The 55,116-nt window shown below is 63.6% G+C and carries 54 protein-coding genes and 2 pseudogenes (1 of these 56 only partly in view); 28 read left to right on the plus strand and 28 right to left on the minus strand.

The genetic code is table 11. The annotated features are described in order from the left end of the window. The first annotated feature begins 202 nt into the window (after nt 1–202). Both AC0L2C_RS23390 and AC0L2C_RS23395 read left to right on the plus strand, forming a co-directional pair. Nucleotides 203–385, plus strand: a complete 183-nt coding sequence (locus AC0L2C_RS23390; protein ID WP_413468436.1) for a hypothetical protein — start codon at nt 203–205, stop codon at nt 383–385. Nucleotides 386–510: 125 nt separating this feature from the next. After that, on the plus strand, nt 511–2,067 hold the full coding sequence (locus tag AC0L2C_RS23395) for a serine hydrolase (protein ID WP_473524571.1): 1,557 nt from the start codon (nt 511–513) through the stop codon (nt 2,065–2,067). A gap of 208 nt (nt 2,068–2,275) precedes the next feature. Here the strand turns inward: AC0L2C_RS23395 and AC0L2C_RS23400 are convergent, their stop codons facing one another. From AC0L2C_RS23400 to AC0L2C_RS23420, 5 genes are all read right to left on the minus strand, one after another. After that, nucleotides 2,276–2,521: a MoaD/ThiS family protein gene (locus AC0L2C_RS23400; RefSeq protein ID WP_023799104.1), complete on the minus strand. Its 246-nt coding sequence runs from the start codon at nt 2,519–2,521 to the stop codon at nt 2,276–2,278. After that, on the minus strand, nt 2,509–4,785 hold the full coding sequence (locus AC0L2C_RS23405; RefSeq protein WP_287230053.1) for a xanthine dehydrogenase family protein molybdopterin-binding subunit: 2,277 nt from the start codon (nt 4,783–4,785) through the stop codon (nt 2,509–2,511). The genes AC0L2C_RS23400 and AC0L2C_RS23405 overlap by 13 nt, the downstream gene beginning before the upstream one ends. A gap of 2 nt (nt 4,786–4,787) precedes the next feature. Beyond that, the gene (locus AC0L2C_RS23410) at nt 4,788–5,264 is read right to left on the minus strand and encodes a (2Fe-2S)-binding protein (protein ID WP_023799102.1); all 477 of its coding nucleotides are present in this window, start codon (nt 5,262–5,264) and stop codon (nt 4,788–4,790) included. After that, on the minus strand, nt 5,264–6,124 hold the full coding sequence (locus AC0L2C_RS23415; RefSeq protein WP_287240750.1) for an FAD binding domain-containing protein: 861 nt from the start codon (nt 6,122–6,124) through the stop codon (nt 5,264–5,266). Before AC0L2C_RS23415 ends, AC0L2C_RS23410 begins: the two co-directional genes overlap by 1 nt. A gap of 105 nt (nt 6,125–6,229) precedes the next feature. Continuing rightward, on the minus strand, nt 6,230–7,165 hold the full coding sequence (locus tag AC0L2C_RS23420) for a hypothetical protein (protein WP_473524572.1): 936 nt from the start codon (nt 7,163–7,165) through the stop codon (nt 6,230–6,232). Nucleotides 7,166–7,313: 148 nt separating this feature from the next. Between AC0L2C_RS23420 and AC0L2C_RS23425 the strand changes: the two genes are divergently transcribed. Next, nucleotides 7,314–7,580, plus strand: a complete 267-nt coding sequence (locus AC0L2C_RS23425) for a hypothetical protein (RefSeq protein WP_023799099.1) — start codon at nt 7,314–7,316, stop codon at nt 7,578–7,580. 352 nt (nt 7,581–7,932) lie between these two features. Here the strand turns inward: AC0L2C_RS23425 and AC0L2C_RS23430 are convergent, their stop codons facing one another. The 4 genes from AC0L2C_RS23430 to AC0L2C_RS23445 all read right to left on the minus strand — a co-directional run bounded on the left by AC0L2C_RS23430 (nt 7,933) and on the right by AC0L2C_RS23445 (nt 12,910). Further along, the gene (locus AC0L2C_RS23430; protein ID WP_287240746.1) at nt 7,933–9,900 is read right to left on the minus strand and encodes a putative bifunctional diguanylate cyclase/phosphodiesterase; all 1,968 of its coding nucleotides are present in this window, start codon (nt 9,898–9,900) and stop codon (nt 7,933–7,935) included. A gap of 21 nt (nt 9,901–9,921) precedes the next feature. Further along, nucleotides 9,922–10,452 carry a putative pterin-binding protein gene (locus AC0L2C_RS23435; RefSeq protein WP_287180430.1) on the minus strand — a complete coding sequence of 177 codons (531 nt, stop codon included), beginning with the start codon at nt 10,450–10,452 and terminating at the stop codon, nt 9,922–9,924. A 299-nt stretch (nt 10,453–10,751) separates the two neighbouring features. After that, a complete protein-coding gene (locus AC0L2C_RS23440) occupies nt 10,752–11,516 on the minus strand; it encodes a slipin family protein (protein ID WP_023799095.1) in 765 nt (254 codons plus the stop codon). Beyond that, nucleotides 11,513–12,910 carry an NfeD family protein gene (locus tag AC0L2C_RS23445; RefSeq protein WP_473524573.1) on the minus strand — a complete coding sequence of 466 codons (1,398 nt, stop codon included), beginning with the start codon at nt 12,908–12,910 and terminating at the stop codon, nt 11,513–11,515. Before AC0L2C_RS23445 ends, AC0L2C_RS23440 begins: the two co-directional genes overlap by 4 nt. A gap of 184 nt (nt 12,911–13,094) precedes the next feature. Here AC0L2C_RS23445 and AC0L2C_RS23450 point away from each other — a divergent pair, with 184 nt between their 5' ends. The 3 genes from AC0L2C_RS23450 to AC0L2C_RS23460 all read left to right on the plus strand — a co-directional run bounded on the left by AC0L2C_RS23450 (nt 13,095) and on the right by AC0L2C_RS23460 (nt 17,195). Then, nucleotides 13,095–13,835, plus strand: a complete 741-nt coding sequence (locus AC0L2C_RS23450; protein WP_473524574.1) for a 2OG-Fe(II) oxygenase — start codon at nt 13,095–13,097, stop codon at nt 13,833–13,835. Nucleotides 13,836–14,291: 456 nt separating this feature from the next. Next, entirely contained in the window at nt 14,292–15,377 is a 1,086-nt protein-coding gene (pstS, locus tag AC0L2C_RS23455) for a phosphate ABC transporter substrate-binding protein PstS (RefSeq protein WP_473524575.1), read from the plus strand. A gap of 87 nt (nt 15,378–15,464) precedes the next feature. Beyond that, a complete protein-coding gene (locus AC0L2C_RS23460; RefSeq protein WP_473524576.1) occupies nt 15,465–17,195 on the plus strand; it encodes a Na/Pi cotransporter family protein in 1,731 nt (576 codons plus the stop codon). Between the two features lie 287 nt (nt 17,196–17,482). On the opposite strand, the gene AC0L2C_RS23465 is transcribed toward AC0L2C_RS23460, so the two are convergent. Together AC0L2C_RS23465 and AC0L2C_RS23470 are read right to left on the minus strand one after the other, a co-directional pair. Then, complete coding sequence (locus tag AC0L2C_RS23465) at nt 17,483–18,253, minus strand: pseudouridine synthase (RefSeq protein WP_473524602.1); 771 nt, start codon at nt 18,251–18,253, stop codon at nt 17,483–17,485. A gap of 256 nt (nt 18,254–18,509) precedes the next feature. Next, the gene (locus tag AC0L2C_RS23470) at nt 18,510–18,725 is read right to left on the minus strand and encodes a hypothetical protein (RefSeq protein ID WP_023799088.1); all 216 of its coding nucleotides are present in this window, start codon (nt 18,723–18,725) and stop codon (nt 18,510–18,512) included. Between the two features lie 287 nt (nt 18,726–19,012). Between AC0L2C_RS23470 and AC0L2C_RS23475 the strand changes: the two genes are divergently transcribed. From AC0L2C_RS23475 to AC0L2C_RS23490, 4 genes and pseudogenes are all read left to right on the plus strand, one after another. Then, nucleotides 19,013–19,276, plus strand: coding sequence for a metal-sensing transcriptional repressor (locus AC0L2C_RS23475; RefSeq protein ID WP_023799087.1), 264 nt, complete (start codon nt 19,013–19,015; stop codon nt 19,274–19,276). An 8-nt stretch (nt 19,277–19,284) separates the two neighbouring features. Continuing rightward, complete coding sequence (locus AC0L2C_RS23480; RefSeq protein ID WP_473524577.1) at nt 19,285–20,313, plus strand: cation diffusion facilitator family transporter; 1,029 nt, start codon at nt 19,285–19,287, stop codon at nt 20,311–20,313. Nucleotides 20,314–20,460: 147 nt separating this feature from the next. Continuing rightward, nucleotides 20,461–22,231 (plus strand): annotated as a pseudogene (locus AC0L2C_RS23485) (cation:proton antiporter domain-containing protein). 228 nt (nt 22,232–22,459) lie between these two features. After that, a complete protein-coding gene (locus tag AC0L2C_RS23490; RefSeq protein WP_023799084.1) occupies nt 22,460–22,816 on the plus strand; it encodes a VOC family protein in 357 nt (118 codons plus the stop codon). Between the two features lie 25 nt (nt 22,817–22,841). Here the strand turns inward: AC0L2C_RS23490 and AC0L2C_RS23495 are convergent, their stop codons facing one another. Further along, on the minus strand, nt 22,842–23,207 hold the full coding sequence (locus AC0L2C_RS23495; RefSeq protein ID WP_473524578.1) for a VOC family protein: 366 nt from the start codon (nt 23,205–23,207) through the stop codon (nt 22,842–22,844). A 148-nt stretch (nt 23,208–23,355) separates the two neighbouring features. Here AC0L2C_RS23495 and AC0L2C_RS23500 point away from each other — a divergent pair, with 148 nt between their 5' ends. After that, nucleotides 23,356–23,667, plus strand: coding sequence for a hypothetical protein (locus AC0L2C_RS23500; RefSeq protein ID WP_023799082.1), 312 nt, complete (start codon nt 23,356–23,358; stop codon nt 23,665–23,667). 10 nt (nt 23,668–23,677) lie between these two features. Next, nucleotides 23,678–24,568 carry a sigma-70 family RNA polymerase sigma factor gene (locus tag AC0L2C_RS23505; protein WP_473524579.1) on the plus strand — a complete coding sequence of 297 codons (891 nt, stop codon included), beginning with the start codon at nt 23,678–23,680 and terminating at the stop codon, nt 24,566–24,568. A 25-nt stretch (nt 24,569–24,593) separates the two neighbouring features. Here AC0L2C_RS23505 and AC0L2C_RS23510 read toward each other — a convergent pair whose 3' ends face one another. Further along, nucleotides 24,594–25,691 (minus strand): AraC family transcriptional regulator, encoded by a 1,098-nt coding sequence (locus AC0L2C_RS23510; protein WP_473524580.1) that lies wholly within the window; start codon nt 25,689–25,691, stop codon nt 24,594–24,596. Between the two features lie 76 nt (nt 25,692–25,767). On the opposite strand from AC0L2C_RS23510, the gene AC0L2C_RS23515 reads away from it, so the two are divergent. Next, nucleotides 25,768–26,880, plus strand: coding sequence for a DUF1330 domain-containing protein (locus AC0L2C_RS23515; RefSeq protein ID WP_473524581.1), 1,113 nt, complete (start codon nt 25,768–25,770; stop codon nt 26,878–26,880). Between the two features lie 56 nt (nt 26,881–26,936). On the opposite strand, the gene AC0L2C_RS23520 is transcribed toward AC0L2C_RS23515, so the two are convergent. Beyond that, nucleotides 26,937–28,094, minus strand: a complete 1,158-nt coding sequence (locus tag AC0L2C_RS23520) for a sulfite oxidase (protein ID WP_473524582.1) — start codon at nt 28,092–28,094, stop codon at nt 26,937–26,939. 254 nt (nt 28,095–28,348) lie between these two features. Here AC0L2C_RS23520 and AC0L2C_RS23525 point away from each other — a divergent pair, with 254 nt between their 5' ends. The 3 genes from AC0L2C_RS23525 (at nt 28,349) to AC0L2C_RS23535 (ending at nt 31,487) form a co-directional block, all read left to right on the plus strand. Further along, nucleotides 28,349–28,981, plus strand: a complete 633-nt coding sequence (locus tag AC0L2C_RS23525; RefSeq protein ID WP_128170303.1) for a DUF1326 domain-containing protein — start codon at nt 28,349–28,351, stop codon at nt 28,979–28,981. A gap of 8 nt (nt 28,982–28,989) precedes the next feature. Then, on the plus strand, nt 28,990–29,877 hold the full coding sequence (locus AC0L2C_RS23530; protein ID WP_473524583.1) for a DUF2182 domain-containing protein: 888 nt from the start codon (nt 28,990–28,992) through the stop codon (nt 29,875–29,877). 92 nt (nt 29,878–29,969) lie between these two features. Then, nucleotides 29,970–31,487 carry an FAD-dependent oxidoreductase gene (locus AC0L2C_RS23535; protein WP_473524584.1) on the plus strand — a complete coding sequence of 506 codons (1,518 nt, stop codon included), beginning with the start codon at nt 29,970–29,972 and terminating at the stop codon, nt 31,485–31,487. A 96-nt stretch (nt 31,488–31,583) separates the two neighbouring features. On the opposite strand, the gene dinB is transcribed toward AC0L2C_RS23535, so the two are convergent. The 3 genes from dinB to AC0L2C_RS23550 all read right to left on the minus strand — a co-directional run bounded on the left by dinB (nt 31,584) and on the right by AC0L2C_RS23550 (nt 34,104). Then, a complete protein-coding gene (dinB, locus tag AC0L2C_RS23540; RefSeq protein WP_287230039.1) occupies nt 31,584–32,825 on the minus strand; it encodes a DNA polymerase IV in 1,242 nt (413 codons plus the stop codon). A 313-nt stretch (nt 32,826–33,138) separates the two neighbouring features. Next, nucleotides 33,139–33,612, minus strand: a complete 474-nt coding sequence (locus AC0L2C_RS23545; protein ID WP_023799074.1) for a GNAT family N-acetyltransferase — start codon at nt 33,610–33,612, stop codon at nt 33,139–33,141. A gap of 123 nt (nt 33,613–33,735) precedes the next feature. Then, nucleotides 33,736–34,104, minus strand: coding sequence for a hypothetical protein (locus AC0L2C_RS23550; RefSeq protein WP_128246988.1), 369 nt, complete (start codon nt 34,102–34,104; stop codon nt 33,736–33,738). A gap of 193 nt (nt 34,105–34,297) precedes the next feature. On the opposite strand from AC0L2C_RS23550, the gene AC0L2C_RS23555 reads away from it, so the two are divergent. Then, a complete protein-coding gene (locus AC0L2C_RS23555; protein WP_473524585.1) occupies nt 34,298–34,600 on the plus strand; it encodes a hypothetical protein in 303 nt (100 codons plus the stop codon). Nucleotides 34,601–34,828: 228 nt separating this feature from the next. On the opposite strand, the gene AC0L2C_RS23560 is transcribed toward AC0L2C_RS23555, so the two are convergent. Then, entirely contained in the window at nt 34,829–35,524 is a 696-nt protein-coding gene (locus AC0L2C_RS23560) for an XRE family transcriptional regulator (protein ID WP_287240786.1), read from the minus strand. A 460-nt stretch (nt 35,525–35,984) separates the two neighbouring features. On the opposite strand from AC0L2C_RS23560, the gene AC0L2C_RS23565 reads away from it, so the two are divergent. From AC0L2C_RS23565 to AC0L2C_RS23575, 3 genes are all read left to right on the plus strand, one after another. Then, nucleotides 35,985–36,377, plus strand: coding sequence for a hypothetical protein (locus AC0L2C_RS23565; RefSeq protein ID WP_051407815.1), 393 nt, complete (start codon nt 35,985–35,987; stop codon nt 36,375–36,377). A gap of 110 nt (nt 36,378–36,487) precedes the next feature. Beyond that, nucleotides 36,488–37,087 carry a DUF6456 domain-containing protein gene (locus tag AC0L2C_RS23570; RefSeq protein WP_128246990.1) on the plus strand — a complete coding sequence of 200 codons (600 nt, stop codon included), beginning with the start codon at nt 36,488–36,490 and terminating at the stop codon, nt 37,085–37,087. Nucleotides 37,088–37,193: 106 nt separating this feature from the next. Then, complete coding sequence (locus AC0L2C_RS23575; RefSeq protein WP_473524586.1) at nt 37,194–37,466, plus strand: DUF2285 domain-containing protein; 273 nt, start codon at nt 37,194–37,196, stop codon at nt 37,464–37,466. Nucleotides 37,467–37,751: 285 nt separating this feature from the next. On the opposite strand, the gene efp is transcribed toward AC0L2C_RS23575, so the two are convergent. Further along, nucleotides 37,752–38,318 (minus strand): elongation factor P, encoded by a 567-nt coding sequence (efp, locus tag AC0L2C_RS23580; RefSeq protein ID WP_023799066.1) that lies wholly within the window; start codon nt 38,316–38,318, stop codon nt 37,752–37,754. Nucleotides 38,319–38,447: 129 nt separating this feature from the next. On the opposite strand from efp, the gene epmA reads away from it, so the two are divergent. Further along, entirely contained in the window at nt 38,448–39,491 is a 1,044-nt protein-coding gene (gene epmA, locus AC0L2C_RS23585; protein ID WP_128170727.1) for an EF-P lysine aminoacylase EpmA, read from the plus strand. A gap of 202 nt (nt 39,492–39,693) precedes the next feature. On the opposite strand, the gene AC0L2C_RS23590 is transcribed toward epmA, so the two are convergent. Then, nucleotides 39,694–40,290, minus strand: a complete 597-nt coding sequence (locus tag AC0L2C_RS23590) for a DUF922 domain-containing Zn-dependent protease (protein WP_023799064.1) — start codon at nt 40,288–40,290, stop codon at nt 39,694–39,696. A 231-nt stretch (nt 40,291–40,521) separates the two neighbouring features. On the opposite strand from AC0L2C_RS23590, the gene msuE reads away from it, so the two are divergent. Genes msuE through AC0L2C_RS23615 form a run of 5 tightly spaced genes read left to right on the plus strand, consistent with a single transcriptional unit; the run spans nt 40,522 to nt 45,198 of the window. Next, nucleotides 40,522–41,073 (plus strand): FMN reductase, encoded by a 552-nt coding sequence (gene msuE / locus AC0L2C_RS23595; protein ID WP_128246992.1) that lies wholly within the window; start codon nt 40,522–40,524, stop codon nt 41,071–41,073. A gap of 54 nt (nt 41,074–41,127) precedes the next feature. Then, nucleotides 41,128–42,492, plus strand: a complete 1,365-nt coding sequence (locus tag AC0L2C_RS23600) for an LLM class flavin-dependent oxidoreductase (RefSeq protein ID WP_128246993.1) — start codon at nt 41,128–41,130, stop codon at nt 42,490–42,492. A gap of 26 nt (nt 42,493–42,518) precedes the next feature. Beyond that, nucleotides 42,519–43,367: an ABC transporter permease gene (locus AC0L2C_RS23605; protein ID WP_128246994.1), complete on the plus strand. Its 849-nt coding sequence runs from the start codon at nt 42,519–42,521 to the stop codon at nt 43,365–43,367. 57 nt (nt 43,368–43,424) lie between these two features. After that, on the plus strand, nt 43,425–44,423 hold the full coding sequence (locus tag AC0L2C_RS23610) for an ABC transporter substrate-binding protein (RefSeq protein ID WP_128246995.1): 999 nt from the start codon (nt 43,425–43,427) through the stop codon (nt 44,421–44,423). 13 nt (nt 44,424–44,436) lie between these two features. After that, nucleotides 44,437–45,198, plus strand: a complete 762-nt coding sequence (locus AC0L2C_RS23615; protein WP_128246996.1) for an ABC transporter ATP-binding protein — start codon at nt 44,437–44,439, stop codon at nt 45,196–45,198. Between the two features lie 45 nt (nt 45,199–45,243). Here AC0L2C_RS23615 and AC0L2C_RS23620 read toward each other — a convergent pair whose 3' ends face one another. The 5 genes from AC0L2C_RS23620 to AC0L2C_RS23640 all read right to left on the minus strand — a co-directional run bounded on the left by AC0L2C_RS23620 (nt 45,244) and on the right by AC0L2C_RS23640 (nt 49,589). Beyond that, nucleotides 45,244–47,211, minus strand: a complete 1,968-nt coding sequence (locus tag AC0L2C_RS23620) for an acyltransferase family protein (protein ID WP_473524587.1) — start codon at nt 47,209–47,211, stop codon at nt 45,244–45,246. Between the two features lie 540 nt (nt 47,212–47,751). After that, nucleotides 47,752–48,114 carry an SPW repeat protein gene (locus tag AC0L2C_RS23625; RefSeq protein WP_023799062.1) on the minus strand — a complete coding sequence of 121 codons (363 nt, stop codon included), beginning with the start codon at nt 48,112–48,114 and terminating at the stop codon, nt 47,752–47,754. Nucleotides 48,115–48,254: 140 nt separating this feature from the next. Then, complete coding sequence (locus AC0L2C_RS23630; RefSeq protein ID WP_023799061.1) at nt 48,255–48,476, minus strand: alkylphosphonate utilization protein; 222 nt, start codon at nt 48,474–48,476, stop codon at nt 48,255–48,257. Nucleotides 48,477–48,848: 372 nt separating this feature from the next. After that, nucleotides 48,849–49,076, minus strand: a complete 228-nt coding sequence (locus AC0L2C_RS23635) for a hypothetical protein (protein WP_027154287.1) — start codon at nt 49,074–49,076, stop codon at nt 48,849–48,851. Nucleotides 49,077–49,325: 249 nt separating this feature from the next. Next, nucleotides 49,326–49,589: a hypothetical protein gene (locus AC0L2C_RS23640; RefSeq protein WP_023799059.1), complete on the minus strand. Its 264-nt coding sequence runs from the start codon at nt 49,587–49,589 to the stop codon at nt 49,326–49,328. Between the two features lie 289 nt (nt 49,590–49,878). Here AC0L2C_RS23640 and AC0L2C_RS23645 point away from each other — a divergent pair, with 289 nt between their 5' ends. Beyond that, complete coding sequence (locus AC0L2C_RS23645) at nt 49,879–50,808, plus strand: hypothetical protein (RefSeq protein WP_023799058.1); 930 nt, start codon at nt 49,879–49,881, stop codon at nt 50,806–50,808. Between the two features lie 139 nt (nt 50,809–50,947). Next, nucleotides 50,948–53,017, plus strand: coding sequence for an AI-2E family transporter (locus AC0L2C_RS23650; protein WP_473524588.1), 2,070 nt, complete (start codon nt 50,948–50,950; stop codon nt 53,015–53,017). A 161-nt stretch (nt 53,018–53,178) separates the two neighbouring features. Here the strand turns inward: AC0L2C_RS23650 and AC0L2C_RS23655 are convergent, their stop codons facing one another. The 3 genes and pseudogenes from AC0L2C_RS23655 to AC0L2C_RS23665 all read right to left on the minus strand — a co-directional run. Continuing rightward, a complete protein-coding gene (locus tag AC0L2C_RS23655) occupies nt 53,179–54,108 on the minus strand; it encodes a phosphatidate cytidylyltransferase (protein WP_128170716.1) in 930 nt (309 codons plus the stop codon). Nucleotides 54,109–54,270: 162 nt separating this feature from the next. Continuing rightward, nucleotides 54,271–54,930 (minus strand): annotated as a pseudogene (locus tag AC0L2C_RS23660) (lysophospholipid acyltransferase family protein); the annotation flags it as partial. 8 nt (nt 54,931–54,938) lie between these two features. Beyond that, on the minus strand, nt 54,939–55,116 hold the final stretch of the coding sequence (locus tag AC0L2C_RS23665; RefSeq protein WP_287230031.1) for a hypothetical protein. 251 nt of this gene lie beyond the right edge of the window; 178 of the gene's 429 nt are visible here — the last part of the coding sequence; its start codon lies beyond the right edge, outside the window; it ends in the stop codon at nt 54,939–54,941.

The following is a 55,116-nucleotide window of genomic DNA, read 5'->3' on the forward strand; positions in this document are numbered from 1 at the left end:
ACGGTCTGCGGACCGCCCCGACGCTAGAGTGAGCAAGCCGCATAGGCGGGGCGACGTCCGCTCCTTGCCGCAATCACGTCGTTCCGACAGGCGCGCATACGGCAAGTTTCCACCCTGAGCTGCCCTACGCGTCGGGTAGCAAGCGTCAGGCTTTCACCACTAGGCGCCGCCTCCGGCGGCTTACCGCCGCGATGCGACCGCGGTGATCGGCGCGATCGTTGGCGAATGGATCGGGTCCGACAAGGTCTTGGCGACGATCGTCGACGCGACCTTCAACTATTGGTCCGACCGGCTCGACGCCGCTATCGTGCTCTCATCGCTGTTGTCGTTCGGGTTCTTCATGACTGTCGTCGCCGCCGAGCGATGGTCCGTTCGATATTTTTGACCGGTTGGCTACCGGGATGGCCGCTTGGCGTCGCGCAGCGGACTTTGCTGTATCGCGCAGGCGAGGGCTGGCCTTCCCTGCGTCGGCCTGTAGTATGACAGTGCTTGCAGGGGAGGAGCTCGAGCGTGGGGTTGGGTCGGAATTTCCGCCGTTGGGGGACGTTGGCCTTCATCGCCGTCATGGTGCTTTCGCCGCAGGCGGCGTCGGCCGACAGCCTTACGCCCGACCGGATCACTGCCGCCCTGTCGAAGCTCGAACTGCTCGCCGAAGGTGTCGTCGCGGACGGTGCCGTACCCGGTCTCGCCATCGGGGTCGTGCATGACGACAAGGTGGTCTTTCTCAGAGGGTTCGGGCGTCGCGAGGCCGGCAAGCCGGAGACCGTCGACGCCGACACGGTGTTCCAGATCGCCTCCCTCTCCAAGCCAGTCTCGGCAACGATAGTGGCGGCGCTGGTCAGCGAGGGCATCGTATCCTGGGATGCGAAAATCGTCGATCTCGATCCCGCCTTCCGGCTCGCCGAGCCCTATCCGACCAGTGAACTCACGGTCCGCGACCTGTTTTCGCACCGCAGCGGGCTTCCCGGCACCGCCGGGGACGATCTTGAGGACATTGGCTACGATCGCGCGGAGATCCTGCGTCGTCTGCGGTTCGTGTCGCCATCGTCGAGCTTTCGCGCCGGCTACTCCTACAGCAATTTCGGACTGACTGAGGGTGCCGTCGCGGCCGCGAAGCCGACAGGCAAGTCCTGGGAAGAGGTCGCCGAGGAGAAACTCTACCGGCCGCTTAAAATGGTTTCGACCAGCTCCCGTCATGCGGACTTCATCAAGCATGCCAATCGCGCTGCGCTCCACGTCAAGATCGACGGCGTCTGGGCCGCGAAGGTAAAGCGCGATCCGGATGCGCAGGCGCCCGCGGGCGGTGTCAGCTCCACGGCGCGCGATCTCTCGCAATGGGTGCGCCTCGTGCTCGGCAATGGGGTCTACGCCGGCGAGACGCTCATTAAGGCAGATGCACTGGACCAGACGCATGTTCCCCTGATGGCGCGCGGCAGGAACCCCGTCTCAGGCGGCACGTCCTTCTACGGCCTCGGCTGGAATGTCGAATTCGGCCGGCACGGCCTGAGCTGGGGCCATGCCGGCGCCTTCAGCGTCGGCGCCCGTACCCTGGTGACAGTTTTTCCTGAGGAGAAGCTTGGCATCGTCATCGTCGCCAACGCCTTTTCGACAGGGGTGCCGGAGGGGCTGTCCGACAGTTTCGCCGATCTCGTCTTCGACGGAACGGTCGAGAAGGATTGGATCAAGGCATGGGACGATACCTATGCGGGTCTGTTCGGCCCGGCAATCGCGGCGGCCAACGCCACCTATGCCGCGCCACCGTCTCCGGCAAGCCCGGCCCGGCCAGCCAGCGCCTATGCAGGCCGTTACTCCAACGACTTCATCGGCGATGCGGTCGTGTCGACTGCGGGAGACACTCTTGTGCTCAAGGTCGGGCCGGCCGGCGCCCGGTCATATTCGTTGAAGGATTTCGACGGCGACCTCTTCCTGACCTTCCCGGACGCCGAGACGCCGGACAGGCCATCGGGCGTAGGCTTTGACATCGGCCCCGACGGCAAGGCGTCGACCATGACCATAGAGTTTCTCAACGATAACAATCTCGGCACGCTGCAGCGCGTCGGAGATTAGAGTTCCTCTGCGCCTTCGTCATCCTGGGGCGGAGCAAGGAGCGAAGCGACGCGGCGCAGACCCTGGGATCCATTCCGTTACATAAGCCGAAGAATGCTGCGGCTCAGAATAAAAGCGCTCTGTAGCGATCTTTCGCGCCCCCTCGCGCTGTTCCTCCGCGATCAAAGGTTCTGCACCGCAGCAGCGCTCCGAGGTAAGATGGTGCCAACTATCCTCCCGCCAGTCTCGGCAGCAGGAATATCTCAGCGCCCTGCGGCAATTCCTTCGACCAGGTGTCGCGATAGATAACCCCGTCTATGGCGACTGCGATGCCGCGGTCGATGTAGGGCTCGAAGCCGGGATACTGCTCAGCCAGCTTCCTGAACAGCTCCCGAATATCCTTCGCCTCGATCTCGACCTTGCTCTTGCCTCCGGCGATTGCGCCGAGCGATCCCCAGAGCGTTACTTCGACCATCGGCCTCCCCGTTCCGCCTCGATCGCCGCGAGAATCCGCGGCGGCGACATCGGGATATGCGTCATCCGCACGCCCGCGGCGTTCGACACCGCATTGGCGATCGCCGCCAGCGGCGGCACGATCGAGGTTTCGCCGACGCCCCGCACCCCGTAAGGGTGGTTGGGATTGGGGATCTCGAGGATCTGCGTGTCGATCATCGGCAGGTCGGAGCAGACCGGGATGCGGTAGTCGAGAAAGCCGGGGTTCTGCAGCCGCCCGTCCTTGCCGTAGACGTACTCTTCGTTGAGCGCCCAGCCGATGCCTTGCGCGGCACCCCCCTGGTACTGCCCCTCGACATAGGTCGGGTGCACCGCCTTGCCGGCATCCTGCACGACCGTGTAGCGCAGCACCCTCGTGGCGCCGGTCTCCGGATCGACCTCGATATCGCAGATATGGGTGGCGAAGGAGACGCCGGCGCCGTCGGCGACGAGCTCGCTGTGGCCGGCGATCGGCCCGCCGGTCTTTCCTGACCCGGCCGCGATCTCCTTCAGAGACAGCGCCGCAAGGTTGCCGTACTTCTCGCCTTTGGCGATGGCGTGGCCGTTTTCCCAGAGCACGTCGTCGACGGGAACATCCCACATCTGCGCGGCGCGTTCCCGCAGGATCTTGATGGCGTTGCGGGCGGCCGAGATCGTCGCCATCGAGGAGGAGAAGGTACCGCGGCTGCCGTCCGTCATGTCGTTGTAGCCGAGGCTGGAGGTGTCGGCGACCACCGCCTTGATCTGCTCATAGGCGATGCCGAGTTCCTCCGCCGCCACCAGCGACAGCGACGCGCGGGAACCACCCACATCGACCGTGCCGACGGCAAGCGAGACCGAGCCGTCCATGCCGATGTTGAGGTCGGTGCAGGTCTGGCCGCCGAAGTTGAACCAGAAGCCGCAAGCCATGCCGCGGCCCTGGTTCTTACCCAGCGGCGCCTGCATGTGCGGATGGTTCTTCGCCGCCTCCAGCGTCGGGCCGATGCCGATCGGGCCGTAAACCGGGCCGTAGGACGATCGGGTGCCTTCCTGGGCGGCGTTCCTGATCCGGAACTCGACCGGATCCATGCCGATCTCCTTGGCCAGCTCGTCGACGGCACTTTCCACTGCAAACGCCGCCATCGGCGCCGATGGCGCGCGATAGGCCGCCGTCTTTGGCCGGTTGACCAGCACTTCGTAGCCGACCGTCCTGACGTTAGCGAGATTGTAGCAGGCGAACGCGGTCATGGCGCCGAGCTCGGCCCACATGCCGGCATAGGGGCCGCAGGAATAGCGCAGCGTCGCCTCGGCCGCGGTGATCGTGCCGTCCTTGCGGGCGCCGATCCTGACGTCGATCGAGGTGGCACTGGTCGGCCCGGAGGCGCGGAACACCTCGTCGCGCGTCATCACCAGCTTGACCGGCCGGCCGGCCTTGCGCGAGAGCGCCAGCGCCACCGGCTCGGCCCAGACGTGTGTCTTGCCGCCGAAACCGCCGCCGATTTCCGACGAGGTGACGCGCAGCTTGGAGGCTTCCATGCCAAGCAGCTGAGCGCAGTGCTGGCGGTAGACGAAATGGCCTTGCGTGCAGACCCAGAGGTCGGCGGTGCCGTCGGAACTGACGCTCGCCACGCAGGCATGCGGCTCGATATAGCCCTGGTGCGTCTGCTCGGTCTTGAAGGAGCGTTCGACGACGTAATCGGCCTGGCCAAATCCCTCATGGATGTCGCCATGGCCGTACTGGCTGCGTTTGGTGACGTTGGACGGCTTGACGGGCTTTTGCTCAAGGCCCTCGGTGAAGATGGTGTCGTCGAGCACGGGCGCCGAGTGCTTCATCGCCTCGTCGACATCGGTCACATGCGGCAGCACTTCGTAGTCGACCTCGATCAGCTTCAGCGCCTGCCTTGCCGTGCGGGCGTCGACCGCGGCGACCGCGGCCACCGCATGGCCGTCATAGAGCGCCTTCTTGCGCGCCATGCAGTTGTCGAGGATGTCGTACATGGCGGCATCGCCGTCGGTGAGGTCGGGCAGGTCGGCCGCGGTGATCACCGCCTTCACGCCGTTGAGCTTCTCCGCCTTCGAGGTGTCGATCTTCCTGATCGTGGCGTGCGCGTGAGGGCTTCTCAGGACACGCCCGACCAACTGGCCGGCCATGTTGAAATCCGCGCCATAGCGCGCGCGGCCCGTTACCTTGTCGACGCCGTCGGGGCGGATGGGACGCGTGCCGACGGAGGCGAAATTGCGTCCGGAATAGCGCGGATCGAAGTTCATCGTCAGGCTCCCTTCATCACGCTTGCGGCGTCCTGAACGGCGCGCACGATCTTGTCATAGCCGGTGCAGCGGCAGAGGTTCCCGGCCAGGCCGAAGCGGATTTCCTCCTCGGTCGGGTCGGGGTTCTTGGCCAACAGGTCTTTCGCCGCGATCAGGAAACCCGGCGTGCAGACGCCGCATTGCAGCGCTGCGTGCTCGAGGAACTTCTGCTGCAGCGGGTGCAGGCTGTCGCCATGCGCCATGCCCTCGATGGTCTCGACGCGCCGGCCTTCGGCCTCCGCGCCAAGCACCAGGCACGAGCACACCAGCCGGTCGTCGAGGATGATGCTGCAGGCGCCGCAGTCGCCAGTGCCGCAGCCTTCCTTGGCGCCGGTCAGCCCGAGGCGGTCGCGCAGCACGTCGAGCAGCGTCTCGTCCGGCTGGCAAAGGTACTCGACATTGTCGCCGTTGATTGTCGTTGAAACTGCTACACCAGCCATCACTTGCCTCCTGCACGCGCATAGGCGGTCGTGGCGGCCCGCCTGGCCAGCACACCCGCAACTTTTCTTCTGAACTCGACGGTGCCCCGCTTGTCGTCGATGGGGCGGCAGGCCCCCGAGCAGACCTTGGCGAGCCGCTCAAGTGCTGCTTCGTCCAGCTTCCTGCCGATGAGGGCCTCGGCCGCCTCTTCCACCAGCAGCACCGTCGGTGCCGCTGCGCCCAGCGCCACGCGGGCCGATTTGACGACGCCTTGCTCATCGAGCGTCAGGTTCACCCCGGCGCTGACCACGGCGATGTCCATCTCCGTGCGTGGAATGAAACGCAGATAGGCATCGCCGGAGCGCGGCGCCCGCCTGTCGAGCAGGATCGCCTCGATGATTTCTCCCTTGGCGAGCGACGTCTTGCCAGGCCCGGTGGGGACTGCCTCCACCGCGACCGTGCGCCTGCCTCCTGGCCCGACAATCGATGCCCTGGCGCCGGCGGCCACCAGCGCCGGCACGCTGTCGGCGGCCGGCGAGGCGTTGCAAAGATTGCCGACGATCGTGCAGCGTCCCTGCACCTGTTTGGAGCCGATCAGCTTGGCCGCTTCGACGACGCCCGGCCATTCCCTGTTCAAGGCCGCGCTCTCTCCCATCAGGGCGCAGGGGACCGCGGCACCGATGCTGAAGCCCTCCGCCGTTTCCCCGATCTCGCCCAGTCCGTCGATCGACTTGATGTCGACGATAAGGTCGGGCTCGATAAAGCCGCCTTTCATTCTCACCAGGAGGTCGCTGCCTCCGGCGAGAATGGCGGCGGTGCCGGGCGAGCCGGCCAACTGGCCAACGGCATCTTCCATTGAAAGCGGACGTATGTAGCGCATCGTCTCCCCTTGATCATCGCAATTCTGTCGGCCTGTTATAGAGCCTTGGATTGGAATGGTCATCCGGTTCTGCATGAGCAGCGATTAGGCCAGGCGCGTCCGCGTTCAGGGCGCCGGGTTGAACTGGAGCAATTTGAAACAATCGCCGCTTCCCGACTTCAACTGCGTCAGGAAACCTTTCGACCGATCGATCCATTCCTGGTGCGACCTGGCTTCGGCCTCGATCTCGTCGACCGGTCCAAGCTTGACGAAGCTGCGCCCCTTGCTGAAAAGCCAGCACGCACGGCCGAGAAGTCTTCGGCTGCGCTGGCGCAAGAGGTCGGCATCATAAAAGATGTCGAGCACCTCCTGCTTGATTTTTGCCTGTTTTTCAGGATTTGCGATCGCAACCGCGATCGAGTCTCCGCCCATCGCATCCTGCAGGTCCTTGTAGTCGAGGGCGAGCTGAGTGGTGGCATATTTGATCTCGCTCTCATCCCGGACGATGTTGAACCACAGCGCGGGATCGAGCTCGTTGACGACGAACGATGCCTCGAAGTCGCGCGATAGGTTCAGGATCTCGAACCCTTGAACCTCAACATCGCGCTCAACCAAAAGGATCTCGGCGACCTGCTTGCCGACTTCCGCCCCGTGCGCGCTGATCGCGGCGTTGGTTCCACCGAGTTCCGGACTGATATAGGGTCCGCCATCATCCAGCAGCGCATCGAATTCGCTGAGGTATTCGACGACGGCCGCCCCGCGAGCAATGCGCGCGGCCAGTTTGGCGAGAACCAGCTGGAGCTCGGTTTCGCGTTTGCGCTGCTCCTGATAATTCTGCTGAAAAAAGAAGATGAACAGGGAAACGCCAATTCCGATCAGGATCACGCCGAGTTGGGAAAAGATGTTGCGATAATACTCCAGCAGCTTTTCACGATGGCGCATGTCGTGGCGCACGCTGTGCGCCACACGAGCATTGACGATCAGCGAAAGGATCAGCAGCCCGGCACCGACCAGGATGAGGCCGCCGATGAGGAAATAGCCTTGCCCTGAACTGAAATCCATTCTTTTGCCGCGTCCTGAAGCCCGAGACCGCGCAGACTAATCCCATTCCGTTTCAACGCCTACGGGCGCCCCCAAAAGCGTGCGCTCGCCTAATACTTTAGTTGTAATCTGCCGCGTGTTTGATATCGTGACAGTGGGAGGAATTCAGATGGCCGTGGAGTGCAAATCCGCGCCCTATATGGGCGTCTTTTCAACCATTGAACTGGATCTTTTGAGGGGTGTGGTGCGGGAAACTTTGCGGTCCGGCGAAGCGGAGCTCGACAACGAGGACGCCGAAAGGATCGCGCGTGTGGTTATCGCAACCTACAAGGACGGCGCCTCGGGCCGCGAGGAATTGCTTGAAGCCGCCCGGATTGCCGCCAGGCGCTGCGCCCTCGACCATTTTTACGATCGAGCAGTCGGCCTGTTCGCATAGGACTTCGCAGCTGACGCACTTCAGGGCGGTGTTGCTCGTTCGACATTTCGTTGCGCACGTCGATCTCGTCAGTCGCTGCGGCCTACCTTCTCATGTCCTTCGAGCCGCAAGTCTGCCATCGGCTGCGAACCGTCGGTGGCAAATCTCACTGGCAGATCGCAAACGTTGGAGATTGGCCGAAACACCCCTCCACTTCGTCATCCTAGGCGAAGCAAGGAGCGAAGCGGCGCGGCGCAGACCCTGGGATCCATGCCGTTACCTCAGCCGAAGAATGCTACGGCCCAGACCCGAACGCTACCACCCCGTTCCGCGAAAAAGCTCGAACCATTCTGGGTTGGGTCGGCAGCGACCCTTACGCAGAAATACCCAGCCTGAACTTGTCCGTATCTCTCATCCTGCCTTGCCTCGCGGCCAGGTGGTTCGTCAGCAGATTTTCTTCGATCGGCTGTGACAGGAAAAACCCTTGAGCGCTGTGACAATGCTCGGCGATCAGGAAATCGAGCTGCGCTTCGTTTTCCACCCCCTCTGCCAGAACGGTCAAGCCGAGCGAATTGGCCAGCGCTATAATGCCTCGAACGACGTTCTGTTTTTTCTTCGACGCTTCCAGACCGCTCAAGAACGATCGGTCGATCTTCAGCCGATCGAGGTTGAAGTCGGCAAGGTAGCCGAAACTTGAATAGCCGGAGCCAAAATCGTCGAGTGCCAGACCGACGCCGATATTTCGAATTTCCGTCAGCATGTTCAAGGCGTTTCGGCTGTTCTGGATAAGCACCCCTTCCGTTATTTCCAGTTGCAGGCGCGACGGCGGCAGTCCTGTTTGTTGCAGCACCAGAACAAGGTGGGCAAAGTACGCATCGTTCTGAAGGCTTTTGCCCGACAGATTGACCGAGCAAACGAAATCATGGGCAGAAACAGGCGCCCATCGAGCTGCCTGCAGGCAAGCCTTGCTCAGCACGACCTTGTCAACTTCCAGTATCAGGTCGCTTCGTTCGGCAATTGGAATGAATGACATCGGCAGACGAATCGCGCCCGAAGCGGGATCGCGCCAGCGCACCAGCGCCTCGGCGCCGATCATGCGGCCGGTTGCCAGCTCGAACTGCGGTTGCCAAACCAGAAAGAACTCGTCGCAGTTAAGCGCACGCTTAATCCCAGCTTCTTGGCCGAGCTGCATATCGAACTGATTGAGGATTGCAGGCGAGAACGTCACGAAGCCAGAGCGTCCTTCGGCTTTGGCGACATAAAGAGCGCTGTCCGCGTTGCGCAACAGGGTGGAAATATCCGAACCATGTTCGGGGAAACACGCCATGCCGATACTGGCTCCCATCCGCACGTGGTGGCCCGCGAGTTCGGCAAACCGGTTCAATTGCTCGCGAAGCCGATTTCCGAGAGCATCGGCTGCCGCGTGCCGGTCCCCGATCGCCATGACGGCGAACTCGTCACCGCCCAAACGGATGGCGACAACTTCGTCGGGCCGTTCGACCGATTGCAGGATTTCGGCGACGGCTTTCAGCAAGAGATCACCGATGTGATGACCGAACGTATCGTTCACGCTCTTGAAATGATCCAAATCTATCAGGAAAAGGCGGAGTTGCTTGCCGGCCAGCCTTGCCCGGTCCAGCATCACGTCCCTGTTGGCTGACATCCAGGCACGGTTCTTCAGTTCCGTCGTCGCGTCGCGCCAGGCCAGAAACTCCAGTTTCCTTATCGTTTCCCGACGGCCGATAAGCAATACGGCAGTTCCGATCGCCAGCAGCGACAAGACCGCCAGAGCGAATGCAATCTGGTAGTTGAATCTCTTCAGGCTTTTTTCCGCCGAATAGAGATCCACGTTGATCTCATCTCCATATTTGTAATATTCGTCGTTCATCCTCGCTACGAGATGCTCGAGCTCCAACCCCATTTCCTTCAAAATCTTTTCGTCGAGAGGCAGCCCGGCCGCAATCATGGCATCAAGCCGTGTCACCGCGTCAACGATACGCGGAACGATACTTGCGTAGGCGGGAATCTCGCTTGCCGTCCCGGTGCCGTCGATCCGCTTGAAGCGGATGTAGACCAGGTCGTTCGCCGCTGATAACTGCTCAAGGCTGTCTGCAGAGCCGGGGGCGGCCTTGGCGAGCGATGTCATGTCCTTGAGGTGAGTTACATCGCGTATTGCAATATGGAACTCGCGGATGGCGAAAAAGCCGAACCGCGGCAGCGAATATTCGATCTTGCTGAGGCTGAGAAACAGTACGGTGATCAGGACCGCAGAGCTGGCTGCTGCAGCCGCGATGGCGGTCCCGTAGGTGACGGGAACGCGCCAGCCTTCAAAGCGTGCCATTCGAGCCACGCCGGAGCTCGATCAGCCGCCAGGCTCGAGCGTCTTGATCAGCCAGACCCACCGTGGTTTGTGGACTGGCGTGTCGAAGGCCGGGTGGTCGTTGAGCGGATAGACCAGCCGGGTCGGACCTTGCGTGCGCCGGGTCAGCAATTTTCCATTCTGGCGGGTGGCAAGCAGGAGAGGACCTTCCGTCCAATCCTGGCGCGGAATTATCTGCACATATTCGTCCACCGCCCGCAGAACAACGGAATCCTCGCCTTCCAATCCAACGAGCTTGAGCACGTCGCGGAACAGGACGCCTTCAAATGTCAGCTGCCCTTTTTCAAATGGACTTGCGGTGGTGACCCGGTAGAGACCGAGCTTTTCCAGCTGTCGCAACGTGACTGGGACCGACTTGCCGTTGTTCTGAACATTGAAGGCCACAGTGTCTGGCGATTCCGGGAGATCAACGGGCTCCAACGCCCCGGCCGGCAAGATGCAAAAGGCCAGGACTGCCAGCATGATCAGACTGCGCTTGAGCGATGATAGTCCGGTGTTGAGCAAGGATGACATGCGCAATCCTTTTCTCCTCGATGGGCCAGCACCCAGCCGTCGCCTGACTTTCATTCGGGCAGGCGGGTTCAACATTGCCATGAATGTCTGATTTTTCCGTTAGCCCTGTTCGGCCAACGAACGGTTGATTGGCGCGCAGCGGCGACCTGCCGATCTCCCCGCTCGTGGCGGAGATGGCCGGCATGAAGGATCGCGGCCTCATTCCAGCTTGGGTTCCTCGCCCCCACGAAGTGGTCCATTGTTGTGGGGCGAGATGCCTGCCAGGGCAGAGGGGGTTGAAGGATCGCCGGCCTTCGAGCTCACGTCTTCTCGCCGGTCGGCCTGATGAAATGGCCGAGCAAATCCATCGGCACCGGAAACACCACCGTCGACGAGCGTTCACCGGCGATGTCATGGAGCGCCTCGAAATAGCGCAGCTGCATGGCCTGCGGGGTCTCGGACAGCATCTTGCCGGCCTCGACGAGTTTTGCCGCCGCCTGCTGTTCGCCGTCGGCATTGATCACTTTCGCACGCCGCAGCCGTTCGGCCTCGGCCTGCTTGGCGATGGCGCGGACCATGTTCTCGTTGAGGTCGACATGCTTGATCTCGACATCGGAGACCTTGATGCCCCAGGCATCGGTCCGCTGATCGAGGATCTCCTGGATATCGCTGTTGAGCTTGTCGCGTTCGGCCAGCATTTCATCGAGTTCATGCTTGCCGAGCACCGAGCGCAACGTGGTCTGTGCCAGCTGGTTGGTGGCGGTCATGAAGTCCTCGACCTGGATCACCGCCCGCTCGGCGTCGACGATACGAAAATACAGCACTGCGTTGACCTTCACCGAGACGTTGTCGCGCGAGATCACGTCCTGCGGCGGCACGTCCTGGACCACCACCCTCAGGTCGACCTTCACCATCTGCTGCACGAAGGGGATGAGGATGATCAGGCCGGGCCCCTTGACCCCGGTGAAGCGGCCGAGCGTGAAGACCACGCCGCGCTGATATTCCCTCAGGATGCGAATGGCCGCGGACAGGAACATGACCACGACGAGCGCTGCCACCAGATAGGCCACATATCCGAGCATCATTGCCTTGCTCCATCGCTTCGCACATTGCGGCGCCGTATCGTCAGCACGAGACCCCTGACATCAGCCACCTCGACGCTGTCGCCCACCGCAATGGGTTCGTCGGCTTTCGCCCGCCAGCGCTCACCCCGGGCCAGCACGTGTCCCTCGCTGCCCTGCCAGTCGAGGACCTTGGCCGGCAGCCCTTGCATGGCCTGGGCGCCAACACGCGGAACGTTCTTGCGGGCCGCCCACAGATAGCTGCCGGTTAGCAGCGCCAGGCCGAGCGTCAGGATGGCGGCGGTGCCGATGACGGCCCACGACATCTCGAAGCCGGGACCTTCGATCCTGAGCAGCATGGCAGCGCCCAGCAGAAACGCAGCCACGCCTCCCAGCCCAAGCACCACTGTGGGATTAAAGACCTCGACGACGAGGAAGATGATGCCAAGCAGCATCAGGGCAAGGCCGGCATAGCTGATCGGCAGGAGATTGAGCGCATAGAGCCCGAGCAGCAGGCAGATCGTGCCGATCACGCCTGGCGCGACCGCGCCCGGGCTGGTGAACTCGAAGACGAGGCCATAAACGCCGATCAGCATCAGGATGACGGCGATGTTCGGGTCGGTGATGACGGCGAGAAGCCGGATGAGCCAGCCAGGCTCGAGCGTTTCAACCGGCAGCCTTTTGGTCGCCAGCACCTTTTTCCTGCCGGCGATCTCGACCGTCCGGCCGTCGGCCAGCTGAAGCAGTTCGGTCGTGTCGCGGGCGACAAAGTCGATCACATTTTCCTGCAGTGCGGCGCTGGCCGACAGGCTGGCCGCCTCGCGCACCGCCTTTTCACCCCAATCGGCATTGCGCCCGCGCAGTTCGGCCAGGCTGCGGATCAAGGCAACCGCGTCGTTCGTCGCCTTGGCGATCATCGCATTGCCCGCCGGTGGATTCTTCGGGTCCTTGCCGGCTTCCGGGCCATTGTTCTTGTCGTCGCCGGGAAAGGATGGCATCGGCCCGCCCATCTCGATGGGCGTTGCCGCGCCCAGATTGGTGCCGGGCGCCATCGCCGCCACATGGGTTGCGTAGAGGATGTAGGTTCCGGCGCTCGCCGCATGCCCGCCGGCGGGCGCGACATAGCCGATGACGGGAACCGGGGAGGCGAGGATGTCGGCGATGATCTCACGCATGCTGGTGACCAACCCGCCCGGCGTGTTCATCTGCAGGATGAAAACCTCGGCATTCCGTTCTGCGGCCACCGCCAGCGCTTCCTTGAACTGCATGGCGCTCGCCGGACCGATGGCGCCGTCTATCTCGATGCGCAGCGCAGTCCTCCCCTGGCCGTTTGCTTCTCCTGTTGCTGCGGAAGAAGAACAAACAGCCACAGCGGCTACAAAAGCCGCGGCAATCAGGGCTACACGCGCGAGTTTCACGCTCAAAGCTCCCTATCAGGGATATGGGCTCGATTTTGCCAAAATCCATGCTGCGTCGCGGCGGTGAAGCTGATCCATGGCAACCTTGCGTTGTGCCTAAACCGGTTGGCAGGAAACGGGTGGTTTGTGTGCGCTGCTTCACCCATCTGATGGCAGAAGCCGATGAAGCCAGAGGAGCAGAGCTATGACCATGCACACGGTTCCAGCAGCAGCGGTCCGATCGGCGGAAGCGCGCGTCGCCGGATATGACTGGCAGGCACTGGCCGAGGAGATGAGCTTCTATGGCTGCGCGGTGATGGAAAAGCTGCTGACACCAGAAGAATGCCGGGAGATCGCCGGGCTGTATCCCGACGAAAGCCATTTCCGCAGCCATGTCCACATGGCGCGGCACGGCTTCGGCAAGGGCGAGTACCGCTATTTCCGCTATCCCTTGCCCGAGCTGATCGGCGGCTTGCGCACCGCGCTCTATCCGCGCCTTGCCGCCGTCGCCAACGACTGGAACGAACGCATGGGCGTCGCGCAGCGCTACCCGGACGAACACGCCGCGTTCCTCAAGCAATGCCACGAGCAGGGCCAGACGCGGCCGACGCCGCTCCTGCTGCAATATGGTCCCGGCGACTTCAACTGCCTGCATCAGGATCTCTACGGCGAGCTTGCGTTCCCGCTGCAGGTGGCAATCCTGCTGTCCGAACCGGATAAGGATTTCACCGGCGGCGAGTTCGTGCTGACCGAACAGCGCCCGCGCATGCAGAGCCGCGCCGAGGTGGTGCCGCTGCGCCAGGGCGACGCAGTCGCCTTCGCGGTCCACAATCGTCCGGTCCAGGGCAGCAAAGGCAGCTACCGCGTCAATCTCAGGCACGGCGTCAGCCGGATTCGCTCCGGCCTGCGCCATACGGTGGGCATCATCTTCCACGACGCGAAATAGGGCTGTCCCTGCGTGGAGGCGACCAGCAACTTCGTGCCAAGGGGGTCTGTTGTCGGAGTCGGCGCCGCCCCTCATCGCCCTGCCGGGCCCTTCTCCCCGTGTGACGGGGAGAAGGGACTGGTCGCACCGTGGCGGATATTCTGCAACGCTGGTGATTGGCGAAACCATCGATGAGAGCGCCCCTCTCCCCGTCACTATACGGGGAGAGGGTGCCGGCAGGCAGGTGAGGGGCAGCGCAAAGCTGAAGCGATTGGCTGCCGAACAATTCTTCAGGCAACCGCGGCAATCGCGGAAAAATAAAAATCTCACCCGCAAAGATCTTTGTCATCCAATCGTTAACCAAGGTTCATACGGTGAGCGGGTTGTTTCTCTGCCGGCGTTCGTTCGCCGGGCGGATGACTGTTGATATCTGCCAAGACTGAAAACTAGCTATTTGTTCGCGCGTCGGGGGTCGCCATGATGTTTCCAGCAAGCCTTGCGTCACTACGGCGCAAATCGGCGAAGATAAGCGGCGCCATCACGCTTGCTGTTGGCTTGATGGTCGGGGCCGCTGCGCAGGCTGAGCCTATCCGCGGCGCCGGATCGACACTGGCCGCCCCGATCATCGGCAAATGGGCAACGGCCTACGAGAGCGCCCGCGCCGACGGCGGCGACTATGTCTCGCCCGACTGGAAGGTCGACTATGAAATCGTCGGCTCGCTCGCCGGCGTCCTGCGTCTCGATCAGCCGGACATCGACTTTGCCGCGACGGATGCGCCGATCAATGCCGCCGAACTCAAGCAGGCCGGCCGCCAGCAGTTTCCAATCGTGATGGGCGCCATCGCCGTCGTCGTCAATCTCGACGGCATCGGCCCGGGAAGCCTTCGCCTGACGGGACCGCTGCTGGCCGACATCTATCTGGGGAAGATCCAGTCATGGTCCGATCCCGCAATCAAGGCGGTGAATCCGGATCTGACGCTGCCCGACCTCAGGATCAGCGTCGTTCACCGCAAGGATGGTTCCGGCTCGACCTTTGTCTTCACCGAGTATCTGTCGGCGGTCAGCGGGGAGTGGAAGGCCAAATACGGCGCCAATACACTGATCTCCTGGCCGCTCGGCACTGACGCGGAAGGCACCCAGAACCTCATTCAAGCCGTGCACGACACGAAGGGCGCGATCGCCTATGCCGAATCCGGCCAGGCACAGCGCGCCAACCTTGCCTATGCGCTGATCGAGAACAAATCCGGCAAGTTCGTCAAGCCGGAGCCGGAGGGCGTGCAGGCTGCCGCGACATCGATCGACTGGGCGCAAACGACCGACTTCTTCGCTTCGCTGACCGATCGTAACGGCGATGCCGCCTATCCGATCAGCACGGCGGTGTTCGCGGTCGTTCAGGTCTCGGGCCGTTCGGAACATCGCTATCGCCGCGTGCACGACCTTTTCCGGCTCGCCTTCGCCCACGGCGCTGATGACGCCGCCGCGCTCGGCTACGTGCCGCTGCCGAAGGCGCTCGTCGCCCGGATCGAGCAATACTGGGCAAGGCAGGGGCCGGTCGGAAACTGAGCGGAAGAGCCAGGCCGCTGCTTGGCGCAGCGCCTGAACTGAAATTCATATCGCGCCGTGATGGCGGCTTGTTGGGGACTGCGTGACATGGACATCGATATCTTCAAGGACATCCTCGTGCCGGTGATCGGCGGGTTGGGCATTTTTATGCTCGGCCTCGACTTCATGGCCAACGGCATCCAGGCGCTGTCGGTCAACCGGATGCGCGCCTTTCTCGCCAAGGCCGCCGGAACGCCGATCAAGGGCGTGCTGGCGGGAACGCTGATCACCGGCGTCATCCAGTCGTCGACGGCGATGAGCGTCATGGTCGTCGGCCTGGTCAATGCCGGCGTCATCGCGCTTCGACCGGCGATCAGCGTGATCATGGGCGCCAATATCGGCACCACGCTCGGCAACGGGCTCATCGCCCTGCCGCTCGGTCCGCTCGGGCTGATCCTGGCCGGCGTGTTCTCGCTGATCTACTGCTTTGCCAAAAGCGAGAAGGTCAAGAACATAGCGCTTGCCGGCATGGGCTTCGCGCTGATCTTTTATGGCCTCAACCTGATGACCGGCGGCCTGCGCCCGCTGCGCAATCTGCCCGAAGTCATGGCACTGCTTCAAACACTGACGGCCGACTCCTATCTCAACCTCCTCAAATGCGTGTTCATCGCCGCCGGCGTGACCGCCATGATCCATTCGTCCTCGGCGACGATCGGCATTGTCATGGGCCTTGGCGCCGCCGGCATTCTCGACTGGACGACGGCCGTCGCCTTCTCGCTCGGCGCCGATCTCGGCACCACGATCACCTCGTGGATGGCTTCGCTCAATCTTTCGAAAAACGCCAAGCGCACCGCTTACGCCCACATCTCCTTCAACATCATCGGCGTGTGCATCACCATCCCGCTGTTCTTCGTCTCCATGCAGGTCCTGGAATGGGCCATGCAGTTCTTCGGCGGCGATCCCGCCATTCCGGTGATCGTCGACGGCAAGGAGACCTTTCCCCTGGTGCCGGTCGCGGTCGGCCTCTACTCGACCTTCTTCAACGTCTTCAACACGTTGTTGCTGTTTCCGTTCATCGGGGTGTTCGAGCGGGTCCTGTCGCGTGTCGGTCACACCGATGCCGAGGACACGGAAGATTTCTCGACGCCGCGATTCCTCGACCGCAAGCTGGCCGGCGATTTCGCCAAGGCCGTTCCCGCTGTCCAGCAGGAGACGGCCCGCCATCTGCAAGCCGGCGCCATGTTCCTCGACATCGCCCGCTCGTCGAAGAAGGCGCCGTCGGATCCGGGCGAGCACTACCTCGCAACCGATATCCTCAGCCGCGACATCCGCGCCTACACCGCCGAATTGATGAAGGAAGACCTGCCCTACGACCAGCTCGACCTGATCGCCAGCCTGATCGAGGAAGCCGACTTCACCGCCGCCCTGACGGAATCGATGCATCAGGTGGCGCGCCGCGTCAGGCGCGAGAAGTTCAGCGGTCCGGCGCAGGCCATCGTCGACGTCGGGCTGAGCAAGCTCGATGCCTCGCTGCGACAGATCTTGCCGACTTACGGCATCTCCGACCCGAAGGTGCCGGCCGGACATGTCAATCTGCCGGAGGTCGAGGAACTGCGTGCCCGCACGCTGGCGCTCGGACCCAATGCAGGCGCCGCCGAACGCGGCACGATCCTGGCCCTGCTCGGGTCGATCGAACGCGCGGAAATCCTGATCCAACGCATCGATGCCGAGCGCAAATCGGTCAACCGGCAAAGCGTGCTCGCCCGGGCGTCGGCACGCAAGGAAGCCAGGCCGCACGCGATGGGCGATCCCGGCCTCAGCCCGGTCCCGGCCGAGTAGCGGGGCGGGACATAGCGCGTTCGCATTAGAGGCGACGAATTATCGAAGTCGGCGCCGCCCCTCATCGCCCTGCCGGGCACTTCTCCCCGTATAGTGACGGGGAGAAGTGGCTGGCGGCGACCTAGGTGAATATTCTGCAACGCTGGTGATTGGCGAAACCGGTGAAGAGAGTGCCCTCTCCCCGTCACTATACGGGGAGAGGATGCCGGCAGGCAGGTGAGGGGCAGCGCCAACCTGAAGCGATGGGCTTGCCGTTCCGCTTTGCCGGGTCGCTTCGGCGCCTTCGCTCAGCCTTGAAACAGCGCCAGTTCTTCGGCCGTGAGGTGGCGGGCCTTGCCCTTGGCGAGGTCGCCGAGCTGCAAGCGGCCGATCGCCACCCGCACCAGGCGAAGCACCTCGACCTCATGCGCGCCGAGCAGCCGGCGGATGTGGCGGTTGCGGCCCTCGTCGAGTGTGATTTCCAGCCAGGCGGTGCTGGCGCCGCTGCGCAGGATGTCGATCGACCGCACCGTCAAATCTTCGCCCTCGACCGTGGCGCCGGCGCGCAACCGCGCCAGCAGGGCCGCGTCGGGCAGGGCGCCGATCTGGACGTGATAGATCTTGGCGACGTGCGAGGCGGGGTCGAGCAGGCGCTGGGCGAAACGCGTGTCGTTGGTCATCAAGAGCAGTCCCTCGCTGGCCTTGTCGAGGCGGCCGACCGGCGACACGAAGGGCAGGTCGAGCTCTGCCAGGCAGTCGTAGACGGTGCCGCGGTCCTGCGGGTCGTCGCGGGTGGTGACCAGGCCGCGCGGCTTGTTGATCATCAGATAGACCTTGCGCTCGGCGACGACGCGGCTGCCGTCGACCTCGATGCGGTCGCGACCGGGATCGACGCGCAGCGAGCCGTTGCGCACGATTTTGCCGGCGACCCGGACGCGCCCTTCGGCGACCAGAATTTCCGCCTGCTTGCGCGAGCACAGGCCGAGCTTTGACAGCGCACGGCAAAGGCTGACGCCTGGCGGACTGGCTCCGGCGCTAGGCGAGGGGCGTGGCCAGCCGGCGTTCGGCCGTGGCGCCATAGTTTTGCGTGATCGTTCCGGCAAGTCAGGTCTTCCCCGCCACCTGAGGTGAATATTTGCTAACAGAAAGCCGCCGGGGTGGATATCTGGATTTCTCGATAGGAGTATCCGGACGTGTGAGCTGCGGCCCTCCGTTGCGACAGGTCGCCTCCGGACATCATGGCAAAGTTGGCAGGACAGAGGGGGGCGCCGTAGAGCGCCAACATTTCGAGCCTCGCACGCGCCCCGACGCTGATCGCCGGGGGCGCCACGATCGTCAGTTTGCCCTGGGCTCGTCCTCGACAACGAAAGATGCGGCAATCAGGTCGTCGGCATCGATCCGCAGGGAGCCTTCACCTGCTCCCATGACAGCGGCTACCTTCTGAAAAATTTTCATCTCGTGCTCGGTAATCCGGGCGCTCCGCATCCTGGCTTTGAGATCAGCGATGCGCAGCCCCAATGTGTGGGACGTTCCAATTTCACGGTTCGACATGACAACATGCTCCTCCCCGACCCATGCTTTTTGCCTCCCCACCGCTATTCGCCCGTCGCCTATCATGTTTGCCCAAAAATAAGGCATCGCGAATACAGCGCCCCGAACGCTGGTGCGAGGGGAAGGTTCCGGCGCAACATGGTCACGAAATAATACGGGCCGCCGCCGCCGGCGGGTTACCCGCAGGAGATGGCTAGCCGTCATTCTTCGATTTGTGACGGACTCGCCGGCAAGGTGAGCTCAAAAGAAGATTTGACTGGATCCTCCCGGGGAGGATACAAACAGGCATGTCCGAAGGCATCCATCGTTCGCATCCGGCTATCGTGAAGCGCCTGAAGCGCGCGCAGGGCCACCTTGCGGCGGTGCTGTCGATGTTCGAGGCGCATCGTCCTTGCGTTGATCTGGCGCAACAACTCCACGCCGTGGAGAGCGCCATCAGCAGCGCAAAGCGCGAACTGATCCACGATCATATCGAGCATTGCCTGGCGGACACCGCGGAAGCGGGCGGCAACTCGCTGGCGGAACTCAAGCAACTGGCGAAATATTTGTGAGCCGTCAAATGCCTGTGCTCGGCGCGCGCATCCTCGACTGGTTCGGGTTCGGGCCGCGCCATCACGCCGCGCATGGTCATGGCCATCACGATCATGTGAGCGGGTCGCATAGCCACGGGGTCATCGATGCGACCATTGCGACGACCGACCGAGGCATCTGGGCGATAAAATGGTCGTTCGTCATCCTGGCAATCACCGCGGCGATGCAGATGGTCGTGGTCGCGCTGTCGGGCAGCGTGGCGCTGCTGGCCGACACGGTCCACAACATCGGCGATGCCACCACCGCCATTCCACTGTGGATCGCCTTCCTGCTGGCCCGGCGCAAGCCGTCGCCGACCTTCACCTACGGCCTGGGCCGGGTCGAGGACCTGGCTGGGATCATCATCGTCGCGATCATCCTGCTCAGCGCCATCGTCGCCGGTTACCAGGCCATCGACCGTTTGATCAATCCACGCGTGGTGACGCATCTGGGCTGGCTGGCGGCGGCGGGCATTATCGGCTTTCTCGGCAACGAGGCCGTCGCGGTGTTCCGCATCCGCGTCGGCCGCGAAATCAACAGCGCCGCACTCATTGCCGACGGCTACCACGCTCGCACCGACGGCCTGACCAGCCTTGCCGTGGTCCTCGGAGCGTTCGGCGTCTGGCTCGGTTTTGCGCTGGCCGACCCGATCGTCGGCCTGCTCATCACGCTTGCGATCTTCGGCATCGTCTGGCAGTCGGCGCGCTCGGTGCTGACCCGCATGCTCGACGGTATAGATCCTGACGTCATCGGCGACATCCACCATGCCGCCGCGCATGTGCCGGCAGCGCGCATTGTCGAGGCCAAGGCGCGGTGGATCGGTCACAGGCTGCACGCCGACATTGCCATCGCCGTGGAAGAAAGCCTGCCCGTCTGCGAAGCGAAGACGATCATTGCAGCGCTGGAGCACCAGCTGTTCGAGCACATGCCGGCGCTTGCGGCGGCGAATATTAGATTGGCGAACGCGGTTGCCGATCATCGCCATGGACATCCCCACGGCGAGCACGACAGCCACTAACGGTCGCTCCGACCGGCGCGTTTCCGTTCGCCGCGTGAAAGGTGTTGAGACCGCCGCGTCTTAGTCCATTATCCCTGGGTCCATTATCTCTGGCTCGTGCAAGGCTTGACCCGAGCGCCAAGCGTGGCCGGAAACCGGATTGAGAAGATGCCTCAGGCGCCACTTATCGCAACCCTTGTCGCCGGCCTCGGACTCGCCTTCATCCTCGGCACGTTGGCGAACCGACTTCGCCTGTCGCCACTGGTCGGCTACCTCGTGGCTGGTGTCTTGATTGGCCCGTTCACGCCCGGCTTCGTTGCCGACCAGGCGCTGGCGCGCCAACTCGCCGAGCTCGGCGTGATCCTGCTGATGTTTGGCATAGGGCTGCATTTTTCGCTGAACGATTTGCTGTCGGCAAGAAAGATCGCGATTCCCGGCGCTATCGGTCAAATGGCTCTGGTGACCATGCTCGGGCTCCTCGTGACGCAGGCGATCGGCTGGCCGATCGGAGCCGGAGTGGTGTTTGGGCTGGCCCTGTCGGTTGCAAGCACAGTCGTGGTTCTACGGGCGCTGCAGGAAATGCGGCAGCTCGAAACCGATGGCGGACGCATCGCAGTCGGCTGGCTGGTCGTAGAGGACCTCGCCATGATCCTCGCGCTCGTGCTGTTGCCGGCCTTCGCCGGCGTGCTTGGGGGCAATGTCAACGGGCCAAACCTTAACGGCAATGACCTGTTCACATTGTTTGAGCCGCAGACCATCTGGAGCGCGCTCGGGCTGACGCTGGGCAAATTGGCGGCTTTCTTCGCGATCATGGTTGTCGTCGGGCGACGTGTCATTCCGCCGATCCTTCACTACGTCGCTCACACCGGTTCGCGAGAGCTTTTCCGTTTGGCCGTGCTGGCAATTGCCCTTGGTGTCGCTTTCGGGGCAGCCGAGCTGTTCGGCGTCTCGTTTGCTCTTGGCGCGTTTTTCGCAGGAATGATCCTTGCCGAATCCCAGTTGAGCCAAAGGGCCGCTCAGGAAACGCTGCCGCTGCGCGACGCATTCGCCGTGCTTTTCTTCGTCTCCGTCGGCATGCTGTTCAACCCGATGATCCTGGTCGAGCAGCCGCTGCTCGTCGGCGTGACATTTTTGATCATCGTCATCGGCAATGCCACGGCCGCATCGGTCATCGCATTGATGTTCGGCTATCCGTCCTACGTGGCCCTGACACTCGGCCTGAGCCTGGCACAGATCGGCGAGTTCTCCTTCATCCTGGCGGAACTGGGTGTCGAACTCGCGCTTCTTCCAGAGGCTGGACGTGACCTGGTGCTTGCCGGAGCCATCCTTTCGATCCTCGTCAACCCGCTGCTGTTTGCGGCGTTGGATCGGCTGACGCCGTGGCTGAAAGCACGAGAGCGAACCATTGCCACGCAAGAAGGCAAAGCCGAACCGCCCGAACTCACGGCTACCAGCCTGACAGACCACGCGGTGCTTGTCGGCCATGGACGGGTCGGAAGCCTCGTCGCCGGAGACGTTGCAAAAGGCAAGGCAGCCTTACCTGGTGATCGAGGAACGGCAAGTGATAGTAGAACAGCTGCGCGCCCGCGGCGTTGATGTCATTGCGGGAAATGCCGCTCAGCCGGGCCTGCTTGAGGCGGCCAACGTTGCCTCGGCCCGGTGGTTGATCAGCGCCATTCCCAATCCGTTCGAGAGCGGCAATCTCATCGAGCAAGCCCATGCCATCAATCCAAGGCTCGAGATCATCGCCCGTGCGCATTCCGATGCCGAAGTGGATTACCTGAAGAAGTTCGGCGCCGACCTGATCATCATGGGCGAGCGGGAGATCGCGCGCGGCATCTCGGATCACATTCTGAGCCGGATCGATGCCCCAGCCGCCCCGGTCGCCGACCAGAGCCAAAACGCGCGCCAGGTCGACTCAAAACCGATGGCCGGGTAATGGCGGCAGCTGCGCCAACAGCATCTCCAGCTTCTTCCGCTGATAGCGTGAGGTCTGGCAGACGTCGGTCTTTGAAGCAACGCCGGGTTCCGGCACCTGCAATCACGGCCGGCCGACCTGTATCCAACTGAAGCTTGCCGATATCGAGCGGCTGTGTCGACGGCGGAAACGTCGTTTGCAACGGCAATAGCTTGTTTGTTCGCATCACTTTCAGGGAGATAAGGAGCCATGATTTCCGGCGCACACATGATCATCTACAGCACGGATGCCGAGGCAGACCGCGCATTTTTTCGCAATGTCCTACGGTTTCCAGCAGTCGATGCTGGCGAAGGCTGGTTGATCTTCGCATTGCCGCCGGCCGAGATTGCCGTTCACCCGGCCGCCGAAGTCGACAGCCACGAAGTCTATCTCATGTGCGAAGACATCAATGCTACGATCCAAGAGCTGAAATCGCATGATGTTGAATGCACTTCGGTCACCGATGAAGGCTGGGGCCTGCTCACGCATGTCTCGCTTCCCAGTGGCGGCTCGCTTGGCCTCTACCAGCCGAGGCATGCTTTGGCGCACAAGGCCGGGGCTGCTTGAGTGCCCGCTCTCCGGTTGCACCCGCTCATTGGCTGCCGATCACCATGCGGTTGCCCTCGCTGTCGCGAAATTCCGCCACCGTGCGGCCTGGCTGCCAGGGCGCCTCCTGCGGTTCGGTGATGATCTCGACGCCGCCCGCCTTCAACGCCGCGATCGTTGCCTCGACATCGTCGTCGACCAGCACCAGCACCGGCTCCGCGCCTGGCGCGTCGTGGGCGCGCCTCACGAAATGCAGGTTCGTCACGGCGTCGGGAAATTTCAGCTCGATCCAGCGCCAGCCGCTATCGCCCATCTTCTCGTCGGCCGTCACCTTGCAGGCGAAATGCCTGGTGTAGAATGCCTTGGCGCGGTCCTGGTCGAATACCGGCAGTTCGGCAAACTGGATGTGCATGGTCGTCGCTCCTGCTCCTCGATGGCTGCTGCCTAGCCGTCCGCAGGTGGAAGTCGATCCGGGCGGCCGAAAAAATTTATAGCGTGCGAGAATCTTTTCGGGAACGCGAAACGTCTTCTGCTCAGACCAACCATTCAGGAGACGAACCATGGGCTACAAACTCATTCGCTACAGCGTGAAAGACACCGGGCTGGAAGAGAACCGCGCGCTGGTGGCAAAAGTGTTCGAGACGCTGGATGAAACGGCGCCGCAGAGCGTGCGCTATCTCGTGCTCGAACTCGACGACGGCGAGTTCGTCCATGTCGTCGGCGAGGGAAATGACACATCCGCGCTGACCGGGCTTGCGGCCTTCGAGGCGTTCACGCAAAACCATGCGGAACGGCGCTCGACGCCGGTCAAGCGGTCGCCTGCCAAAATTATCGGCAACTACCGTGTGCTTGAGGAGAGCAAGGCCGGATAGAATGGACGCCATGATCCAACCGAAATTCGATCGGCCTGCGCTGGAGTCGATGCTCTCCGGGTTCCGCCCAAAACTGCACCGCTACTGCGCCCGCATGGCCGGCTCGGTGATCGACGGCGAAGACATCGTGCAGGAGACGCTGATCAAGGCGCTGCAGGCGGTCGACGGCAGCATGACCGTCGAGCGGCCCGAGCAATGGCTGTTTCGCATCGCCCATAATGCCGCGCAGGACCATCTGCGCCGGCGCCATCGGGAAAGGTCGCGCATGACCGAGACCGACATGACCACGATCGAGGATCCTTCCGGCAGCGCCGACTCAAGGCTCGCCGCGGCGGCCGGCCTGCGCAGCTTCATGCAGCTCTCGGTGGCGCAGCGCAGCGCCGTGATCCTGGTCGACGTGCTCGGCCTTTCGCTGCATGAGACCTGCGAGGTGACCGGCGCGACGCTGGCCGCCACCAAGGCGGCGCTGCATCGCGGGCGGGCGCAGCTGCGCCTGCTGGCGTCGCAGCCTGAGCACGTCGTCGCGCCCAGGCTCGACGCCGATGACGAGCGACGGCTGCGCCGTTATGTCGATCTGTTCAACGCGCGCGACTTCGACGCGGTCAGGGCGCTGATCGCCGAGGATGTCCAACTCGAATTGGTCAGCCGGCTCCGCATGCGCGGCAAGGCTGAAGTGTCGACCTATTTCGGCAATTACGAGCGCATCAGCGACTGGGCGCTGTCGCTGGGTTTTGTCGACGGCCGGCCGGCGATCCTGATCCGCAACCCGCAGGAGCCGGACGGCGCGGTGCGCGGCTTCATGCTGGTCGAATGGCGGGAGGAGCGGGTCGTCCAGATCCGCGATTTTCGTTATGCGCCTTGGTGCCTGATCGATGCCGAGATCAGCACGATGGAGGGGTAGGGGAGGGTCGGCCTCCGGCCGCCCGCTATCCGCGCCGGCCGTCGCGCCAGCCAGCCGGCGAGACGCCCGCGAGCTTCTTGAAGCTCCGGCTGAAGGCCGCTTCGGACTCGTAGCCGACATCACGCCCGACCGCCGAGACTTTGGCCAGCCCATCAGTGAGCAGTCGTGCGGCCAGTTGTACGCGCCATCGCGTGAGATACTGCATCGGTGGGCAGCCGACGAGACGCGTGAAGCGGGCCGCGAGGACGGACCGCGAGACGCCGGTTTCGCGTGCGAGTTCTTCAATTGTCCAGCCGCGCGCCGGATTCTCGTGGACAAGCGCAACAGCCCGGCCGACGGCGGGGTCGCGCAAGCCGGCCAGCCAGCCGGTCTGCTCCGGCGGCAGTGCCTCAAGATAGCGGCGAACGACCTCAACGAACATCAACTCGCTGAGGCGCAGGCGGATGCATTCAGCGCCTGGCCGTTGAACGGACACCTCTGCCAGCGTTAGCTCGATCAGCCGGTCGAGCAGATCGCTCGGTGCGCCGGCCGCGCGCCGGATGCGTATCAGCGGAGGCAGGGCCCCGAGCAGAGGATTGAACGGCCGTGCATCGCAGCCAAGGAAACCGCAGACATATCTGGTCAGGAGGAGGCCGTCGCCACCTTCGTTGATCACGAAGGGCAGTTGTCCGGCCGCCATGGCGCGAAAGAAATCGAGCGAATCTTCCGGGCTCAAACCTGATAGCACTCCGGGCGCACTGCACATCGCGTACGAATCCTCATGCGGGATCACAAGTATGTCGCCTTCGGCAAACTCCATCGGCGGATCGTCACCGATGCTGACCGAGCCCGATCCTTGGGTGATGATGTGGTAGGAAATCACATGTTGGGCGCGCGGCAGGATAAGATGGGCAAATGAACCCGCCCGCGGCACTTCCACGCTCCAGGGCGAAGAGGCATCGACCCAGAAGAAAAGCGCGCCGGTGAGCTTTACCACGCGCAGCACATCCGAAAGCACATCCTTGTCCGGCGCGGCCGAAGGTGCGGCATCGGCAACGACCTCTTCCGGTGGCCGCCCAGGCGATCGCGCCAGAACGGACGCTGCAGCAAGCGATTGAGACGCTGGGTCATGGAGCGTGCCCATGGCCAAGTCTACTATGCGCCGAACAGTATATCCACCGCGCATCCCGTGGAGTCCATGCGATCAACGGAGGTCGGCCATGTCTACCTATTGCTTCTTCGACGTGCGTGAAATCACCGACCAGGCCAAGGTCGAGCAGTATTTGGCAGGGGTCTTTGCAACGGTTGAACAGTATGGAGGGCGCTATCTGGTGCTGGGCGGGAAATCCGACCTTGTCGAAGGAGACTGGCAGCCGGTCTATCCGGTCATCGTCGAATTTGCCGACGGCGAGCATGCCCGGCGCTGGTATTCATCGCCCGAATACGAGCCGCTGAAGGCGCTACGCGTCGCCGGAACCCGATCCAACGCAGTGTTCCTTGAAGGTGCAACGCCGGGATCGGAGCAAGCGGCGGCCCAGACCCGCCGGGGCAAGATATCGAAAACTCCGGCTGAAATCTACGACTCACTGTTCGTTCCAGCGCTGTTCCGACAATGGGGGCCTATCGTCGCCGCCGAGGCGCGAATAGGGAGGGGCGATTGCGTGATCGACATTGCCTGCGGTACGGGTGTGCTGGCGCTCGCGGCCCTCGACTGCGTTGGCGCGGAGGGCAAGGTGGTCGGGCTTGATCCCAATCCCGATATGCTTTGCGTTGCCCGCCGCAAAAGCACTCGCATCGATTGGCGAGAAGGGCGCGCTGAGCAGATCCCTTTCCCGGATGAAAGCTTCGACGCCGCGGTCAGCCAGTTCGGCCTGATGTTCTTCGACGATCGAGCAGCCGGACTGCGGGAAATGATGCGCGTGCTTGAGTCCGGCGGCCGGCTCGCCGTCGCGGTCTGCGGACCGCTCGACCAGTCGCCCGGCTATGCCGCAGTGGCGGATATGCTTGAACGGCTGTTTGGAGCCGACGTTGCGAACGCGTTCCGCGCGCCCTTTGTGCTCGGCAATGCGGAGTTACTGCGCTCGCTCTGCGCGAAGGCAGGCATAGAGCGTGCCGAGGTGAAGCGTCACCGCGGAACGGTCCGTTTTGCCTCGATCGAGTCGCTGATCTCGACTGAAAGAGCCTGCATCTGGACGTTGGGCGGGCTTTTGGACAACGAGCAGTTCAAGCGGCTCCTGGAGGAGGCCGAGCGGGCACTTATGCCTTACGTGACAGCAGCCGGCGCCGTCGCTTTCGACATGCCGGCGCTCGTCATCACGGCATCCAAGGACTGACGCTGGCAACCAGTCTGCGATCAGGCGCTGCCTGCTTCACCTTCCCGCAACGTCTATCAAACGACACGCACGCGGCGCGTCACCTGGCCATTGCTTTCCCAGTATGTGTGTTTCTTGGCAATCAAGGGATCGTCCATTGCCGGTTGAACCTGTCCCGTGGTGCTGACCGCGCGCGAGGTCACCGTGTGTTCTCCAGGCGACGGACTTGGCCAATCCAGGGACCAGATCTTCCAGGCGTGTTCGGCCTCCTCGCTGCGGTCGATGGTCGCCTGTGCCCATGGCGCTTGATCGATTTGCACTTCGACCCGATCGATCGGTGCCCCCCAGGCTGCCCCAATGATGCGGTAGTCCGAGTCCTTGCGGGTGACCTTCGCGGGCGCGGACTTTATCAGCGCTCGTCCGACTGAGTCCTCGGTCCACACGGTCTCGCCATTGCGCTCTTCCTCCCGGATGGTGACATAGTCACGGGCCATCAGAAGGCTCATGAAGCGGGTGTCGCGCACTTCGATGCGCTCCAGCCACTTGACGTTGGCGATGCCATACCAGCCCGGAGCAATCAGCCGCAGCGGAAAACCATTGGCCGCCGGCAAGGCGGCTCCGTTCATTTCATAGCAGAGCAGATTGTCTGGGTTCGTCGCTTCGGCAAGCGACATGCTGCGCGCGAAGTTCTGCTGCATCTTGACGTCGCGGATGGCGACCTCGCCGGTGTCAGTGCCGAAAAAGACGACCTCGATGCCATCTTCCAGAACGCCGGCTTCCTCGAGGATCGGGGCGAGCGGCGTCCCTGCCCAGCGGGCATTGCCGATGCCGCCGGTGAAAAACGGAAAACCGTGGTTGCCCGAGCATTCCACTGTGAAAACGACCTCCTGGCGCGGCCGCGCCTTGATGTCGGCGAGAGTCAGTTTCAAGGGCTTCTTGACCAGGCCGCCGATCTCCATCGACCATGTCTTCTCGTCGATCGTTGGTCGATTGAAATGCGAGATGCTGAAGAACTTGTCGTTTGGCGTTATCCAGCTATCCAGATCCTCCCAGACAAGCTGCTTCTGGATGCCGACCGGATCGGGATTTTCGGTCGGCTGGTCCAGCCACCGAATAACCTCCTCGCTCGCCCGTGTTGGAAAAGCGTAAGCCCGACGCGAGGTATAGAGAGAAGCAATTGCGGCAAGGGCAGCACTTCCCTGAACAAGAAGTTCTCTGCGTTGAAGATCAGGCATGTTGTTTCCTCCCAGTTGATCCGGAAACAGGCTGCACGTGCCTTAGGCCGCAGCCTGAACACGGATAGGCGCAATGAACGTTTGCCCCACCCGGAGATTATCCGGACAGGTCAAGCGATCAGCGGCGCATCTCAAACATGTGAAGCCTTGGACGAAACTCTCGCTTGGGTTTCGCCTTTTTGAGGGTGCGCCTTTGAGAGGGAAGAGTCCAGTGTATGATGATCGTCTAATATTTCGAGATCAGGGAGGACAGCATGACGTCTTGGGAAATCAAGGGGCGCGAACTCGTCAATTGCACCTGCGAATATGGCTGCAACTGTCAATTCAATGCGCTGCCCGACAAGGGCCATTGCCATGCCGTGGCCGGCATCCAGATCGATGAAGGTCATCATGGCGAGACCGTTCTCGACGGCCTGCGCATCGCCGCGATCTTCAAATGGCCCGGCGCAATCCACGAGGGCAACGGCGAAGCCATCGCTTTCGTCGACGAGAAGGCAACCGACCAGCAGCGTAACGCGCTGCTGCGCATCATGACCGGCCAGGACACCGACCCGTTCGCGACGATGTTCGCCGTCTACGCCTCGACCGTGACAAAAATGAACGAGCCGGTTTTCACCAAGATCGATCTCGACCTCAATATCGACGGCCGCAGGGGCCGCATCTTCGTCAAGGACTACATCGAAACCGTCGGCGAGCCGATCCGCAACAAGGGGACGGGCGCGGACTCGCGGGCTCAAATCGTGTTGCCGAACGGCTTCGAATATGCCGTCGCCGAGATCGGCAGCGCCTCGAGCGCAACCAGCGGGCCGGTTCAGGTGACCACTAAAGACAGTTACGGCCAGTTCGCGCGGCTGCATCTCAACAATCACGGGGTGGTGCGGGCCTGACGCGGCGCATGAACGGCGGGTCGCCACTGGAACGGCTGCTCAGGCGCGACCGCGTCATCACGATTGCGGGCGTGGTGGCGCTGTGCCTGCTGGCTTGGCTTTACATCGCCGCCGGCGCAGGGCTCGGCATGAATGCGTGGGAGATGTCGAGACTCGCGCTATTCCCCCACCTGCAAACTCCGAACATGACATCCGATATGCCCGGTATGGATATGTCTGGCATGGATATGTCCGGCATGGACATGAGCGCGATGGCGACGGAGCCGCGGGCCTGGGGGGCCGCGAACTGGGCGCTGATGATCGCCATGTGGTGGGTCATGATGGTCGCCATGATGTCGCCGAGTGCGGCGCCAACCATCCTGCTCTATGCGCGCGTGCATCGCCATGCGCTGGCACAGGGTCAGATCCAGGACAAGCTCGCGCCGACCGGCGTGTTCATGGCAGGCTACCTCCTGGTCTGGCTGGGGTTCTCCGTCGCGGCAACCGCATTGCATTGGCTGCTCGAACGCGAAGCCTTCGTTTCGGCGACGATGATGAGTTCGCAAAGCCGCTGGCTTTCAGCCATCGTCCTGATCGGCGCGGGCCTGTATCAGCTCTCGCCCTTCAAGAACGCCTGCCTGTCGCATTGCCGGGCACCGACGGCGTTCCTTGCCCGCCACTGGCGTCCGCACGCAACTGGCGCGCTGCGTCTCGGCGCACTGCACGGGGCGTTTTGTGTCGGATGCTGCTGGATGCTGATGGCGTTGTTGTTCGTGGGTGGCGTCATGAATCTGGTGTGGGTTGCCGCGCTCGCCATTCTGGTGCTGGCGGAAAAACTGTTTCCTGCCGGCCCGTGGGTTGGCCGGGCAGCCGGCATCGCCCTGATCGCCTGGGGCAGCGCAACGCTTTTGGTCTGACGACCAGGGCCGCCTCTGTCGGCATTCAAAGCGTCGAGGAACTTTGAATTCTCGAATCCGTTACCGAATATCGTGGATGGGAGGCTCCGCCGATGAATGTCAGCGATGAAAGGACTGTATCGCTCTGGGCGGCGACCGAAGTCGTGCCCGATGCGGTGCCGCTCGGGCAAAGCGAACAGGTCGATGTCGTGGTCGTCGGGTCTGGGATTGCCGGACTGTCGGTCGCCTACGAACTGGCCGTCGCCGGGCAAAAGGTGGCTGTCCTCGATCGCGGCCGGATCGGAAGCGGCATGACGGCTCGCACCACTGCGCACCTGTCATCTGTCTGCGACGACTATTTTTCGGAGCTGACCAAATTGCGCGGCGAGGACCTGGCGCGGATTTTTTACCAAAGCCAATCGGCCGCTATCGACCGTATCCAATCCATCCGGGAGACCGAGCGTATCGCTTGCGATTTCCGGCGCCTTGATGGCTTTCTCTTTCCGGCTTCCGGCAGCCAGGAATCCGATATCACGCGCGAACTGGACGCCGCTCTGAAGATCGGTGTCGAGGTCGAGAAGACCAGGGGCGTGCCATTTGCAGGCTTTTCGAATGTGCAGGCCCTTCGATACGCCAATCAGGCGACCTTCCACCCGCTCAAATATCTCCGCGGGCTGGCCGCGGCCATCCGCGCGCGCGGCGGCGTGCTTTATGCTGATACTATCGTCGAAAAGGTCGAGGAGACTGATGGCGGCGTGCGTGTAACCACGGTTTCAGGCTCTACCGTGTCTGCCAGATCGGCCGTTGTCGCCACCAACTCGCCGATCAACGATCGGGTCGCGCTTCACACCAAGCAAGCGCCCTATCGAACCTACGCGATGTCGTTCGAGATCGCGCGCGATACCATACCGGATGCGCTGTATTGGGATACTGAAGATCCTTATCACTACGTTCGGCTTCAGCCTGGCGACGGTCGGACCGACTTCCTGATCGTCGGAGGTGAAGACCACAAGACAGGACAGGCCGATGATGCCGGTGACCGTTTCGCGGCCCTGACGGCCTGGACCAAAAGGCTGGTGCCCGATGTCGGCGTGGAGACCAACCGGTGGTCGGGGCAGGTGATGGAGCCCGTCGATTATGCGGGGTTCATCGGCCGCAATCCTGGCGACAGCCGCGTCTTTGTGGCGACCGGGGATTCCGGCCAGGGCATTACCCATGGCGTCGTCGCCGGCCTGTTGATTTCGGACCTGATTCTGAAGGAGGAAAGTCCCTGGCGCGAACTCTACGAGCCGTCGCGCAAGACGGCAGGCGCGATCGGCGATTACCTGTCGGAGAATGCGACGGCGATCAAGAGCTTTGCCGAATATATCGCGCCCGGCGAGATCGATTCCGTCGACAAGCTGCGACCGGGAGAAGGGGCCATCGTCCGCGAAGGGTTCAGCAAGATCGCCGCATTTCGCGATGACGACGGCACGCTCTACAAGCGCTCGGCCGCATGCACGCATGTCGGCTGCCACGTCCACTGGAACTCGCTCGAGCGCTGCTGGGATTGCCCCTGCCACGGTTCGCATTTTGCAATCGATGGCACGGCCTTGAACGGACCGGCCGTGGCGCCGCTGGGAAGCGAGTAGGGCAGTAGGCAGTAGGCAGTGGGCAGTGGGCAGTGGTGAGGAAGCCATTCCAGGGGCCATTCCCCTACTCCCCTACTGCCTACTGCCTTCCCTTACTTACAATTCCTTTTCGGCCAGCTCGCGAAACGCATCGGGGACCGATCGCGATTGGCCGAGCGCGACCGAGGCATAGCCGACCGCCTCCCAGCCGAAGCGGTCGCGGATCTTGTCGATGGCGCGGTCCGCGGTCCAGCGCGCCGCACCCTTCCTTGTGCCGGGGCGGAGGCGGTCGTCGTCGAGGCCGAGCGGCAGTTCCAGCTGCAGGGCCGGCTGCTTCTCCAGATGCGATACGGCGATCGCCAGCAGCGAAATGGTCTTTTCGTGCGGATGATCGACAAGCACCTTGCGCACCAGCGCCTCGGCGATCTCGGCCAGCATCGCGGTTGCCGAAATCGGCTGGTCGAGCGTGATCGAACGCGTCACCGAGCGCAGATCGGCAAAGCGGACGCGGACCGTCACCGTGCGGCCGGGCCGGGATTTCGCCCGCAGCCTGGTGGCGACCCTGTCGGCCAGATGCAGCAGGGTGGGTACGAAGATTTTTGCCTCGGCCGGTTTCCTGCCGAGCGCCGATTGCGCGCCGGCCGATCGTGCCCGGCGCTGTGTCTCGAGTTTTCGCGGATCGCGGTTCCAGGCCAGCGCGTTGAGTTTTTCACCTGCCGCCGGGCCGAGCAGACGCTCCAGCGACCCACCATTGGTCTTCGCCAGTTCGCCGATGGTGCGCACACCAATGCCGGCCAGCCGCTCCCTGGTGACCGGACCGACGCCCCACATCAGCTCGACCGGCAGATCGTGAAGGAACTCCAGCTCGTGGCGCGGATCGACCACTACCAGCCCGTCGGGCTTGGCCACCTGCGAGGCGATCTTGGCCAGGTGCTTGGTGCGCGCCACGCCGACCGAGATCGGCAAGCCAAGCTCGGCCCGCACGCGGCGGCGGATGGTGGTCGCGATCTCGGCCGGCGGGCCGAACAGGTGGGTGCAGCCGGCGACGTCGGCAAAGGCCTCATCGATGGAAATCCGCTCGACCACCGGGGTAAAATCGCCGAGCACTTGAATAGCCGCATCGCCGAGCCGCTGATAATCCTTGAAATGGCCGCCGACGAAAATCAGCCCGGGGCAGAGTTCCCGCGCGCGCCGCCCCGGCATGCCGCCGCGCACGCCAAAAGCCCTGGCCTCGTAGGACGCGGCCAAGACGACGCCGCCGCCGACGGCGATCGGCTTGCCGCGCAGGGCGGGGTCGAGCAACTGTTCGACCGAGGCATAAAAGGCGTCCAGATCAGCGTGGAGGATGTTGGCTTCCATCCGGCCGTTCGCCCGCGGCGGTTCGAACGCCGCATTGTCCTGAGGGTGGGTTTTGTGGAACATAAAGAGAACAAAAAGGGCGATTGTCAAGGAGCGTGGGGTGGGTAATCGCTTCAGGTTTGCGCTGCCCCTCATCGCCCTGCCGGGCACTTCTCCCCGTATCGAGACGGGGAGAAGGGACACTTCGCAAAAGATTTCGCCATCACCAGCGTTGCAGAAAAGGGTGCCGACGCTGCGGCCAGCCCCTTCGCCCCGTCACTATACGGGAAGAAGGTGCCGGCAGGAGGATGAGGGGCGGCGCCGACTTCGGCAATCAGCCGATCGAGCGCCACAGCGCCATCTTGTAGCCGAGATGGCTGGCGGTGAAACCGAGGCCCTCGTAGAAAGCGTGCGCCTTCCGTCGGCTCTTGTCGGTCGTGAGCTGAACGAAGCTGCAGTTGCGCGAACGGCATTCTTCAACCGCCCATTCGATCATCAGCTTGCCGATGCCGCGAGACCGCCATTGCCGCGCGATGCGAACGCTTTCGATCTGCCCGCGCCAGGCGCCTTTCCTGGAAATACCTGGAATGAAGCTGAGCTGCAGGGTTCCGACCACCTGTCCGGCTTCCACGGCCACGGCCAGCAGTTGGTTGGGATCGGCATCGATTGCCCGGAAGGCATCGAAATAGGACGGCGCAAGCGGCGTCGACGGGTCCTCCCGGCTCGCGCCGAGCGCATCGTCGGCGAGCAGTGCGACAATTGCCGGCAGATCGGGCGCTTGTGCGCGACGGAACTCGAGTTCGCTCATCGAGGGGAGACATACGGCCTGGTGTCGGCGACGGCAAGTGCGGTCCAGCCATGCGCGACAGGCGCGTCGCGTTGGGCGACCGGCGCCAGGCATTCGCGGTTGATGGCCTCGCGGACCTCCAGCTTACGCCGCCTGCCGTGCCCAGAGGCGGTGGCCGTAGCGGCGGAAGAAGCGCGCCAGCAGAAGCTGCTGCCTGGCGCGGGCGAGATCGGCGCCGCGCCTTTCCTGGCGCCAGCGCGGCATATTGCGATAACAGGCAATGAAGCGGGCGGCGTCCTCGAGCGCCTCCTCAGTCGACTGCGCCGGGCGGATCGCCGCCAGGAACAAGGCCTCGCCGAGCTTCAGCCGGTCGACCAGCGCCTTGCGCTGGCCATGGCCGAGGCGCGCCCGGCCTATGCCGTCGAGGCGGATAGCCGCGAGGGCGGCGAGCATGGCCGGGCTGTCGCTGGTATAGCCGCAATCGCGGGCGAACTGGGCGGAGAGGGCGTCCATCTTCGTCTCCTTGGCTGGCGGCGGCGCGACGGAGACCCGGTCCCGTCGCCCATTCACCTGGGATATCACATGGAAGCATAACTCGAAAAATGGCACAAGTTAAACTTTTTCATGGGTTGAGCGGAACCGACTCGACTCTTCGGGAAAAACCCCTAACGTTGTGAACAAAACAGGAACTGAGGCATCAGGGACGATGGCATTGCCGGGCAAGGAAGCAACGATCGCCGAGGTCGTCTCGATCGCGGTCGAGTGTATCGATTGCGGTCGAAACAGATGGTGGAAGCCGGCGGAGCTGAGGCGATTCGGGGTGATCGCGCAGACGCCGCTGGCGGCGCTGTCGGGGCGGCTTCGCTGCTCGGCCTGTCGCGCCGATGGCCTGCCGGGCGCGGCCGTCTCGATCCAGGCGGCGTTCATCGACGAGCGGCAGCAGCGCCGCGCCGAGGCGCGGATGCTTGGCGAGCGCGAGGTTCCGCTGGAGAGATCCAGGCGGGCTTGATGGGGAGTGGCGATTCCTTCTCCCCTTGTGGGAGAAGGTGGCCTCGCGAAGCGAGGTCGGATGAGGGGTGTTGGACGGATCGCCAACGCCTGCCTTTGCTCCAGGGAAGTGAAGCGAAGGCGACGGATTGCCGATGCCTCATTCCGTCCAGCACCCCTCATCCGGCTCGGCGCTACGCGCCGATCCACCTTCTCCCACAAGGGGAGAAGGGCGCGCTCCGCCGCCGCCCTAGTACCCCAGCAGTTCCTTGAGCGGGATGACGCGCCAGACGTGTTTTATCGCGTAGCGGTTGAAGGTCAGCGACTTCGGCGGATTGTACTGCTCGACGACCAACTCGGCGGCGGTCCGCTTGACCAGCTTTTTGATGAAGGCCTTGCCGTTGCGCTCGTTTTCCTCGGGAAACATCTCGATCACCACGTGGTCGCCGGGCACAGCGTCGCGGCCGCCGCAATAGAGCATCTCGCCGGGCTCGTAGCGCGGCACCATCGAGTCGGAGAGCACGTGCAGCGCGAACACCTTGCGCAGATGGGCGATGCCGGGCGGGCGCTGGACATAGCCGGCGACCTCGCCGTTGAAGGTGAAGTCACCGTCGTCGCCGCCGACCGCGGCACCCAGAAGCTCGATGTCCATCGGGCCGGCGGGCAGGGGGGCGGCGTCGGTGACGATCTCGGCGTCGGCGACATTGTCGGCGTCGTCGAGGAAGACGACCTCGCCCTTGCCGAGCGCCACCGGGTCGACGCGCAGGAAGGCGGCGGTCTTCAAAAGGTTCTCGGTTTTCGGCAGGTTGCGGCCGGTTTCCCAATTGCCGACAGCGGCGACGTCGGTGTCGTTGTGCTCGGCAATATGGCGCATCACCAGGCCGCGCTGCTTGCGCGCCTTGCGGATCGCCGTCCCGACCTTGATCGACAATGAGGTTTTCGCCATGGCGCCATCTGAAACATAAGAATCGGTTTCGTCCATGAAAGAATGACTTGCATAATTTTTTGAGTTATGCTTATATATAGCCATGCACAAGCCACGCTCCATCTCGCTTTCCCATCCGTCCCGGCTGTCCTCCTCCCCGGCCGGGACGAAGCCCGAGGCTCGCGCCTCGGATCCGGTGGCCCTGCCGTCAGCGGCGGCGACCGGAACGGCCGGAGCCGTCCCCTCACGGCTCCGGCCCCGAATTTCGGCGCGTGCAATGCGGGCCTTTCGTGCAGCCGCACCGAGGACGGCACGGTCATCGTCTTCGACCGGCGCACGGGCAGGGCGGTTTCCCCTGGGAGAGGTAATCGGCGACGCCGCGCCGCCCCTCACCTGCCTGCCGGCCCCCTCTCCCCGTGAACGGGGAGAGGGGGCAGCTTCGGCATCGACGCAACCCTTTCGATCTCGATGGAAGAACATCATGCCCGCCTATACCGACACAAAATTGCAAAGCATCGCCCGCACGCCGGCCAGGCTGGCGCCGCCGGTCTGGCTGCCGCAGCGCCCGTTGGTGCGCGAGATCCAAGGGCCCGACGGCGAGGCCCTCAAGCTGCCGTCGCCGCGCCCCGCTGCCGCCGTCGGGCGCCAGCCGCATGTCGCGGCCATGCGCTTCATCGACTGCCTGTTCAACCGCTGCCGCGCACCGCTCGACCTGACGCTCGAGCAAAATCCCGAAAACGACGCGCCCGGCAGCCGGCCGGCACTGGCGATGCTGTGCTGCGGCTTGCGCACGCGGCCGCTGAAAAGCTACTGCGCCTATCACGCGGCGCGGTTCTGCGACCATCGCCGTACGGCTCTCGCGGACGCAGCGTGAGCGGCATCGGTCGAGAGTCTTCTCGCCAAGCACGGCGGCCCAGTTCCTCGCCCCCGCTGCGCGGAGGAGCCCAGGTTCTGCGAAGACAGCAATGAAACGAGGAGCCACAGATGAGCAAGAAGACCGCCCAAAAGGCCAAACCGCCCAAATTACCCACGGGCGAGGCCGAGCAGGTGCGCATCCGCAAGCAGGTCGGTCATGATTTCGCGCTGAAGGATGATGCCTTTGGCCGCAAGCGGCTGGCGACCGGCACGCTGGAGGCGAGGCGCGTCTATGAGGTGTCCAATAACGGCCACACCGCGACCGGCGGGATTGTGCGGGTGCGCAATGTCGACCCGCTGACCGGCATCACCTCGCTGTCGCGCCAGCAGCGCGAGGCGGGCATGCGCTACCGCGAGGATTTTCGCGTCTCGGCACAGGACGGCGTCAAGCCGATGGCGCTGATCGAGCGCGTCGACGGCGGACGCATCGGCGGCGGCGTTGCCGACCGCATCCTGTCCGCCGGCCGCGCCTATGCCGACGCCACCAGGGCGCTTGCGCATTGGGAGGTGTCGGTCGTGGTGCAAAAAGTCTGCTGCGCCGGCGAAACGGTGAAGAGCCTGGCCGAACAGACCGGCGAGCCGCGGGATGTGCTGTCGAAACTGCTCAAAATCGGGCTGGACTTGCTGGCGGTGCATTACGGCATGATGCTGATGCGGCGGCCGCGGTGAAGGGGCAAACGGGGCGTTTGGCAATGCGTTTTGGCCAGCGTCCTCCAATTGAAGGGCGCGGGTTTCCCGACGGCCTGTTACGCTGCGTCATTGCTGGTAAATCACAATGCCAAAGATGCCGCAAAACGCTCATTTCGCAGATACGGCGCCGACGTCTTCGGCGCTGACCGCGTATGACGAGCACTGCATGCTGACTTACATCCGGCTGCTCGATGCTTCGGCGGACAGCGCCGATTGGCGTGAGGTCGCCCACACCGTCCTGCACATTGACCCGGAGCAGGAGCCAGAACGGGCATTCCGCGCCTGGGCGACGCATCTGGCGCGTGCCCGCTGGATGACCGAGATTCGTGTCGATCGGCATGATCGTGGCACGGAATGACGCGGGAGATTTTTCGTGGAACTGCCATCCCGGTCTGACCGTTTAGACAGGAAAGCAACTGGGAAGCGCCCGATGAACTCTTGGCAAATCAACACCTTGGAGGCCTGCTGCCTGCTTGCCGTCCCGCTGTCGATGATCCTTACGGTTCTGGTGGCGGGTTTCATCCTTGGCTGAATCTGCACTGTTCAGTGAAGGAGACGGCACGCATGGCGGCACCGGCGTGAGTTGCGCCCTGGCATTCATCGCGCGCGACACCTTCAGCGACGACAAAAATGATCCTGCCTCTCAGTCCTTGGCGCGCTCCACATAGGCGGCATCAGCCGTCATCACCACCACGCGGGTGCCGGCGGTGATGTGCGGCGGAACCAGCGTGCGCACGCCGTTGGACAGCGTCGCCGGCTTGTAGGATGAGGACGCCGTCTGGCCCTTGGTCACCGGCTCGGTCTCGACCACCTCGAAGGTGGCGCGCTGCGGCAGCACCAGCGAGATGGCGATGCCGTTGTACTGTGAAATCTGCACCGCCATGCCTTCCTTGAGATAGGGCGCCATCTCGCCGACCACGCTTTCCGGCACCGCGACCTGGTCATAGCTTTCCGGGTTCATGAAATGATAGCCTTCGGCGTCGTGGTAGAGGAAGGTATGCTCGCGCTCCTCGACATAGGCGCGCTCGACCTGCTCGGTGGTGCGGTAGCGCTCCGAAACCTTCACCCCGTCGGAGATGCGGCGCATGTCGAGCTGGGTCACCGGCGTGCCCTTGCCCGGATGGATGTTTTCGGCAAAGAGGATCACATAGAGCTTGCCGTCCTTTTCGACGACATTGCCTTTGCGTAGGGAACTGGCGATGACCTTCACGGGCTTTATTCCTAACAGCGTTGACTGGCCTGGGAGCGCCGAATGGCGCAAATCGACTGCGGGAGCCGTTCGGTGCGGCCTAGCGCATCTTGGCGGCAATCGCCAGTCCTCGATGCAAATCCTGTCGCCATGACTGCCGCCTCGCCCTGGTGGACGCCTGATGTTCACGCCGACCGGCGGCCGCGGTTGATCCTGCGCAACGCCATCACCGCGGCCGTGCGCGACTGGTTTGCCCGCCGCGACTTCGTCGAAGTCGAGACCGCGGCGCTGCAGGTCTCGCCCGGCAACGAGGCGCATCTGTCGGCCTTCGCCACCGAGGCGCTCGGCCCAGATGGGCGGCACCAGCCGCTCTATTTGCACACCTCGCCGGAATTCGCCTGCAAGAAGCTGCTCGCCGCCGGCGAGAAACGCATCTTCAGCCTGAGTGCCGTCTATCGCAACCGCGAGCGCGGCCCATTGCACCATCCGTCCTTCACCATGCTCGAATGGTACCGGGCCGATGAGACCTACGACAGCCTGATGCAGGATTGCGCCGGGCTTGTCGCGCTGGCCGCCGAGCGCGCCGGCACGAAACGCTTCGCCTTTCGCGGCCGCGAGGCCGATCCGTTCGCCGAGCCGGAACGGTTGAGCGTCGCCGAGGCTTTTATCCGCTATGCCGGTATCGATCTGTTGGTCACGGTCGCCGCCGACGGCAGCACCGATCGCGAGGCGCTGCATGCGGCTCTGGTCCAGGCGGGCTTGCGCACCGCGCCCGACGACAATTGGGCCGATCTGTTCAGTCGGGTGCTGGTGGAAAAGATCGAGCCGGCGCTGGGGCAGGGGCGCGCCACCATTCTTTACGGCTATCCGATCTCGGAGGCCGCCCTTGCCCGGCCGAGCGCCGATGACCCGAGGACCGCCGAGCGCTTCGAGCTCTATTGCTGCGGCGTCGAGCTGGCCAATGCGTTCGGCGAGCTGACCGACGCCGACGAGCAGCGCCGGCGCTTCATCCTCGAAATGGACGAGAAGCAGCGCATCTACGGCGAACGCTATCCGATCGACGAGGATTTCCTCGCCGCACTGGCCATCATGCCGCAGGCAAGCGGCGCCGCACTCGGCTTCGACCGGCTGGTGATGCTGGCGACGGGGGCGATGCGGGTCGAGGATGTGATGTGGACGCCGGTGACGGGGTGAGGCGAGGCCTGCACTCTACGGCGCCCCCTCTGTCCTGCCGGGCATCTCCCCCTCAAGGGGGGAGATTGGCTGACCGCAACGCCGCACCTCGTCCTTCAACATCGGCGATTGAGGCCGGAGCGACGCGAAGGCGCAATCTCCCCCCTTGAGGGGGAGATGCCCGGCAGGGCAGAGGGGGGTGCCTCGCTCAGGCGTCACAATACTACCGCCCCATCAGCAAAGCGACGATCAGCCGCTGCAGATTGCCGCGCGGGGCGAATTCTACCCGGTCGAAATCGCGGCTTGCCTGCCGCTGCGCCTGGGAGAGTTCGGCAAGCCGCGTGGTCATTTCGGTCCTGATCTTTTTGCAGCCGGGATCGTCGGCGACGGACAGGCCGATGGTCGCCGTCTCGATCTTGCGGACCATGTCGACGATGATGTCGCCATGCACCTTTTCGTGGGCGGCGAGGCCAGCGGCGAAAACGTCCCAGCTCTTCTGCACGGCGGCCGGCACCGGCCCGGACGCTTTGGGCAAGGTATAGGTTATGATGAGTTTTGGGCGCGCCGACACCAGCACACAGGCATTGCCTTGCCGCTGATAGTCCCTGACCCAGGTCAGCTTGAAATTGGTATAGGCCATGGCGCGGACCCTGCTTTTGCCGATCGTCGGACCGCGCTCGCCCATCGAGGCATGGAGCTGGGGACCGGTCTGCCCTGAAACGGCGTAGGTCTCGACCTTCTCGACCGGCTTCCAGCCCGCCTGCGCCGGCGACGCCAGCAAAATGGCCAGGAGCAGGTAGGTCAGAACGGCTGTTTTCATGCGAATCCTCCGGGGCGATGCCTTTGGTGTGAGATCATCAACGCATGGCCGGAATGCGGTCAAGGCGCCGTTGCCGAACTCGCCGTTCGCATTTCGCGTCGAAAGAACCAATCAACGGCGATGTGCCGCAAACTCAATCCGCTTGGCGGGCTCGTTTTGAAATCTTCTTTCTCATTAAACTCTATAAACTTAGTAGAGTTAATGCACACAAGCGTTTTGCGAGGAGCCCAAATGTCGAAAAATCTGGTGGTGGGGCTGTCGGGCAACCTGACCCGTCCGTCGAAGACCAAGGCGTTCATCAGCCACATCGTTGCGGAGGTGGCGAGCAGCACCGGTGCAGCCTCGACCGTTTTCGACATCGAGGATCTCGGTCGGTCGTTTCCGCTGGCAAGGCGCATTGGCGATCTGGATCCATCGGCCAGGAACATCGTCGAGCGATTGCTGGGCGCCGACGTTCTGGTGGTTGGCTCGCCGACTTTCAAAGGCAGCTACACCGGGCTTTTCAAGCATTTCTTCGACCTGCTCGACCCGTCATCCCTGCGGGGAAAGCCGGTGATCCTTGCTGCAACCGGCGGCGGCGATCGTCATTCGCTGGTGGTCGAACATCAGCTGCGGCCGCTGTTCGGCTTCTTCGAGGCTTTGACCCTGCCGACCGCGATCTACGCCTCCGACAAGGACTTCGCCAACGGCGTGCTGGTGTCCGAAGCCATCCATGCTCGCGCCAGCCAAGCGGTCGCCGAAGCATGCCGTGCGGTGCCACGCAGCGTCGGTCTTGCCGCCTGAATACCGGCCCCGTGTCCTCAATTCGCTTCCCGCACAGCTCAGAAGGAGCCCGCAATGACCAGACCCAGCAAGTCGAGGCAGATCAAGCTTGGTGCTTTCCTGCCCGGTGGCGGACAGCATATCGCAGCCTGGCGCCATCCTGACGCGCCGGCCGACGGCGCGACGAATTTCGAGTTCCACAGGCAGCTCGCGCTGACCGCCGAGCGCGGCCTGTTCGACGCCTATTTCCTGGCCGACAATCTGACCGTCGGCCTCGGCGCCCGCGAAGGCGGCAATGCCAAGATCGCCGGGTTCGAGCCGGTGACGCTGTTTGCCGCATTGGCGCCGCTCACCACGCATCTGGGCTTCATCGCCACCGCCTCCACCACCTATGAGGAGCCCTATACGCTCGCCCGCAAGTTCGCCTCGCTCGACCTGCTGTCGAACGGCCGGGCCGGCTGGAATGTGGTGACCTCGGCGGGTGACGAGACCGCGCGCAATTTCAATCGCGAGACGCAGCCTGCCCACGCCGAGCGTTATGCCCGCGCGCATGAACATGTCGAGACGGTCAAGGCGCTATGGGACAGCTGGGAAGACGATGCCTTCATCCGCGACAAGAAGTCGGGGCGCTTCTACGACAAGGACAAGCTTCACGACATCGACCACAAGGGCCAGCATTTCAGCATCAAAGGTCCGCTCAATGTGCCGCGCCCGGTTCAGGGCCACCCGGTGGTGGTGCAGGCCGGGCAGTCGGAGGACGGACGCAAGCTCGCCGCCCAGTCGGCTGAGGTCATCTTCACCGCCCATCAGAACCTGGCCTCGGCGCAAGAATTCTACCGCGATATCAAGGCGCGCGTGGCGGCAGTCCGCCGCGATCCCGGGCAGGTGCTGATCATGCCGGGCGTAGCCCCCTTCGTCGGCCGCACCGAAGAGGAAGCCCGCGCCAAGTACCAGCAGCTGAACGAGCTGATCCTGCCCGAGGATGGCGTGGCCCTGCTCAATGGGCTGGCCGGCCAGACGCTCGACATCAGGGGTTACCCGCTCGACGGACCGCTGCCGCCGAGCCGGGAAACCGAAGGCATGAAGAGCCGCCAGGCGCTGATCCGCCAGATTGCCGACGAGCACAACTTCACCATCCGCCAGCTCTACCAGTGGGTGGCGACGGCCCGCGGCCACTACACCGTGATCGGCAGCGCGGCGCAGGTTGCCGATCAGCTGGAGGAATGGTTCGGCAATGACGCCGCCGACGGCTTCAACATCCTGCCGCCGTGGCTGCCCGGCGGGCTCGACGATTTCGTCGACCTGGTGATCCCCGAGCTGCAGCGTCGCGGCCTGTTCCGCACCGCCTACGAGGGCAGGACGCTGCGCGAGAATCTCGGCCTCAGGCGGCCGGAAAACCCCTGGACCGCCGCCCGCTCCAAGGTGCTGGCCGCCGAATAGATTCTCTTGAAGCAAAGGGCAAGACGATGAGTTTGCAACACATCGAGCAGCGGGTGACGATCGATGCACATGACGGCAGAACCGGCCTTGGCGCCGATTTCCCGCGCCTGGCCAACCGCACTGTCATCCGCTTCCTGTCCCGCTACGGCATCCTGATCGGCTTCCTCGCGATCTGGCAGGTGTCGAGCAGCGCGGGATGGGTCAACGCCGCGGTGCTGCCGCCGGTCGACACGATCGTCTCCGCACTGTGGAATGGTCTGGCCGGCGGCACCTTGCTTGGCGATATCGCCATCAGCCTGCAGCGCGCCGGCCTCGCCTTCGCGGCGGCGGGGGCGGTTGCCATCCCGCTTGGTCTGTTCATGGGCCAGGTGCGCGCCGTCGAAACCGCGCTTGACCCGATCCTGCAGGTTTTCCGGCAGACCTCGGCGCTTGCGCTCTATCCGGTGTTCATCCTGCTGCTCGGGTTGGGGGAGGCATCAAAGGTCTTCGTCATCTTCTGGGCGACGCTGTTTCCGCTGCTGCTCAACACCATCAGCGGCGTCAAGCAAGTCGATCCGAAACTGCTCGAGATGGCCCGGGTCTACGGCGCCACGCGGGTCACCGCGTTTCGCCGGGTCGTGCTTCCGGGGGCCGTCCCTTCGATCTTCGTCGGCTTGAGGCTGAGTGCGACCACGGCGCTCTTGTTGCTGATCGCATCCGAAATGATCGGCGCCAACAAGGGCATTGGCTTCCAGGTGATGAACGCGCAGTACAACTTCCAGATCCCGCTGATGTTTGCAGCGATCGTCATCCTTGCCGGCCTCGGCCTGATCGCCAACCAGGCGCTGGTCGGCCTGCAGCGGCGGCTCTGCCGCTGGAGCAATCCCATCGACTGACCAGCTTTCAACCATCCTCTCCAACAGGCCCGATCCTCCAACACGAAAGTCCGAACCATGCCAATCACTCGCCGTTCCCTGCTTGCAGGCGCTCCCTTTGCCGCCGGCATCATCGCCTCCGGCCTGCCTCGCTTTGCCGTTGCGCAAGCCGCGCCGGTCACGTTGCGCTACCTCGCCAGCCGTGGCAGCATCTCGCCGCATGAGCTGGCGGACGCGCTCGGCTATTTCAAGGACGTCGGCGTCAAGCTTGAGAATGTCGGGTACTCCAGCGGCGGCCCGGAATCGCTGTTCGCGCTCGCCTCCGGCAGCGTCGATCTCGGCTCGGCCGCAACCGCTGCGGTGATCAATTCGATCTCCGGCGGCAACGACTTCGTCGCTGCCTATCCAAGCAACGGCATCAACGGCCAAGTGCGCAGCATCTTCTACGTGCTGGAAGACAGCCCGATCAAATCGATTGCCGACATCGCCGGCAACACCATTGCGGTCAACACGCTCGGCGCCCATCTCGACTATACCGTCCGCGAGGCGCTGCACGGCGTCGGCCTGCCGCCTGATGCCGCCAACCTCGTCGTCGTGCCCGGGCCGCAGCTTGAACAGACCTTGCGGTCACGCCAGGTCGATATCGCGGCACTGGGCTACTGGCAGGCGACGTTTGCCGGCGCGCTGGTCGACAAGGGCGGTGTGCGCGGCGTGTTCAACGACACCGACGTGCTGGGCGAACTGGCCGGCGGCTTCATTGTCCTGCGGCGCGACTTCATCGCGGCGCATCCGGATGGCGCCCGCAATTTCGTCGAACAGTCGGCCCGCGCCGCCGACTGGTCGCGCCAGAACCCGAACGAGGCGCGCAAGGTGCTTGCGGAGATCCTCGATAAACGCGGCGAAAATGGCGAGCTGGCGCGCTACTGGACCGGCTTCGGGCTGCGCGAAGGGGCGAAGGCCGACGACCGCGACATAGACTTCTGGATCGGCGTGCTCGAGCGCGACGGCCGGCTGCCCAAGGGCAGGCTGAAAGCCGCGGATATTCTTTACGGGCGCGGCGAAACGAAAACCAATTGATCGGGAGACGGCCATGGCCAGCACAAGCGGCGGCGAGGTCACGATACGCGACCTCTCCAAATCCTTCACCCTCGGCGGGCGCCTGCTTGCCGTGCTGAGGGCGCTCAACCTCGACATCCGCTCCGGCGAATGTCTCGTCATCGTCGGCGTCAGCGGATCGGGCAAGACCACGCTGCTGCGCATCCTTGCCGGTCTTGAGGCCGCCGACAGCGGCGGTGTCGCGATCGACGGCAGGCCGGTCCATGGCGTCGGCGCCGAGCGCGCGGTCATCTTCCAGGAACCGCGCCTGCTGCCCTGGCTGACGGTGCTCGGCAACGTCGCCTTTGGCCTCGAAGTGCGGGGCGTGCCCAAGGCGGAGGCCGAGGACAAGGCCCGCTTCTATACCGCGCTCGTCGGCCTGGCCGAATTCAGCGATGCCTATCCCAGGCAGCTTTCGGGCGGCATGGCACAGCGCGTCGGCATTGCCCGGGCCTTGACCGTGCAACCTGAAATCCTGCTGCTCGACGAGCCGCTAGGCGCGCTCGACGCCATGACCAAGATCGGCATGCAGGAGGAACTGGCACGCATCTGGAGCGAGGAGAACGTCACCATGGTCATGGTCACCCATGATCTGGAAGAAGCGATCTATCTTGCCGACAGGGTGCTGATCCTGCCCAGGGAGAAGGGCGGCACAGCACGCCTGGTCGAGGTTGAACTGCCGCGCCCCCGCGATCGCAGCGAGAGCCGGTTCGTGCGCTACCGCGAAGAACTGCTGCGCGAGTTTGGCTTGCACTGAGACTGGGGGCACCGAGACGCTGGTGAAAGGCGCGTCTTGCGCGCCTTACTTCCCGGCCGCCCCGGTCGAGAACAGCGCGCGCTCGACCGTCGGCTCCAGTGTTTGCGCAAAGGGCGTCGCCATGTGGTGGCGGTCGCGATAGGCCAGCTTGCCATCGATGAAGACATGGCAGGTCTTGGCGTCGCAGAACCGGTCGGTCATGTCGATGTAGGTCGCATTGGGGACGGCGCGCACGATGTCACGCTCCACCGCGGCCATGGCGTCGTTGGCGGCGTCGGTTCGCGGCGCGTCACATACCGATGGCGTCTGTCCACGCCACAGCGCGCGGGCCACGCAGGTGTCGACAAACAGGGTGTTGAACGGCACATCGCGGATGAAGGCGACTTTCAGCCCGGCCTGGCTGAACGCCTCCAGCGTTGCGCGCAGGCCGCCCTGCCAGTCCTGATCGAGGCTTTCGGATTGCCGGGCGTCGGGCGACAGTTTGCGCGAACTGGTCAGCGAGATTTCCGAGATCACCACCAAGCTCGGGCGCAGGGCGATGATCTCCTTGATCGATTGCTCGCGCCATTGATCGCACTCGGTGTAGTCACGCTTCAGCTTCGAGCTCCAGACCGTCAGCCGCGATGCCCGGCAGGCGGCTTTGAGCCAGGTGACGACCTTGTAGTCGTTCTTCTTCGCCGCCTCGATCAGCGGCGTCGACCAGTGATCGGCATGCGAATCGCCGAACAGCGCCATCGAGCGCTCGGCATTCTTGGCGCCGAACTCGCAGGCCCTCGGCGTCACTGTCTCGTAGTCGACAACGCAGCCTACCTTGGCGCGCGCGGTAGAGGGCTGCGCGGCGGTTTCGGCAACGATGCGTTGCGAGGGGTCGAGGCCGTCCACGGCAAGGCGCGCATTGGCGTAAGTCGCCACGACGCCGGCGCCGGTCAGCATTGCGGCGGGGACTAGCGCGCGCGCCGCGTTCGCCATCAGCCAGCCATTGCGACGGATCGGGTTTTCGATGAAATTATAGGTGAAGAGCGACAGCGCCAGCGTCAATGCGGCGCAGGCAAGCCGCCCCGGCCAGGCCAGGTCGGGCACCATCATCGTCGCATAGACGATGACCGGCCAGTGCCAGAGGTAAAGTGAGTAGGAAAGTTTCCCCACCCATTGCAGGGGCGGCAGCGCCAGCATGGCGCTCGGCCCTCTTTGGACATTGCCGGAGCCGCTGAGCAGCAGGAGCACGGTGCCGGCCACCGGCACCACCGCCGCAAAGCCGGGGAAGGGGGTGTCCTGCTCGCTGAAGGTCAGATAGGCACCGGCGATCAGCGCCAGGCCAAGCCATGCCAGTGCTGCGCCCAGTTGTGGGCGCTCTCGCCAGAATTTTACCGGTGCCATCGTCGCCAGGCCGCCGGCGGCGAATTCCCAGGCCCTGAGCGGCGAGAAATAGAAGGCCCAGGGCTGCGCCACGGTGGTGAGCCAGGCGCAGACGGCGAACGACACCGCGCCGGTGAGGCCGATCACCAGGATCGCCGTGCGCTTGCCCGGGCGCAGCCATGCCGCCAGCAGAAGCAGCCCCGGCCATACGAAATAGAACTGCTCCTCGACCGAGAGCGACCAGAAGTGGATGAAGGGGTTGTTCGCCGCATCGGGGGCGAAATAGTCGAACGACCAGCGTATCAGCCAGAAATTAATCGCATAGGCCGAGGCGAACATGGCGCCTTTCGAATAGAGCGACTGTTCGTCCGGCGATAGGATGAAGTAGCCGGCGACCAGCGTGGCGAAGATGACGAACAGCGAGGCCGGCAGCAGGCGCCGGGCGCGCCTTGCATAGAACCGCCACAGGTCCAGCCTGCCGTCCTCGGCGATTTCCCGCAGCAGCTGGCCGGTGATCAGGTAGCCGGAGATGACGAAGAAGATGTCGACGCCGGTGAAGCCGCCAGGCAGGTCCGACAGACCAAAATGGAACGCGACGACGCCGGACACCGCCAACGCACGCAGCCCTTCGATATCAGGCCGAAACGATGCTGACACGGCAAAACCTCGCGAAATCGTTGAAAAGCCACCCGTGCGAAGACTCGACGCAATGCATTGATATTGCAATGCAACAAATCTAACGCAGTGCAACATAAGTGGAAGTTTGCCGGGTGCAGTGCGGCATGCTCGTCGGTGCGTCCTCAGCGAACGCCGCGCCAGCGCTGCCATCCGCATCCGCGGCGGCGGACTTTGGGCGGCGGGATTTTGGAGCACAAAAAGACAATTTGGCCGGGATACGGCGGGCGGGAGGCGTGCGAATTTGACTGGCGTCCGCTCTATCTGTTCGTTTTAGCCGCATTTCTGCAACGCCAGATTCCTCCTGGCTGCAAAAACACTCTAGCGGGCCCGATCTCAGGCTTTAGAAGGAGCCCGCCGCTCGCGCGCCGCGCTCCTCCCTTAAAGCGCCTCGCGTTCGAAAGGAAATCGACGCGCTTTAAGTCTTTGTTTCTGTGCCTGTCGTTACCCCCAAAACCGCTGCGCACCCTCGGGTCAGGCCCGAGGGCATGCTTTTGGGCGACAAGCATCAGTCGTCACCGATCACGCATGCGCTGGCGGATGATGACGGGAGTCCCAGACTGCCCAGGCCGATGCCGCAACCACCAGCACGCCGAGGACAACGTGGGTCGCCATTGCGTTGGCGTTTGCCACGAAGCCGAGCAGCCAGGGCGACGCGATCAGCCAGAGCCCGACGACAAGGTTCACCCACTCTTCCCATTCGGCGAATACTGAAAGCGCCGCGAGCGCCAAGGCGCCGAGCACGACCGCGGCAATCCAGGCGTTCCAGGCAGCAGCGGTTTCAGCAGCGAAGCCGATAACCCAGGGTGAGATGAACAGGCATGCCGCAAGGATCAGGTTGATCCAATCCTGGGCCTTCTTTCCTTCCATCAGATCGTTTGCCATGACAACCTCCACAGATGAAGCTTGACCAAAGCACTACGTCGCGTGCAACGCACGCTTAGTCATTGATATATCGCAGTTTCGCGCGCTTTCAAGGAGTGGCGCCGGGGGCGGCCGGTTACGCACCTGAGTGCCGGGCGCGATCACGCCTTTTTCAGGAACTCGGTCTTCAGCACCAGGCCCTTGACCTGCTTGGTGCTGCACTCGATCTCGCCGGGATTGGCGGTGAGGCGGATGTTCTTCACCAGCGTGCCGCGCTTGATCGTCTCCGACGTGCCCTTGACCTTCAAATCCTTGATCAGGGTGACGGAATCGCCCTCGTTCAACTGGGCGCCGTTGCTGTCTCTTGCGATCGCGTCTGTCATATCAGGGTCTTTCATCGAAGGGGATAGCGCACTATCCGGCGGATGGGGGCAAGGTCAAGCGTGGTGGCAACTTTGCCATCGCTGGCGCGTGAAGCGGGCAGGGCACCCTTGTTGCTCATGTCAGGAGGCCGTATCGCCCGTCGAAGTCGGCGATGCCTCGTGGTTGAAGCCGATTTCACCGGAAGGTGGAGGATCACAGCCTGGGGAGCCGCCGGCTAAGCCTGTCGATCAAGTGGCCTGTCGAACAAGTGACTTGTCGAACAGGTGACCTGTCGAACAGGTGACCTGTCGAAATGCGGACCCGTCGATCGCGGACACCGCAAGCGGCGTACGGCCGGTTAAAGATTGAGCCCCACAACGGATGGAGGGACTCTAGAAATTGAAATAGATCGCCGGCGGATACAGACTGGATCCATTGTTGTCGGCTGGCGCCGCCGTCGCATCAGACGACGTGATCCCGCTGGTGGACTTGTTGTCGAGCGGCGGCCGGTTTTTCTCGGCTGAGGACGCTTTGGCATCGGTGGCAACGGCTTTCGTCTTGGCCTCCACGGCTTGCGAAAGTGCGAGCACGGTGAGAAGTGCAGACAGGGCAAGTTTCATGACGAGGTCCCTCCATGGTTAACGTAAGGTTAACCGCGGCCGCCGGCCCGAACACGGCCGCTGTGTGGAAGGACGTGGAATTCTCCGGAATTTCTGGAATATTAGCTTGTGGAAAAGTACAATGTGAGCAGTTGCCGGCACGTGTAGGCTTGCAGCCGCATCAGGCCGAAGCTTGGAGCGGCCGCGACAGAACCCAGACATCCAGTTGCGCTTGGCCGCTCAATGTCGCGGCCAACGCTGGTGTTAAGATCAATCCCTGAAGCCGTTCGAGTCGAGCAGGGCGACCTGCTTGCCGTCGATGAAAAAGCGAATCACGTGCGCGCCGCCGTCGACTTCGATGCGCGTCGGATCGATGACCGGCGCCGCAGGAGCCGCCTTGCCATATGTCGCTGCCGCGCGCGAGCCGGCAGCGGCACGCGACGGTCCATCCGGCCCGAAGGTCAGCAGCAGCAGTGCAGCGGATCCAGCCGCAACCGCGGTGAAAGGGATTTTGGGGGAGGCAATCCAGGACATCGAATTATTCCTTCCTTGTTGAGGCGGCATCTACGCTGGTTTGTGCCGGTGCCGAGAGCTCGGCTTCGCCGTCGTTCAAATGACTGAGGAAGGGTCTTGGTATTCAGGCCTAAATAGCGTGAGTTTCATAACTTGCCCCTGCCCTGCGCGACCTTAGCGCCGCCCGGCGGGGCGAAAAGCGCAGGCGCGTGGAGGGGCGTGGAATTCTCCGGAATTTCTGGAATATTAGCTTGTGGAAAAGTATAGCCGGCGCGTGCTATCCTCGCGGCGGCATAAAGGGGCGGGTAGGATGGCACAGCATATCGCGCAGAAATTGCGGCTGACCGCGGCCGTGCTGGGGACCGTCACCCGCAAGGACCTTGCGGCGGCGTTCCGGGGCGTCAACCCGAAGACGGCGTTCGACCTCGGCCGCGCCGATAAATGGCTGCAGGGGCGCTCCCAGCCACGCGAGCTCAGCGTCTACGACGACTGGACGAAGCTGCTCAAGCTGGAGCAGCCCGGCGCCTGGATCGCCGAGAGCGACCTGCCAGGTTTTACCGCGGCGATCTGTGCCCGCCACGGCATCGACAGGGCCGAACTGGAGCGCCGCGCCAATGCGCATTTCGAAACCGCTGCCGGGCATGAGGAGCGGAGCCCTGGATTGGCCCTTGCCGGAACCTACGCCTGTTATTCGAGCGCCTTGTCGCCCTACTATCGCGGCCAGCTGATCAGGGGCAGCTTGTCGATTGAGGTCGGGCCGGGGGCGAACGGCCTGACCGCCGCCTATCGCGAGGCCTTGCCGACCGGGCAGCTGCTGCTCGGTGGGCAGATGACGTCGGCAAAACGCGGGCTTTATGCGCATCTGAAGGAAGCCAGCGGCGAAGCGCAATTCTTCTTGTGCCTGTTTCCGCACTCGCGGCCGGGAAGCGTGCTTGGCGGCTATTTGTGCGGCACCACCATCATCGGCCCGGAGCCGCAGCCGTCGCTGACCCGAATCCTGATGGTCCGCTTGCGCAATCCGGCGCCCCAGGCATGGGGCGGATATCTGCCGCCCGACGGATCGATCGCCGCCGATCTGGCATCGCTTGGCCTGTCCGTCGAGCAGACGGAAGCGGTTGACCGGCAGCTGGCGCAATTCCTCGTCGGAGACAGCGACGGCGGCGCCAGCCAGATCCCGCCGGCCGAATTCCGCGCCATCGTCGACGTGTTCGACCGTCATTGGCTGAGCCATTCCGCCTGACACCGGGCCGTCTGACCCCGGGCTGAGCGAGAGACGAAGACCGCTTGTCGCTCGCGCGGGTCTCGCTGGCACGAAGGTGGGGACGTTGCATGCCGGCTCAATATGCCCGATCATGGTCATGGCAGGGTGGAGGCATCAAGTGGCGGCCAATCGGCGAAACGGCATGCATCCGTCGGAGCCCGGGCTGGTGGGCGTTGTTTCGGCTGCCATGGCCCTGCCGCGCATGTCGCTGCCCACCGTCGCGACCGTCGTGGCGGCGGTTGCGGCCCTGTATTTCGGGCGCGAGGTTTTCCTGCCGATCGCAATCGCGCTGCTGCTGACCTTTGCGCTTGCACCCTTGGTGTCGGCACTCAAACGGGTCGGCATTCCCCGTCTTCCTGCGGTCATCGCCAGTGTGCTGGGCGCATTCACCGTCCTTGCGCTGTTCTCCTTCATTGTCGCCACGCAGGTCAGCGAACTGGCGCAGAACATCCCGCTTTACCAGTCAAATATCCTGACCAAAGTCCGATCCCTGAAGGAGACCGGCGTCGGCGGCGGCGTCATCGCCAGGCTGAGCGAGGCGATCGAACGCGTTGGCCAGGAACTCGACAGGCAGGAAACCTCACCGCCCGCTGCGGATCAGCCACGGCGCGATCCGGTGCCTGTCGAGATCATCGCACGCGAAAGGCCGCTGCAGGTTCTGCAGAACCTGATCGGCCCGCTGATCAGCCCGCTGGCGTCGGCAGGCCTGATCGTCGTCGTCGTCATATTCATGCTGCTCGAGCGCGAGGACCTGCGCGACCGTTTCATACGCCTCGTCGGCTATGGTGATCTTCATCGAACTACCGAGGCGCTCCAGGATGCCGGCAAGCGGGTCGGCCGGTATCTTCTCATGCAGTTGGTCGTGAATATCGTCTATGCCATACCGGTTACAGCAGGGCTTTGGATTCTGGGGATACCCAATGCGCTGCTGTGGGGCTTGCTGGCGCTGGCGCTGCGCTTTGTTCCCTATATCGGCCCGATCATTGGTGCGCTGCTGCCGCTGTTCCTGGCGCTTGCCGTGGCGCCTGGCTGGTCGCTCGTGCTGTGGACCGCCGGTCTGTTCGTGGTCATGGAAATGATCACCGGCAATGTCGTCGAACCGTGGCTCTACGGTTCACGAACGGGGCTTTCGCCATTGGCCATCATCGTTGCGGCGATCTTCTGGACCTGGCTCTGGGGCCCGCTGGGCCTGGTCCTGTCGACGCCGCTCACGGTCTGCCTCGTCGTGCTCGGCAGGCACGTGCCGCAATTCGAATTCCTCGACGTCCTGTTCGGCAACGAACCGGTGCTCGAACCCCACGCCCGGCTCTACCAACGGCTGCTGGCCGGCGATCCAGAGGAAGCCACGGATCACGCCGAGGAGATGCTGGAGGAAAAATATCTGTTCGAATTCTATGACAAGGTCGCCATTGCCGCACTGCTGCTCGGCGAGCAGGATCGGGTGCGCGGCGTCATGGGCGATGAGCAAAGACGGCGGGTGGCGGCCAGCGCCCAGATGCTGGTGGCGAACCTCGACGACAGCGCACGGGAGGAAGCGGAGGAGGACGATGATCCGGCCACAGCCGAACCTGCGCCGGCGGACAAGGACAAGGACAAGGACAGGGACAAGGACAGGGACAGGGACAGGGATAGGGATAGGGACAGGGACAGGGACAGGGACAGGGACAAGCAGGCTCAAGCGGAGGGCGAGGACGACACTGAGCTGCCGGATGGCACTGACATGTCGGTGCTGTGTGCCGGCGGCCGCGGCGAACTCGACGATGCCGCCGCCGCCATGCTGGCGCAGGTGCTCGAAGTCCAGGGGGCGACGGTCTCGAAGGCGAGCTTTGCCGATATGGATCCGACTGGCATTCGCCGGCTCGAGCTCGACGCTGTCGACACCGTTGTGGTCGGATTCCTGAACCGCGACTCGGTCAAGCACGCCCGTTTTCTTGTTCGTCGGCTGAAACGTGCCAGGTCGGCGCTGCGGGTAGGGATCGTGTTCTGGTCGAAGGACGGCGACGACAAAAAGACAGAAGTCGAATGGACCAATGACATCAACGCCGATTTTGTGGCGTTTGGCATGGTCGAAGCCGTTCTGGGCGCATTGTCGAGCGATCCGCCGGTTGCGCTGAAGGTCGCTGCCAAGCGCCGCATGCGCCGCCGGCCGCGCCCGGCCAGGAAGGCGCCGCTTGCGGCTGCAAAGTAAGAGACTGTTTGGAAACTCTACTCCGGCGGCCATCTGATGGCGTTTTCTGTGCTTCCGGTGCTCACGGACCCAAATGTCCGCTGCGCTCCGGTTCTCGAAACCACCACCATATGACTCGCCGGAGCGACTTTCGAAACAGCCTCTGAGGTCGTAGCTCGCCCTCACGTCCAGAAATAGCGCACCGTGTGAAAGAAAACCGGGGCGGCGAAGACCAGGCTGTCGGCGCGGTCCATCATGCCGCCATGGCCCTCGATCAGATGGCCCCAGTCCTTCACCCCCTGGTCGCGCTTGATGGCGGAGGCGACCAGCCCGCCGAGGAAGCCCATCAGGCAGGCGATGAAGGCGACACCCGCCGCCTGCAGCGGCGAAAACGGCGTCAGGAACGACAGCAGCGCGCCAAGCAGGCTCGACGTCGCCAGCCCGCCGACCAGCCCTTCCCAGGTCTTCGACGGCGAAACCTTGGGCGACATCAGGTGCCTGCCGAACAGCTTGCCAAAGATGTATTGCAGCACGTCGCTGCCTTGCACGGTGATGATCAGGAAAGCGACCAGCAACAAGTTGCGGCCGTCGAAGCCGGGCACGTCGAGCGTCAGCAGCGCCGGCACGTGGCTGACGCAGTAGACCGAGATCATGACCGCCCATTGCTGCGCCGAGACGCGCTCGAGAAAGCGCTCGGTGTCGCCGTGCAGCGCGGTGATCGCCGGCATCAGCAGGAAGCAGTAGACCGGGATGAAGATGGTGAAGAGGCCGTACCAGGCGGTCCACACCAGCCAGTACTGGAACGGGATGATGAGGCCGAACATGCCGAGCAGCACCCAATGGTCGCTGCGGCGGCTGTGCGTCAGCGTCACGAATTCGCGCAAGGCGGCAAACGAGATCAGCGCGAACAGGATGGTCATGCCGGCGCGGCCGAAGAAGAAGGCGACGGTGATCGCCACCACCATCACCCACCAGGCGTTGATGCGCTGGTTGAGATTGACCAGCGTCGACGACAGCGGCTTCGGCGCGCGCCACGACAGGATGCCGGCGACCAGGCTTGCCGTGGTCAGCACCGCAGTGAGGCCGACAACTATGATAAGGGTCTCGTGCATTGGCATGTTGTGCTAGTCGTCTCTTGGAGCATCGTGGCTGTGAGGATCGTGCCGGATATCGGATCCGGCACGATCTCTAGCTCTTTCGGCTCTACGCTCTTTGGGCTCCACGCTGTTTTGGCCGCATGATGTTTTCCGGAAAACCGGATTCCACTTTTCCGCATCATGCGTTGGCGGGCGGGGGTTCAGCGCCAGCAGCGTTTGGCGGGCGCGGTCGAGAAAGGCGCGGCGTTCCTCGCCGGGCGCAATGGCGATCGGCGCGCCGAAGACCACCCGGCAGAGCAGCGGCACCGGCACGAACTGGCCCTTGGGCAGCACCCGCGACATGTTCTCGATCCAGCACGGGATGAGTTCGACGTCGGGCCGCGCCATCGACAGATTGTAAAGGCCGGAGCGGAACGGCAGCAGCGGCTGGTCGGTCATGTTGCGCGTGCCCTCGGGGAAGATGATCAGCGAATGGCCCTCATCGAGCACCGACAGCATGACCGAGATCGGGTTCTGCGCCTCATCGGTCCACTGCCGGTGGATCAGCACGGAGGACAGCATGTCCTGCGCGATGAACCGGCGCAGCCGCGATTTTCCCCAATAGTCGGCGGCAGCGACCGCATGGGTGCGGGCGCGCTGCTTCTCGCTGAGGCAGGCCGACAGCAGGATGAAATCGCCGTGGCTGGCATGATTGGCGAAGTAGATGCGCTGCCGGTCCGACGGCTGGCTGCCGTTCCAGATCGGCCGGACGCCGGTCACCGCCCAGGCCAGCGCCGACAGGCCGACCGAGGTCACGGTCTGCAGCAGGGTGAAGGTCCTTGTGCCGAGCTTGCTCATCGTCGGGCTCAGAACGACAAGGCGACGAGGGACGCCGCCACGAACAGGCCGAGTGCGATGCGCTGCTTCATCAGCAGGCGTTGCGTGCCCGCGATGCGCCGGTCGAGCGAGCGGATGCCGGCAGCGGCCGGTTTGACGCGCATGCGCGCCAGCACGTCGTCGACCGAGGCACCACCGGCGGCCTCG

Source organism: Mesorhizobium sp. WSM4845, from assembly GCF_055811455.1.

Bases quoted from the DNA above. Each gene is read 5' to 3' on its own strand.
- AC0L2C_RS23400 (WP_023799104.1), bottom strand. From the start codon at position 2,521: ATGGTCGAAGTAACGCTCTGGGGATCGCTCGGCGCAATCGCCGGAGGC.
- AC0L2C_RS23405 (WP_287230053.1), bottom strand. From the start codon at position 4,785: ATGAACTTCGATCCGCGCTATTCCGGACGCAATTTCGCCTCCGTCGGC.
- AC0L2C_RS23410 (WP_023799102.1), bottom strand. From the start codon at position 5,264: ATGGCTGGTGTAGCAGTTTCAACGACAATCAACGGCGACAATGTCGAG.
- AC0L2C_RS23415 (WP_287240750.1), bottom strand. From the start codon at position 6,124: ATGCGCTACATACGTCCGCTTTCAATGGAAGATGCCGTTGGCCAGTTG.
- AC0L2C_RS23420 (WP_473524572.1), bottom strand. From the start codon at position 7,165: ATGGATTTCAGTTCAGGGCAAGGCTATTTCCTCATCGGCGGCCTCATC.
- AC0L2C_RS23425 (WP_023799099.1), top strand. From the start codon at position 7,314: ATGGCCGTGGAGTGCAAATCCGCGCCCTATATGGGCGTCTTTTCAACC.
- AC0L2C_RS23430 (WP_287240746.1), bottom strand. From the start codon at position 9,900: ATGGCACGCTTTGAAGGCTGGCGCGTTCCCGTCACCTACGGGACCGCC.
- AC0L2C_RS23435 (WP_287180430.1), bottom strand. From the start codon at position 10,452: ATGTCATCCTTGCTCAACACCGGACTATCATCGCTCAAGCGCAGTCTG.
- AC0L2C_RS23440 (WP_023799095.1), bottom strand. From the start codon at position 11,516: ATGATGCTCGGATATGTGGCCTATCTGGTGGCAGCGCTCGTCGTGGTC.
- AC0L2C_RS23450 (WP_473524574.1), top strand. From the start codon at position 13,095: ATGACCATGCACACGGTTCCAGCAGCAGCGGTCCGATCGGCGGAAGCG.
- pstS (WP_473524575.1), top strand. From the start codon at position 14,292: ATGATGTTTCCAGCAAGCCTTGCGTCACTACGGCGCAAATCGGCGAAG.
- AC0L2C_RS23460 (WP_473524576.1), top strand. From the start codon at position 15,465: ATGGACATCGATATCTTCAAGGACATCCTCGTGCCGGTGATCGGCGGG.
- AC0L2C_RS23465 (WP_473524602.1), bottom strand. From the start codon at position 18,253: ATGGCGCCACGGCCGAACGCCGGCTGGCCACGCCCCTCGCCTAGCGCC.
- AC0L2C_RS23470 (WP_023799088.1), bottom strand. From the start codon at position 18,725: ATGTCGAACCGTGAAATTGGAACGTCCCACACATTGGGGCTGCGCATC.
- AC0L2C_RS23475 (WP_023799087.1), top strand. From the start codon at position 19,013: ATGTCCGAAGGCATCCATCGTTCGCATCCGGCTATCGTGAAGCGCCTG.
- AC0L2C_RS23480 (WP_473524577.1), top strand. From the start codon at position 19,285: ATGCCTGTGCTCGGCGCGCGCATCCTCGACTGGTTCGGGTTCGGGCCG.
- AC0L2C_RS23490 (WP_023799084.1), top strand. From the start codon at position 22,460: ATGATTTCCGGCGCACACATGATCATCTACAGCACGGATGCCGAGGCA.
- AC0L2C_RS23495 (WP_473524578.1), bottom strand. From the start codon at position 23,207: ATGCACATCCAGTTTGCCGAACTGCCGGTATTCGACCAGGACCGCGCC.
- AC0L2C_RS23500 (WP_023799082.1), top strand. From the start codon at position 23,356: ATGGGCTACAAACTCATTCGCTACAGCGTGAAAGACACCGGGCTGGAA.
- AC0L2C_RS23505 (WP_473524579.1), top strand. From the start codon at position 23,678: ATGATCCAACCGAAATTCGATCGGCCTGCGCTGGAGTCGATGCTCTCC.
- AC0L2C_RS23510 (WP_473524580.1), bottom strand. From the start codon at position 25,691: ATGGGCACGCTCCATGACCCAGCGTCTCAATCGCTTGCTGCAGCGTCC.
- AC0L2C_RS23515 (WP_473524581.1), top strand. From the start codon at position 25,768: ATGTCTACCTATTGCTTCTTCGACGTGCGTGAAATCACCGACCAGGCC.
- AC0L2C_RS23520 (WP_473524582.1), bottom strand. From the start codon at position 28,094: ATGCCTGATCTTCAACGCAGAGAACTTCTTGTTCAGGGAAGTGCTGCC.
- AC0L2C_RS23525 (WP_128170303.1), top strand. From the start codon at position 28,349: ATGACGTCTTGGGAAATCAAGGGGCGCGAACTCGTCAATTGCACCTGC.
- AC0L2C_RS23530 (WP_473524583.1), top strand. From the start codon at position 28,990: ATGAACGGCGGGTCGCCACTGGAACGGCTGCTCAGGCGCGACCGCGTC.
- AC0L2C_RS23535 (WP_473524584.1), top strand. From the start codon at position 29,970: ATGAATGTCAGCGATGAAAGGACTGTATCGCTCTGGGCGGCGACCGAA.
- dinB (WP_287230039.1), bottom strand. From the start codon at position 32,825: ATGGAAGCCAACATCCTCCACGCTGATCTGGACGCCTTTTATGCCTCG.
- AC0L2C_RS23545 (WP_023799074.1), bottom strand. From the start codon at position 33,612: ATGAGCGAACTCGAGTTCCGTCGCGCACAAGCGCCCGATCTGCCGGCA.
- AC0L2C_RS23550 (WP_128246988.1), bottom strand. From the start codon at position 34,104: ATGGACGCCCTCTCCGCCCAGTTCGCCCGCGATTGCGGCTATACCAGC.
- AC0L2C_RS23555 (WP_473524585.1), top strand. From the start codon at position 34,298: ATGGCATTGCCGGGCAAGGAAGCAACGATCGCCGAGGTCGTCTCGATC.
- AC0L2C_RS23560 (WP_287240786.1), bottom strand. From the start codon at position 35,524: ATGGCGAAAACCTCATTGTCGATCAAGGTCGGGACGGCGATCCGCAAG.
- AC0L2C_RS23565 (WP_051407815.1), top strand. From the start codon at position 35,985: ATGCCCGCCTATACCGACACAAAATTGCAAAGCATCGCCCGCACGCCG.
- AC0L2C_RS23570 (WP_128246990.1), top strand. From the start codon at position 36,488: ATGAGCAAGAAGACCGCCCAAAAGGCCAAACCGCCCAAATTACCCACG.
- AC0L2C_RS23575 (WP_473524586.1), top strand. From the start codon at position 37,194: ATGCCAAAGATGCCGCAAAACGCTCATTTCGCAGATACGGCGCCGACG.
- epmA (WP_128170727.1), top strand. From the start codon at position 38,448: ATGACTGCCGCCTCGCCCTGGTGGACGCCTGATGTTCACGCCGACCGG.
- AC0L2C_RS23590 (WP_023799064.1), bottom strand. From the start codon at position 40,290: ATGAAAACAGCCGTTCTGACCTACCTGCTCCTGGCCATTTTGCTGGCG.
- msuE (WP_128246992.1), top strand. From the start codon at position 40,522: ATGTCGAAAAATCTGGTGGTGGGGCTGTCGGGCAACCTGACCCGTCCG.
- AC0L2C_RS23600 (WP_128246993.1), top strand. From the start codon at position 41,128: ATGACCAGACCCAGCAAGTCGAGGCAGATCAAGCTTGGTGCTTTCCTG.
- AC0L2C_RS23605 (WP_128246994.1), top strand. From the start codon at position 42,519: ATGAGTTTGCAACACATCGAGCAGCGGGTGACGATCGATGCACATGAC.
- AC0L2C_RS23610 (WP_128246995.1), top strand. From the start codon at position 43,425: ATGCCAATCACTCGCCGTTCCCTGCTTGCAGGCGCTCCCTTTGCCGCC.
- AC0L2C_RS23615 (WP_128246996.1), top strand. From the start codon at position 44,437: ATGGCCAGCACAAGCGGCGGCGAGGTCACGATACGCGACCTCTCCAAA.
- AC0L2C_RS23625 (WP_023799062.1), bottom strand. From the start codon at position 48,114: ATGGCAAACGATCTGATGGAAGGAAAGAAGGCCCAGGATTGGATCAAC.
- AC0L2C_RS23630 (WP_023799061.1), bottom strand. From the start codon at position 48,476: ATGACAGACGCGATCGCAAGAGACAGCAACGGCGCCCAGTTGAACGAG.
- AC0L2C_RS23635 (WP_027154287.1), bottom strand. From the start codon at position 49,076: ATGAAACTTGCCCTGTCTGCACTTCTCACCGTGCTCGCACTTTCGCAA.
- AC0L2C_RS23640 (WP_023799059.1), bottom strand. From the start codon at position 49,589: ATGTCCTGGATTGCCTCCCCCAAAATCCCTTTCACCGCGGTTGCGGCT.
- AC0L2C_RS23645 (WP_023799058.1), top strand. From the start codon at position 49,879: ATGGCACAGCATATCGCGCAGAAATTGCGGCTGACCGCGGCCGTGCTG.
- AC0L2C_RS23655 (WP_128170716.1), bottom strand. From the start codon at position 54,108: ATGCACGAGACCCTTATCATAGTTGTCGGCCTCACTGCGGTGCTGACC.